Source organism: Streptomyces sp. NPDC053665, assembly GCF_055585285.1.
In genome coordinates this window covers 1-55,622 of sequence record NZ_JBVJKK010000003.1, presented here as the reverse complement: position 1 = coordinate 55,622, position 55,622 = coordinate 1, and the positions used below count along the sequence as shown (strand labels likewise).

At 72.4% G+C, this 55,622-nt stretch carries 53 protein-coding genes, 1 rRNA gene and 1 pseudogene (1 of these 55 running past the window's edge); 17 read left to right on the top strand and 38 right to left on the bottom strand.

Annotation, left to right across the window (positions count from 1 at the left end; translation table 11 throughout):
* On the bottom strand, positions 1–108 hold the 5' end (the start) of the coding sequence (mqnP, locus tag ACZ6ZN_RS13165) for a menaquinone biosynthesis prenyltransferase MqnP (protein WP_451877331.1). It extends 795 nt beyond the left edge of the window; the window shows 108 of its 903 coding nt (coding positions 1–108); it begins with the start codon at positions 106–108; its stop codon lies beyond the left edge, outside the window.
* The gene (locus ACZ6ZN_RS13160; protein WP_469645801.1) at positions 105–1,556 is read right to left on the bottom strand and encodes a menaquinone biosynthesis decarboxylase; all 1,452 of its coding nucleotides are present in this window, start codon (positions 1,554–1,556) and stop codon (positions 105–107) included. Before ACZ6ZN_RS13160 ends, mqnP begins: the two co-directional genes overlap by 4 nt.
* 67 nt (positions 1,557–1,623) lie before the next feature.
* Between ACZ6ZN_RS13160 and ACZ6ZN_RS13155 the strand changes: the two genes are divergently transcribed.
* From ACZ6ZN_RS13155 to ACZ6ZN_RS13145, 3 genes are all read left to right on the top strand, one after another.
* Positions 1,624–1,944: a PLD nuclease N-terminal domain-containing protein gene (locus ACZ6ZN_RS13155; protein ID WP_398112133.1), complete on the top strand. Its 321-nt coding sequence runs from the start codon at positions 1,624–1,626 to the stop codon at positions 1,942–1,944.
* Between the two features lie 70 nt (positions 1,945–2,014).
* Positions 2,015–2,647 carry a DUF6232 family protein gene (locus ACZ6ZN_RS13150; RefSeq protein WP_451877334.1) on the top strand — a complete coding sequence of 211 codons (633 nt, stop codon included), beginning with the start codon at positions 2,015–2,017 and terminating at the stop codon, positions 2,645–2,647.
* On the top strand, positions 2,644–2,988 hold the full coding sequence (locus tag ACZ6ZN_RS13145) for a hypothetical protein (RefSeq protein ID WP_469645797.1): 345 nt from the start codon (positions 2,644–2,646) through the stop codon (positions 2,986–2,988). Before ACZ6ZN_RS13150 ends, ACZ6ZN_RS13145 begins: the two co-directional genes overlap by 4 nt.
* Position 2,989: 1 nt before the next feature.
* Here the strand turns inward: ACZ6ZN_RS13145 and ACZ6ZN_RS13140 are convergent, their stop codons facing one another.
* Both ACZ6ZN_RS13140 and ACZ6ZN_RS13135 read right to left on the bottom strand, forming a co-directional pair.
* Positions 2,990–3,103: a DUF397 domain-containing protein gene (locus tag ACZ6ZN_RS13140; protein WP_398112184.1), complete on the bottom strand. Its 114-nt coding sequence runs from the start codon at positions 3,101–3,103 to the stop codon at positions 2,990–2,992.
* Positions 3,051–3,989, bottom strand: coding sequence for a helix-turn-helix domain-containing protein (locus ACZ6ZN_RS13135; protein WP_469645796.1), 939 nt, complete (start codon positions 3,987–3,989; stop codon positions 3,051–3,053). Before ACZ6ZN_RS13135 ends, ACZ6ZN_RS13140 begins: the two co-directional genes overlap by 53 nt.
* 104 nt (positions 3,990–4,093) lie before the next feature.
* Here ACZ6ZN_RS13135 and ACZ6ZN_RS13130 point away from each other — a divergent pair, with 104 nt between their 5' ends.
* The gene (locus ACZ6ZN_RS13130) at positions 4,094–4,702 is read left to right on the top strand and encodes a DUF7848 domain-containing protein (protein ID WP_469645793.1); all 609 of its coding nucleotides are present in this window, start codon (positions 4,094–4,096) and stop codon (positions 4,700–4,702) included.
* A 20-nt stretch (positions 4,703–4,722) separates the two neighbouring features.
* Here ACZ6ZN_RS13130 and ACZ6ZN_RS13125 read toward each other — a convergent pair whose 3' ends face one another.
* Positions 4,723–5,109, bottom strand: coding sequence for a DUF6281 family protein (locus ACZ6ZN_RS13125; RefSeq protein WP_469645790.1), 387 nt, complete (start codon positions 5,107–5,109; stop codon positions 4,723–4,725).
* A gap of 298 nt (positions 5,110–5,407) precedes the next feature.
* On the opposite strand from ACZ6ZN_RS13125, the gene ACZ6ZN_RS13120 reads away from it, so the two are divergent.
* Positions 5,408–6,820, top strand: coding sequence for a condensation domain-containing protein (locus ACZ6ZN_RS13120; protein WP_398112139.1), 1,413 nt, complete (start codon positions 5,408–5,410; stop codon positions 6,818–6,820).
* An 82-nt stretch (positions 6,821–6,902) separates the two neighbouring features.
* Here ACZ6ZN_RS13120 and ccsB read toward each other — a convergent pair whose 3' ends face one another.
* The 7 genes from ccsB to hemL all read right to left on the bottom strand — a co-directional run bounded on the left by ccsB (position 6,903) and on the right by hemL (position 14,660).
* Positions 6,903–7,982: a c-type cytochrome biogenesis protein CcsB gene (gene ccsB / locus ACZ6ZN_RS13115; RefSeq protein WP_451877339.1), complete on the bottom strand. Its 1,080-nt coding sequence runs from the start codon at positions 7,980–7,982 to the stop codon at positions 6,903–6,905.
* Positions 7,979–9,715, bottom strand: coding sequence for a cytochrome c biogenesis protein ResB (gene resB, locus ACZ6ZN_RS13110; RefSeq protein WP_469645786.1), 1,737 nt, complete (start codon positions 9,713–9,715; stop codon positions 7,979–7,981). Before resB ends, ccsB begins: the two co-directional genes overlap by 4 nt.
* Positions 9,716–9,718: 3 nt before the next feature.
* Positions 9,719–10,492, bottom strand: a complete 774-nt coding sequence (locus tag ACZ6ZN_RS13105) for a cytochrome c biogenesis CcdA family protein (protein ID WP_451877341.1) — start codon at positions 10,490–10,492, stop codon at positions 9,719–9,721.
* 1 nt (position 10,493) lies between these two features.
* Positions 10,494–11,123, bottom strand: coding sequence for a TlpA family protein disulfide reductase (locus tag ACZ6ZN_RS13100; RefSeq protein ID WP_469645783.1), 630 nt, complete (start codon positions 11,121–11,123; stop codon positions 10,494–10,496).
* A gap of 66 nt (positions 11,124–11,189) precedes the next feature.
* Positions 11,190–12,485: a polysaccharide deacetylase family protein gene (locus ACZ6ZN_RS13095; protein ID WP_469645781.1), complete on the bottom strand. Its 1,296-nt coding sequence runs from the start codon at positions 12,483–12,485 to the stop codon at positions 11,190–11,192.
* Positions 12,486–12,633: 148 nt separating this feature from the next.
* Positions 12,634–13,347: a histidine phosphatase family protein gene (locus tag ACZ6ZN_RS13090; protein ID WP_451877344.1), complete on the bottom strand. Its 714-nt coding sequence runs from the start codon at positions 13,345–13,347 to the stop codon at positions 12,634–12,636.
* Positions 13,344–14,660, bottom strand: a complete 1,317-nt coding sequence (gene hemL / locus ACZ6ZN_RS13085) for a glutamate-1-semialdehyde 2,1-aminomutase (RefSeq protein WP_469645776.1) — start codon at positions 14,658–14,660, stop codon at positions 13,344–13,346. Before hemL ends, ACZ6ZN_RS13090 begins: the two co-directional genes overlap by 4 nt.
* 507 nt (positions 14,661–15,167) lie before the next feature.
* On the opposite strand from hemL, the gene ACZ6ZN_RS13080 reads away from it, so the two are divergent.
* Positions 15,168–15,605, top strand: coding sequence for a hypothetical protein (locus ACZ6ZN_RS13080; protein ID WP_003974483.1), 438 nt, complete (start codon positions 15,168–15,170; stop codon positions 15,603–15,605).
* Between the two features lie 40 nt (positions 15,606–15,645).
* Here ACZ6ZN_RS13080 and ACZ6ZN_RS13075 read toward each other — a convergent pair whose 3' ends face one another.
* The 5 genes from ACZ6ZN_RS13075 to ACZ6ZN_RS13055 form a co-directional block, all read right to left on the bottom strand.
* On the bottom strand, positions 15,646–17,193 hold the full coding sequence (locus ACZ6ZN_RS13075) for an alpha/beta hydrolase (protein ID WP_469645775.1): 1,548 nt from the start codon (positions 17,191–17,193) through the stop codon (positions 15,646–15,648).
* A 131-nt stretch (positions 17,194–17,324) separates the two neighbouring features.
* Complete coding sequence (locus ACZ6ZN_RS13070) at positions 17,325–17,675, bottom strand: hypothetical protein (RefSeq protein WP_469645773.1); 351 nt, start codon at positions 17,673–17,675, stop codon at positions 17,325–17,327.
* 68 nt (positions 17,676–17,743) lie between these two features.
* A complete protein-coding gene (locus ACZ6ZN_RS13065) occupies positions 17,744–19,159 on the bottom strand; it encodes a sensor histidine kinase (protein WP_469645771.1) in 1,416 nt (471 codons plus the stop codon).
* The gene (locus ACZ6ZN_RS13060) at positions 19,160–19,882 is read right to left on the bottom strand and encodes a response regulator transcription factor (protein WP_469645768.1); all 723 of its coding nucleotides are present in this window, start codon (positions 19,880–19,882) and stop codon (positions 19,160–19,162) included.
* 62 nt (positions 19,883–19,944) lie between these two features.
* A complete protein-coding gene (locus ACZ6ZN_RS13055; RefSeq protein WP_398112150.1) occupies positions 19,945–21,027 on the bottom strand; it encodes an LLM class flavin-dependent oxidoreductase in 1,083 nt (360 codons plus the stop codon).
* A gap of 153 nt (positions 21,028–21,180) precedes the next feature.
* Here ACZ6ZN_RS13055 and ACZ6ZN_RS13050 point away from each other — a divergent pair, with 153 nt between their 5' ends.
* Complete coding sequence (locus ACZ6ZN_RS13050) at positions 21,181–21,516, top strand: YnfA family protein (protein ID WP_469645766.1); 336 nt, start codon at positions 21,181–21,183, stop codon at positions 21,514–21,516.
* Positions 21,517–21,674: 158 nt separating this feature from the next.
* The gene (locus ACZ6ZN_RS13045; RefSeq protein ID WP_469645765.1) at positions 21,675–22,451 is read left to right on the top strand and encodes an SDR family NAD(P)-dependent oxidoreductase; all 777 of its coding nucleotides are present in this window, start codon (positions 21,675–21,677) and stop codon (positions 22,449–22,451) included.
* An 11-nt stretch (positions 22,452–22,462) separates the two neighbouring features.
* On the opposite strand, the gene ACZ6ZN_RS13040 is transcribed toward ACZ6ZN_RS13045, so the two are convergent.
* Complete coding sequence (locus ACZ6ZN_RS13040; RefSeq protein WP_469645762.1) at positions 22,463–23,656, bottom strand: RtcB family protein; 1,194 nt, start codon at positions 23,654–23,656, stop codon at positions 22,463–22,465.
* Between the two features lie 171 nt (positions 23,657–23,827).
* Here ACZ6ZN_RS13040 and ACZ6ZN_RS13035 point away from each other — a divergent pair, with 171 nt between their 5' ends.
* The 3 genes from ACZ6ZN_RS13035 (at position 23,828) to ACZ6ZN_RS13025 (ending at position 27,109) form a co-directional block, all read left to right on the top strand.
* Complete coding sequence (locus tag ACZ6ZN_RS13035; RefSeq protein ID WP_398112155.1) at positions 23,828–24,646, top strand: DUF3558 domain-containing protein; 819 nt, start codon at positions 23,828–23,830, stop codon at positions 24,644–24,646.
* Between the two features lie 119 nt (positions 24,647–24,765).
* Complete coding sequence (locus ACZ6ZN_RS13030) at positions 24,766–25,641, top strand: DUF3558 family protein (RefSeq protein ID WP_469645760.1); 876 nt, start codon at positions 24,766–24,768, stop codon at positions 25,639–25,641.
* Positions 25,642–25,756: 115 nt separating this feature from the next.
* Positions 25,757–27,109: a DUF2637 domain-containing protein gene (locus tag ACZ6ZN_RS13025; RefSeq protein WP_469645757.1), complete on the top strand. Its 1,353-nt coding sequence runs from the start codon at positions 25,757–25,759 to the stop codon at positions 27,107–27,109.
* A 68-nt stretch (positions 27,110–27,177) separates the two neighbouring features.
* On the opposite strand, the gene lysS is transcribed toward ACZ6ZN_RS13025, so the two are convergent.
* Positions 27,178–28,926 carry a lysine--tRNA ligase gene (lysS, locus tag ACZ6ZN_RS13020; RefSeq protein ID WP_451877356.1) on the bottom strand — a complete coding sequence of 583 codons (1,749 nt, stop codon included), beginning with the start codon at positions 28,924–28,926 and terminating at the stop codon, positions 27,178–27,180.
* Between the two features lie 149 nt (positions 28,927–29,075).
* On the opposite strand from lysS, the gene argS reads away from it, so the two are divergent.
* Positions 29,076–30,833 carry an arginine--tRNA ligase gene (argS, locus tag ACZ6ZN_RS13015; protein ID WP_469645755.1) on the top strand — a complete coding sequence of 586 codons (1,758 nt, stop codon included), beginning with the start codon at positions 29,076–29,078 and terminating at the stop codon, positions 30,831–30,833.
* Positions 30,834–30,858: 25 nt separating this feature from the next.
* On the opposite strand, the gene ACZ6ZN_RS13010 is transcribed toward argS, so the two are convergent.
* The 4 genes and pseudogenes from ACZ6ZN_RS13010 to ACZ6ZN_RS12995 all read right to left on the bottom strand — a co-directional run.
* Positions 30,859–32,094, bottom strand: a complete 1,236-nt coding sequence (locus ACZ6ZN_RS13010) for an aminotransferase-like domain-containing protein (protein WP_451877358.1) — start codon at positions 32,092–32,094, stop codon at positions 30,859–30,861.
* A 168-nt stretch (positions 32,095–32,262) separates the two neighbouring features.
* Positions 32,263–33,165, bottom strand: coding sequence for an SAM-dependent methyltransferase (locus ACZ6ZN_RS13005; RefSeq protein ID WP_451877359.1), 903 nt, complete (start codon positions 33,163–33,165; stop codon positions 32,263–32,265).
* 93 nt (positions 33,166–33,258) lie between these two features.
* Positions 33,259–34,224 (bottom strand): hypothetical protein, encoded by a 966-nt coding sequence (locus ACZ6ZN_RS13000; protein ID WP_469645751.1) that lies wholly within the window; start codon positions 34,222–34,224, stop codon positions 33,259–33,261.
* Between the two features lie 770 nt (positions 34,225–34,994).
* Positions 34,995–35,259 (bottom strand): annotated as a pseudogene (locus ACZ6ZN_RS12995) (helix-turn-helix domain-containing protein); the annotation flags it as partial.
* A 226-nt stretch (positions 35,260–35,485) separates the two neighbouring features.
* Between ACZ6ZN_RS12995 and ACZ6ZN_RS12990 the strand changes: the two are divergent.
* Entirely contained in the window at positions 35,486–36,205 is a 720-nt protein-coding gene (locus ACZ6ZN_RS12990; protein ID WP_469645749.1) for a DUF4232 domain-containing protein, read from the top strand.
* On the opposite strand, the gene hemB is transcribed toward ACZ6ZN_RS12990, so the two are convergent.
* The gene (gene hemB, locus ACZ6ZN_RS12985) at positions 36,199–37,197 is read right to left on the bottom strand and encodes a porphobilinogen synthase (protein WP_398112165.1); all 999 of its coding nucleotides are present in this window, start codon (positions 37,195–37,197) and stop codon (positions 36,199–36,201) included. The two genes, ACZ6ZN_RS12990 and hemB, sit on opposite strands and share 7 nt — an antisense overlap.
* A gap of 219 nt (positions 37,198–37,416) precedes the next feature.
* On the opposite strand from hemB, the gene ACZ6ZN_RS12980 reads away from it, so the two are divergent.
* Entirely contained in the window at positions 37,417–38,805 is a 1,389-nt protein-coding gene (locus ACZ6ZN_RS12980; protein WP_469645746.1) for an FAD-binding oxidoreductase, read from the top strand.
* A gap of 206 nt (positions 38,806–39,011) precedes the next feature.
* On the opposite strand, the gene ACZ6ZN_RS12975 is transcribed toward ACZ6ZN_RS12980, so the two are convergent.
* The 5 genes from ACZ6ZN_RS12975 to ACZ6ZN_RS12955 form a co-directional block, all read right to left on the bottom strand.
* Positions 39,012–40,718, bottom strand: coding sequence for a bifunctional uroporphyrinogen-III C-methyltransferase/uroporphyrinogen-III synthase (locus ACZ6ZN_RS12975; RefSeq protein ID WP_333936067.1), 1,707 nt, complete (start codon positions 40,716–40,718; stop codon positions 39,012–39,014).
* The gene (gene hemC / locus ACZ6ZN_RS12970) at positions 40,715–41,710 is read right to left on the bottom strand and encodes a hydroxymethylbilane synthase (RefSeq protein ID WP_469645744.1); all 996 of its coding nucleotides are present in this window, start codon (positions 41,708–41,710) and stop codon (positions 40,715–40,717) included. The genes ACZ6ZN_RS12975 and hemC overlap by 4 nt, the downstream gene beginning before the upstream one ends.
* Positions 41,707–43,401 (bottom strand): glutamyl-tRNA reductase, encoded by a 1,695-nt coding sequence (locus ACZ6ZN_RS12965; RefSeq protein ID WP_469645741.1) that lies wholly within the window; start codon positions 43,399–43,401, stop codon positions 41,707–41,709. Before ACZ6ZN_RS12965 ends, hemC begins: the two co-directional genes overlap by 4 nt.
* On the bottom strand, positions 43,398–44,162 hold the full coding sequence (locus ACZ6ZN_RS12960; protein ID WP_369195832.1) for a redox-sensing transcriptional repressor Rex: 765 nt from the start codon (positions 44,160–44,162) through the stop codon (positions 43,398–43,400). Before ACZ6ZN_RS12960 ends, ACZ6ZN_RS12965 begins: the two co-directional genes overlap by 4 nt.
* Before the next feature lie 312 nt (positions 44,163–44,474).
* Positions 44,475–44,753, bottom strand: a complete 279-nt coding sequence (locus tag ACZ6ZN_RS12955) for a glutaredoxin family protein (protein ID WP_469645738.1) — start codon at positions 44,751–44,753, stop codon at positions 44,475–44,477.
* Between the two features lie 161 nt (positions 44,754–44,914).
* Between ACZ6ZN_RS12955 and ACZ6ZN_RS12950 the strand changes: the two genes are divergently transcribed.
* The 3 genes from ACZ6ZN_RS12950 (at position 44,915) to ACZ6ZN_RS12940 (ending at position 48,447) form a co-directional block, all read left to right on the top strand.
* Entirely contained in the window at positions 44,915–45,832 is a 918-nt protein-coding gene (locus tag ACZ6ZN_RS12950) for an HAD family hydrolase (protein WP_398112170.1), read from the top strand.
* 354 nt (positions 45,833–46,186) lie between these two features.
* Positions 46,187–46,957, top strand: a complete 771-nt coding sequence (locus tag ACZ6ZN_RS12945) for an ECF subfamily RNA polymerase sigma factor, BldN family (RefSeq protein ID WP_333936061.1) — start codon at positions 46,187–46,189, stop codon at positions 46,955–46,957.
* A gap of 236 nt (positions 46,958–47,193) precedes the next feature.
* Positions 47,194–48,447, top strand: a complete 1,254-nt coding sequence (locus tag ACZ6ZN_RS12940) for a DUF5667 domain-containing protein (protein WP_469645733.1) — start codon at positions 47,194–47,196, stop codon at positions 48,445–48,447.
* 72 nt (positions 48,448–48,519) lie between these two features.
* Here ACZ6ZN_RS12940 and ACZ6ZN_RS12935 read toward each other — a convergent pair whose 3' ends face one another.
* The 9 genes from ACZ6ZN_RS12935 to rrf all read right to left on the bottom strand — a co-directional run.
* Complete coding sequence (locus tag ACZ6ZN_RS12935; protein ID WP_469645732.1) at positions 48,520–49,572, bottom strand: lysophospholipid acyltransferase family protein; 1,053 nt, start codon at positions 49,570–49,572, stop codon at positions 48,520–48,522.
* A 14-nt stretch (positions 49,573–49,586) separates the two neighbouring features.
* The gene (locus tag ACZ6ZN_RS12930; protein WP_398112173.1) at positions 49,587–50,648 is read right to left on the bottom strand and encodes an NAD-dependent epimerase/dehydratase family protein; all 1,062 of its coding nucleotides are present in this window, start codon (positions 50,646–50,648) and stop codon (positions 49,587–49,589) included.
* Positions 50,649–50,849: 201 nt separating this feature from the next.
* Positions 50,850–50,948: a 30S ribosomal protein bS22 gene (locus ACZ6ZN_RS12925; protein ID WP_003948845.1), complete on the bottom strand. Its 99-nt coding sequence runs from the start codon at positions 50,946–50,948 to the stop codon at positions 50,850–50,852.
* A 154-nt stretch (positions 50,949–51,102) separates the two neighbouring features.
* Positions 51,103–51,315, bottom strand: coding sequence for a helix-turn-helix domain-containing protein (locus ACZ6ZN_RS12920; protein WP_004984898.1), 213 nt, complete (start codon positions 51,313–51,315; stop codon positions 51,103–51,105).
* 129 nt (positions 51,316–51,444) lie between these two features.
* On the bottom strand, positions 51,445–52,260 hold the full coding sequence (locus tag ACZ6ZN_RS12915; protein ID WP_469645729.1) for a phosphatase: 816 nt from the start codon (positions 52,258–52,260) through the stop codon (positions 51,445–51,447).
* 160 nt (positions 52,261–52,420) lie between these two features.
* Positions 52,421–53,593 (bottom strand): acetoin utilization protein AcuC, encoded by a 1,173-nt coding sequence (locus tag ACZ6ZN_RS12910; protein WP_469645726.1) that lies wholly within the window; start codon positions 53,591–53,593, stop codon positions 52,421–52,423.
* Entirely contained in the window at positions 53,544–54,764 is a 1,221-nt protein-coding gene (locus tag ACZ6ZN_RS12905; protein WP_469645724.1) for an MFS transporter, read from the bottom strand. The genes ACZ6ZN_RS12910 and ACZ6ZN_RS12905 overlap by 50 nt, the downstream gene beginning before the upstream one ends.
* 83 nt (positions 54,765–54,847) lie before the next feature.
* The gene (locus ACZ6ZN_RS12900) at positions 54,848–55,492 is read right to left on the bottom strand and encodes an HAD family hydrolase (protein WP_469645720.1); all 645 of its coding nucleotides are present in this window, start codon (positions 55,490–55,492) and stop codon (positions 54,848–54,850) included.
* A 61-nt stretch (positions 55,493–55,553) separates the two neighbouring features.
* Positions 55,554–55,622 (bottom strand): 5S ribosomal RNA (rrf, locus tag ACZ6ZN_RS12895); the annotation flags it as partial.

The following is a 55,622-nucleotide window of genomic DNA, read 5'->3' as shown; positions in this document are numbered from 1 at the left end:
GGCGATGTAGGCGAAGGGCAGCGCGAAGACCGAGTGCTCGATCATCACCAGCCGCAGGAAGGCCTTGGTGCGTCCCGGCTGCGGGATCGCGGCGGAAGCGGAGGTCACAGTCCGTACTCCTTCCAGCGGCGGTCCACCTTCGCCGCCGTCTCCGGGTCCGACTCGACCATGTCCGGCCAGCCGCCGTCGCGCGTGTAGCCCTCCTCGGGCCACTTCCTCGTCGCGTCGATGCCTGCCTTGCCGCCCCAGAACTGCTGGTAGGAGGCGTGGTCCAGATGGTCGACCGGGCCTTCGACGATGCTCAGGTCACGGGCGTAGTCCGTGTTGCCGAGCGCCCGCCAGGCCACCTCGTGCAGGTCGTGCACGTCGCAGTCGGAGTCCACGACCACGATCAGCTTGGTCAGGGACATCATGTGCGCGCCCCAGACGGCGTGCATCACCTTCTGGGCGTGCTTGGGGTACTTCTTGTCGATCGAGACGATCGCGCAGTTGTGGAAGCCGCCCGCCTCGGGCAGGTGGTAGTCCACGATGTCCGGCACGATGATCTTCAGCAGCGGCAGGAAGAAGCGTTCCGTCGCCCGTCCCAGCGGCCCGTCCTCCGTCGGCGGCCGGCCCACGACGATCGACTGGAGCAGGGGCCGCTTGCGCATCGTGATGCAGTCGATCGTCAGCGCCGGGAACGGCTCCTGCGGCGTGTAGAAGCCCGTGTGGTCGCCGAAGGGCCCCTCGGGCAGCATCTCGCCCGGCTCCAGCCAGCCCTCGATCACGACCTCCGCCTGGGCCGGCACCTGGAGCGGGACGGTCTTGCAGTCGACCATCTCGATCCGCTTGCCCGCGAGGAACCCGGCGAACAGGTACTCGTCGATGTCCCCGGGCAGCGGCGCGGTGGAGGCGTACGTCACGGCGGGCGGGCAGCCGAAGGCGATGGCGACCGGCAGCCGCTCGCCCCGGCGCGCCGCCACCTGGTAGTGGTTGCGGCTGTCCTTGTGGATCTGCCAGTGCATGCCGATGGTGCGCTTGTCGTGCCGCTGGAGCCGGTACAGCCCGAGATTGCGGACGCCGCTCTCCGGGTCCTTGGTGTGGGTGAGCCCCAGGTTGAAGAAGGAGCCGCCGTCCTTGGGCCAGGTGAACAGCGCCGGGAGGAGGTCCAGGTCCACGTCGTCCCCGGTCAGGACGACCTCCTGCACGGGCCCGTCCTTCACCTTCTTCGGCGGCACGTGTGTCATCGCGCCGAGCTTGCCGAAGGCCTCGCGCACGCCGACGAACCCGTGCGGCAGCTCGGGCTTGAGCAGCCCGCCGATCCGCTCGGAGATCTCCGCGTACGACTTCAGGCCCAGGGCCTTCAGCAGCCGGCGGTCCGTGCCGAACACGTTCATCGCGAGCGGCATGCTCGACCCGCGCACGTTCTCGAAGAGCAGCGCCGGGCCGCCGGACTTCTGCACCCGGTCGACGATCTCCCCGACCTCCAGGTACGGGTCCACCTCGGCCTTGATGCGCTTGAGGTCGCCCTCGCGCTCCAGCGCCCTGAGCAGGGAGCGAAGATCGTCGTAAGCCATGGGGTCCAGTATCCCCGAGCGGCTACGCTGGCCTGGAACCACCCACCGCTTTGCTGAGAGGCCGCGCATGCTCCGGGTACTGATGTTCCTCGTGCCGCTGGCGCTGAGTGTGTACGCGTTCATCGACTGCATCAGCACCAAGGACGACGACATCCGCCACATGCCCAAGCCGCTGTGGGCGATCCTGGTGCTCCTGTTCCCGCTCGTCGGCTCGATCTCCTGGCTGATCGCCGGCAAGAGGCGCAGCCCCGCCGCCGACGGCTGGTCCGGCGCCCGCGCGGGCCGCTCGCGCCAGTGGGTCGCCCCCGACGACAACCCCGACTTCCTGAAGTCCCTCGACGAGGACAAGAAGAAGGACGACGACCCCAGGCGCCCGGACGAGTCCTGAGCGGCCCCGGGGGCTTTCGGGAAAGGGGTTGCCCGCGGGCACGCGCATGGTCGTCAATGGTGCTCACATCGTGACCACCGGCCTTCAGAAGGACGCCATGGAGACCCAGCAGCCACCAGGGCAGTGGGACGTGCCGCCCCCGCCCTCCACTCCGCCGCGCAGCGTGACCGACGTCGAACTGCGCGTCCACAACCGCCTGTTATGGGTCGGCGGCGCGGCCTACCCACTGCGCAACATCGCCCGGGTGTACACGTTCACCCTCCACCCCAAGCGCAAGGAGGCGGTCGTCCGCTTCCTCGCCCGCACGGGCGTCACCCTGGCCGCGGCGGTCGGTCTGTCGATCGTCGCCGGTCTGACCGTCCTCGCCGACGAGTCCACGGCGAGCGGGCTCCTGACCTTCGTGTGGCTCGTCGCCGGCGCGGCCCTCGTCTACTTCTTCGTCGACATGCTGTCGGTGCTCACGGCCCAGTCGCACTACGTCCTCGCGGTGGAGACGGCCGGTCCGTCCACGGCGATGGTCACCAGCCACAACCCGCAGCACCTCGACCAGCTCGTGGGCTACGTGGCCGGCGCCCTCGAGAACCCCGACACCGAGTTCCGGGTGACCGTGGAGCGCCTGACGATCAGCTCGCCCACGAACTACCACTTCGGCGACAACGTCAACATGTACGGCGGCAGCGGGAACACGGGGATCGCGGCATGAGCGGCAACAACTACTACTACGGCGACAACGTCTCGATGCACGGCGGCAGCGGCAACACGGGCATCATGAAGAACGGCGGCGCGGGCGACACGGACCCCGCGCTGCGGCTGGCCCTCGCGGAACTCCTGCAAGGGGTACGCGAGTTGCGCGAGCAGCTGCCGCAGCCCAGCGTGCAGCTCATAGACGAGTCCCTGCCGGTCCTCGCCGCCGACGCCGCACCCCCGCAGGAGCGGCACCGCGCGCTGCTGGCCGTCGCCGCGATCGCCGCGGCCGTCGGGGCGGTGGGGCAGCCGGTGGCGGAGGCCGCGAACCGGATCCTCCAGATGCTGGGCGGGCAGTAGGTCAGCGCACGGAACCGAGGAACGCGGACCAGGCGGACCGGCCTACGACCAGGACCGGTCCGTCAGGGTTCTTGCTGTCGCGCACGGGGACGGTTTCGGGGAAACCGGGGGCTATTTCGATGCAGTTGCCGCCGTTGCCGTCGCTGTAGCTGCTCTTGACCCAGGTGAGCTCGTTCCGGTCCATGATGCTCGTACCTTTCCATCGTCTGGTGGATCAGAGCGGCGGACTCGGGAGCTGACAGGGCGTCCGCCCTGAGCACATCATAGAACTGGTTATAGCGCTCGTAGAGGGCTGGATCGTTCGTGAAGTGGCCACGGTTGAGCGACTCCGAATACAGCCAGTGGCGTCCTTCGGGCAGCGTGATCAGGGACATGGAGCCGCTGGGGCGGACGATCTCTGCGGGCCCGGCGGGGGCGACCTGGATGCGGATGTTGGGACGCCGCGCGACGTGGAGCAGGTGGGCGCACTGCTCTCGCATGACAGCCGGACCGCCGACCACGTTGCGCAGACAGCTCTCGTCGAGAACGACGACGTACAGCGGACCGCCATCGGCGAGGAAGCGCTGCTGTCGGCTCAGTCGGGCCCGCACGCGTTCCTCCAGCTCCAAGCCGCTGACATAGCGCGAGGACAGCGCCCGGGTGTAGGACGCGGTCTGCAACAACCCCGGCATGACCCGCTCCTGGTACTCCCGAAGGGTCACCGCCTCCTCATCCATCTCGGCGCGGCGGCGGAACCAGTCGGGGTGCTCCACCTGCGGATACCAGTCGATCTTCGCCCACAGGCGCTGCAACACCCCACCCGTGCCCAGCAGTTCGTCACACGCCTTGGCGAACGTGTCCTGCGGAACCCTCGTACCGCCCTCGACCCGCGCCACATGGGAACGGTCGCAAGGGATCTGCCGTGCCAACCCCTCCTGGGTGAGCAGCGCCGCCTCGCGGAAATGCCGCAGCACCTCCCCGAACACCGCCGCCGTGCTCGCCCCGCCGTTCTGTCGGCTCACCGCTCCCCCTTCGTGACAGTGCTCCGGTGTCACACGCCAAGCATTGAAGCGGACCGTTCCCCTGCGCGACGCTCGATACACCCAGAGTGACGGAGGTGCACGGAATGGAACCGGGAACGCTCGTCTACGACCCGCGGACGAACAGGGTCGGCGAGTACCAGGACAGGACCGGCCCGTATGTGATGCTGCGCCCGGTCGGCGGCGGCCGTGAGTGGCAGGCGGATCCGGGGAGCATCAGGCCGGCGACGCCGGACGAGCGGCTGAGTGCGGGAGTGCGGGCCGTCAACGACCGGTCCAGGGACGGGCTGTCGGCCGACCCGGCGCGGCCTCCGCTGCCGGTGCGGGGGTGCGCGGTGTGCGAGGAACTCGCCCTGCGGCGCGACCGGGCGCGGGCCGCCTTCGACGGCAGCGCGGTGACGGATGCCAACGTGCTGCTGCGCCAGCACCAGCGCGAGGAGCACGGCGGGGAGGCGTCGGCCGGCCGGCGGGTCTTCCGGTACGTGCCGTACACGATCGTGCAGGACCCGTCCGCCCTGCCCGAGTACGAGGCGCGCTGCGTCTCGGGCGAGGAGGCGGACTGCGGGGCGGGCTCCGGGGTCCGCTCGGCACCGGCCGAGGTCGAGGAGTGGCAGCGCAGGCACACCCAGGAGACCCGCCACCTGCGGTACCGCCGCTGCTTCGCCGACTACGCGGTGCTGGAGCGGCAGCGCTGACGCGCGGGGGCCGCGGCCCGTCAGGGTCCTTCGAGCAACCTGCTCAGCCGAGGCGGGAGTCGCCCGCCGGAGTCGGCGACGACGAGGCGGTACGCGCCGGGCTCCTCGGCCACCGCGACGGCGACGGCGGGGTCCACGCCCCGCACGGCGAAGGCCGTCACCGGGGCCGGGCCCTCCCCGTCGTCGCCGTCACCCGGGGTGTCGTCGCACGCCGGGCGGGTCGCGGTGCCGAGCCGCTGCCCCACCGGCACGTCGGTCGCCACGCGGTCGACGTACCGGCGACCGTCGTAGTCGACGACGTACGCGCAGGACGCCTCGGCCTGCGCGCCGCCCTCCGGGGACGGCGCGCAGGCCGCGGACAGGGCGGCGACCGCGGCCACGGCCCACGACAGCAGCGGTGTCTTCATGGGTGCGTCTCCTCCTGGAGCCTGCGCTCCTCCGTTGCGGCCGACGCAACGAGGACGCGGCGGGGCCCGGGAACGTTCGGCCTCCGGGCGCGCCGTTGCGATCGCCAAGCGAGCGGCGCGCACCGGGCCGCTGATCGGAGGAATGGGCCGATCCGTCAACGTCGCACCCCGCTCGGGGCCCGTATCGCCGTTCGAGGTGCCATCCGTTCCATTGAAAAGGGGCGACACCCGGTGTGAGCGGTGGCTTCGTCGGCATTCCCTTGGTCGGGTCTGTCCCAACTGCGAACGGAGACGCCCCGTGCGAATGAGTGACATCCAGCGTTGCGACGTCCGGCCCGGACGGCTCGTCGAATGGACGCTCAGTCCGGCGACCGTCGCGACGGCCAAGGCCCTGCCGGAGGACTCCAGGCCGCCCGCCTACATCCAGGAGTCCCACCTGCGCACGGCACGGACCGTGCGCGAGGACGGCCTGTTCGTGCCGACCTGGATCGGCGCGGCCTTCGACCTGCCCGGCCGGGCCGACCTGGACGCGCTCGGCGAGGCGCTGCGCGACTGGACGCTGCGGCACGAGACGCTGCGCAGCGGCTTCCGTTGGGCGGGCGGCCCCGGGGACTCGCTGCGCCGCTTCACCCTCGACGCCGACGCCGTGGCCCTGCACCGCGAGGACGCCGGGGAGTTCACCGACCCGGCGGACCTCGCACAGCACCTCCAGGACCGCTTCGACACCACGGCGGACGCGCTGCGCTGGCCCAACCTCATCTACACGGCCGTCGTCCGGGACGACTCCACGAGCGTCTACATGGCCTTCGACCACAGCAACGTCGACGCCTTCTCCATCTACCGCATCCCCGCCGAGGTCCACGAGCTGTACGCCGCCCACCTGGCCGGTCACGCCCCGCCGCAGCCGCCCGTCAGCAGCTACGTCGACTTCTGCGAGGCCGAGCGGGCGAACGCCGACAGCATCGACGCGGACCACGAGATCGTCGCCCGCTGGCGGGAGTTCATCCGGCGTTGCGACGGGCGGCTGCCGAGCTTCCCGGTCGACCTCGGGCTGGAGCCCGGGGGCGGGCTGCCGGCCCAGAAGCTGATGCGCGAGATGCTCGTGGACGCGGAGACGGCCGCCGCGTTCGAGGCGTACTGCCGTCCCTACGGCGGCTCCCTCGTCGGCATCCTCGCGGCGACGGCCCTGATCGTCCACGAGATCGGCGGCGAGCCCGTCTACCGCACGGTGGTGCCCTTCCACACCCGGGCGAAGTCCGCCTACTCGGACTCCGTGGGCTGGTACGTCGGCGGCGCGCCCATCGAGGTGCCGGTCGCCGGGACGCCCGACTTCCCCGACGTGCTGAAGACCGTCCGGGCCGCCCTGCACGCCACCCGGCCGCTCGCCCGCATGCCGCTCGCCCGGGTGCTGCGGCTGCTCGGCGCGGACTTCCGGCCCACGTCCCCGGACATGTACTCCATCGTGTCCTTCGCCGACGCCCGCGACACCCCCGACTCCACGCTCTGGGCCGAGCGCAACGCCTACGGCCTGATCCGGGTCTCCTACGGCGACCAGGTCTGCGCCTGGCTCACCCGCCTCCACGAGGGCCTGTGGTTCGCGGCCCGCTACCCCGACACGGACGTGGCCCACAAGAACCTGCGGCTGTACACCGACCGGCTGCGCGACATCGTCGTCTCCGTCGCGGACCACGCCCCGCGCCCCGGGCGGTGAGGGTCCGCCCGGCGCCGCGCGTACGGCGAAGGCCGGTTCCCGCAGCCTGTGGCACGGGAACCGGCCTTCGCCGGTGCGAGGCTCAGACGCCCGCGTAGGAGTGCTTGCCGGAGACGAAGATGTTGACGCCGTAGTAGTTGAAGAGCCAGCAGCCGAAGGCGATCAGGGCCAGGTAGGCGGCCTTGCGGCCCTTCCAGCCGGCCGTGGCGCGGGCGTGCAGGTAGCCGGCGTAGGCGACCCAGGTGATGAACGACCAGGTCTCCTTGGGGTCCCAGCCCCAGTAGCGGCCCCAGGCGTCGCCGGCCCAGATGGCCCCCGCGATGATCGTGAACGTCCACAGCGGGAAGACGGCCGCGTTCACCCGGTAGGAGAACTTGTCGAGGGAGGCGGCGGAGGGCAGCCGCTCCAGGACAGAGGTCGCGAAGGTGCCCGGCCTGCCGCCGCCCGCCAGCTTGGTCTCGTAGGAGTCCTTGAACAGGTACAGGATCGTGGCCATCGCGCCCACGTAGAAGACCGCGCCGCAGAAGATCGCCGTGGAGACGTGGATGTACAGCCAGTAGGAGTGCAGCGCCGGGACGAGCTGGTCGCTGGCGGTGTAGAGGACCGTGACGGCCAGGCCCAGGTCCAGCAGGACCGCCGTGATCAGGAACAGGCCGAGCCAGCGCACGTTCTGCTTCAGCGCCAGCAGACCGAGGTAGACCCCGACCGCGACCGTGGAGAACGTGATGTTGAACTCGTACATGTTGCCCCACGGCGCCCGCTCCACCGAGGCCGCGCGGGTGACGACGCCGCCCAGCTCGATCAGGAACGCCAGCACCGTCAGGGAGATGGCGATGCGGCCGTACAGGTCGCCCTGCTCGTCGCCGCCGTGCGCCCCGGGCCCGTCCGGCACGTCCCGCTGCCCGGCGGCGGCCCGCACGGTGACCTTCGGCCGCTCCAGCACAGTGGTGCCGCCGGCCTTCTTGACCGTGACGGCCGGCGCCTTCCCCGCCGCCGGGTCCGCCGTCAGCGCGGCGGCCGTGCGGGCGACCTTGCTGCGGCTGCCGAAGAGCCACTCCGCGATGTACGCGAAGAAGGCCAGGGTGTAGACGGCCATCGAGGAGTAGATCAGCACGTTGCTGATCTCCGCGAGGTTTTCGTTGGTGGCGGCGGCGAGAGTCACTGCTGCTCAGCCCCTTCGGCGGGTACGGGGTTTTCGGTGCCCGGCTCCTGACCGGGGCCGGGGGAATCTGCGGGGTCGGGCGCGCCCGGGGCCTGCTCGTAGAGCTCGCCGGCGAGGTCGCCCAGTTCCTCGGGGACCTTGGCGGACTCGCTGCGGCCGAGGCCGGCCATCTCGACGACCGTGACGCCGTCGGCGCCGCGGACCGCGCGCACCCAGACGCGGCGGCGCTGGATGAACAGGGAGGCCGCCAGGCCGCCGATCGCGGCGAGGGCACCGGCGAGGGCCCAGCCGCTGCCGGGCTGCTGCACGACCTGGAAGCCGGCCCACTCCTTGACGTCCTTGCCGACGGTGACCGAGCCGGCGCCGTTCGGGAGCTTCATGGTCTCGCCGGGCCGCAGCAGCTTCTTGAACAGCTTGCCCTTGGAGTCCTTGAACTCCTTCATGTTCTTCTTGTCCATCTGGTACACGCTCTGCGGGATGCCCGAGTCGGTTCCCAGGTCGCCGTGGTAGGCGGACAGCGCGAGCACCGGGTGGTCCAGCGCGGGGAACTGCGACAGCATCGTGCCGCTGGCGGCCCCGCCGAACGTCGGAACGAAGAACGCGTTGAAGCCGAGCTGCTCCTTCTCGCCCTGCGGGTTGCGGTAGCCGTCGAGGACCTTGACGACACCGGAGGAGGTGACGTTCGCGTCCAGCGGCAGCAGCGGCACGGCGTCGTCGAAGACCACCTTGCCCTTGCCGTCGCGGACCGTGATGACGGGGGCGTAGCCGTGGCTGACGAGGTAGACCTTGGAGTCGCCGATCTCCAGCGGGTGGTTCACCTCGACGGTGGTCTTCCGCTCCTCGCCGTAGGCGCCCGAGCTGTAGGTCAGGTCGGCCTGGTAGACGCGCGGGGTGCCCTTGTTGGGGCCGGTGCGCTCGTAGGTGCCGGTGAACTTCTTCAGGTGGAAGCTGAAGGGCACCAGGTCGTCGGAGCTGAAGAGGCTGCCCGACTTGAAGTCGTCGTACTGGGTGAGGGTGTTGGAGAAGCCCTGCCCCTCGACGATCAGCTTGTTGCCCTCCGACTTGTACAGCTGGCCCCAGGCGAAGGCGACCAGCATGACGATCAGGGCGATGTGGAAGGCGAGGTTGCCCACCTCGCGCAGGTAGCCCTTCTCGGCGGCGACGGCGTCACCGGCGAGGTGGGCGCGGAAGCGGCGCTTCTTCAGCAGCGCGAGGGCCGCCTCGCGGACCTGCTCGGGTTCGGCCGTGGTGCGCCAGGTGGTGTGCGCGGGCAGCCGGGTCAGCCGCCTGGGGGCGCCCGGCGGGCGGCCGCGCAGCTGGCCCACGAACTGCCAGGTGCGGGGCACGATGCAGCCGATGAGGGAGACGAACAGCAGGATGTAGATCGCGGAGAACCACACCGAGCTGTACACGTGGAACATGCCGAGCTTGTCGTACACGTCCGACAGGGTGGGGTGCGCCTCGCGGAAGTCGGCGACCTTCGTCTCGTCCTGGCCGGTCTGCGGGATCAGCGAGCCGGGGATCGCGCCGAGGGAGAGCAGCAGGAGCAGCAGCAGCGCGACCCGCATCGAGGTGAGCTGCCGCCAGAACCAGCGGGCCCAGCCGATGACGCCCAGGGCGGGGAGGTTCGGCGCCTCCTCCTTGGGGGCGGTGGACAGCTGGGAGCCGGCGGCCCCCAGGTCCTGGTCCTCGGCGGCGGAGGGGGCCGGGTCGGAGGCGGTGGTCTTGCTCATCGATCAGATCCCCACAGTGAAGCCGTCGGACCAGACCTGCATCTCCTGCACGATGCGGTCCCACGCGCCGGTCAGCAGCAGCAGACCGGTCACGATCATCATGATGCCGCCGACCCGCATCACCCAGACGTAGTGGCGCTTGATCCAGCCGAAGGCGCCGAGGGCCTTGCGGAAGGCGACCGCGGCGAGCACGAAGGGCACGCCCAGGCCCAGACAGTACGCGACGGTCAGCACGGCCCCGCGACCGGCGCTGCCCTGGTCCGAGGAGAGCGCGAGCACCGAGGCGAGCGTGGGCCCGATGCAGGGGGTCCAGCCGATGCCGAACAGGGCGCCGAGCAGCGGCGCGCCGGCCAGTCCGGCCACCGGCCTGCGGTGGAAGCGGAACTCGCGCTGGGTGAACCAGGGCATCAGGCCCATGAAGAAGACACCGAGGACGATCATGAGAACGCCCAGCACCTTCGACAGGACGCTCCGGTACTCCTGGAGCTCCGCACCGAAGTAGCCGAACAGCGCCCCGGACGAGACGAAGACGACGGTGAAGCCGAGCACGAACAGCGAGGCACCCGCGGCCATCCGGCCGCGCCGGGCGTCGGCGAGGTCGGTCCCGGCGACCCCGGTGACGTAGGAGAGGTATCCCGGCACCAGCGGCAGGACGCACGGCGAGAAGAAGGAGACGAGCCCACCGAGCAGGGCGATCGGCAGAGCCACCAGCAGGGCGCCCTGAAGGACGGTGCTGTTGGGGTCGGCGACCGCGGCGAGCGTGGTGACGGCGCTCACGTCACTTCTCCGCGACGACCGGCTCGAGCATCTTCCGCAGGCGTTCCTCGCTGAGCGCGGACAGCGAGCGGGCCGCGATCCTGCCGTCCCGGTCCAGGACGAGCGTGGAGGGGATGGCCTGCGGGTTGAGCGTGCCCTTCTTGAAGCGCAGCAGCAGCCTGCCGGTGGGGTCGTAGAGGCTGGGGTAGGTGATGTCCCAGTCCTTCTCGAAGGCGAGGGCTGCACCGGTGGAGGTGTCCCGCGTGTTGATGCCGACGAACTGCACGCCCTTGCCGGAGTAGGCCTTGGAGACCTTCGCGAAGTTCTTGGCCTCGGCCCGGCAGGGGTTGCACCAGGAGCCCCACACGTTGAGGACGACGACCTTGCCCTGGTAGTCGGCGACGTCGAGCGTCTTGCCGGCGATGGTCCTGCCGGACAGGTCGGGCGCCTGTGCGCGCTCGCCCCGGGCGACCGTGGCGATGCCGTCGGTGCCGGTGACGAAGTTGGTGTTGCCGCCCCCGCCGGAGGTGCCGCCGGAGCCGCACGCGGTCACGAGCAGCGCGGTCGCGGCGAGACCGGCGGTCAGCGCGGCGTTACGGCGGACACGGCGGGCGCGGTTCGAGCCCAGGGGGGCACGGCTGGCGGCACTCATGTGAAAAGTTTCGCATGCCCGTTCAGAGGCTCTCGCCCACCCCCCTTGCGGGCGGAAAACCGCATTTCAGGCGGCGTTCTGCGAGGCCTTGCCGCTCGGCGGGGACGCCGGGGAGGTGAACTCCCGCCAGCCACCGGCCGGCTGCTGCCCGACGCCGAGCGTGCGGAGCCGGTCGAGCACCTCGGGCTTTTGCACGTCGAGCCAGTCGGCGAGCTGCCGGAAGGAGACGAGACGCACATCCGCGCCCTTCTCCTTCTCCCGTGCGATGTGCTTGAGCGCCGCCTCGACGGCGTCCATGTAGATGCCGCCGTTCCACTCCTCGAAGTGGTTGCCGATGAACAGCGGCGCCCGGTTTGTCTCGAATGCCCGCTTGAATCCCTGGATGTACGCCTGGGCCGACTGCTTCCGCCAGCCCGGGTAGTTGTGCGCGGGGGCCTTGGTGGAGTTGAGGGACTGGTTGGCCAGCATGTTGTAGTCCATCGACAGGACCTCGAAGCCGCGGCCGGGGAACGGTATCTGCTGAAGGGGCAGGTCCCAGACACCCCGGCGCTTGGCGGGCCAGACCTGGAGGCCGCCGGGCGAGGAGGCGTCGTAGCGCCAGCCCAGCTCGCGGGCGGTGGGCAGCAGGTTGTCCTGGCCGAGCAGGCAGGGGGTGCGGCCGCCGACGAGTTCCCTGTCGTAGTCGAACGGCAGCGACGGCAGGTCGGTCCAGCCGGAGTTGGTGCGCCACTCCTTGACGAAGGACTTCGCCTGGTCGATCTCGCTGCGCCACTGCGCCGGCGTCCAGCTCTTCACCGAGCCGTGGGACTCGCCGCAGAAGTGCCCGTTGAAGTGCGTGCCGATCTCGTGGCCCTCCAGCCAGGCGCGCCGGACGTTCTTCAGGGTGTCCTTGATGTGGGCGTCGGTGAGGTAGCCGATGTCGGAGGCGCCGCGCGGGTTGTTCGGCGGGTTGTACAGGCGCTTCTTCGACTCGGGCAGCAGGTACAGCCCGGACAGGAAGAAGGTCATGCTCGCCCCGTGCTCCTTGGCGAGGTCCAGGAAGCGCGGGAAGAGACCGTTGCCGACCTCGCCGGCGCCGTCCCAGGAGAACACCACGAACTGCGGCGGGGTCTGACCCGGCTCCAGCGGCCGCGGCTTGCCCGGCTGGTGGGGCTGGGGGCCGGTGAAGGCGGTGGAGCCGTCGCCGATCGGCCGGGCGGCGGGCTTGGGCTTCGCGCGGCCCTGGGCACGGTCACCGCCCCCGGAACCGCCGGTGCGGCCGTCGTCGTCCGACCCCGTGAGGCCGCCGCAGCCGGCCATCGAGACGGCGGCCGCGGCACCCGCGCCGAGTCCGAGCATTCCCCTGCGGGTGAGTGGGCGCATGGCATCCCCGATCGTCACGTTCTCTGGTGGTCACCCACTCAGAGGCCGTGACGAACAGGGAGGTTCCGCCAAGATGCGCAGATTCCGTAACGAAACAGTCGTAAACGATCAGGAATCGATCCGAAAAGATCGGACCGTGGTCCGGTGCCTACGCTCCGACGCCCTTGCTCTGGCCCTTCACCGGCCGGGCACCGGCACGCAGGTGCGGCGGGACCAGATCGCGGGCCGGTTCCGAGTAGCCGACCGAGACGATGCGGTCGCCGCGGTACGTGAACGTCGTCAGGGAGGCGAGGGTGCACTGGCGCCGGCGCGGGTCGTGCCACAGCCGCCGCCGCTCGACGTAGGACCGGACGATCCAGATGGGCAGCTGATGGCTCACCACGACCGCCTCGTGCCCGCGGGCCCGGTCCTTTGCGGCGCCCAGCGCGCTCATCATGCGCACCACCTGGTCGACGTACGGCTCGCCCCAGGACGGCCGGAACGGGTTGACCAGGTGCTTCCAGTTGTTCGGCTTGCGCAGCGCACCGTCGCCGACGCCGAACGTCTTGCCCTGGAAGATGTTCTCGGCCTCGATCAGCCGCTCGTCGGTCGCCAGGTCCAGCCCGTGCGCCTTGGCGATCGGCTCGGCCGTCTCCTGCGCCCGCTCCAGCGGCGAGGCGACGACGTAGGTCACGTCGCGGCCCGACAGGTGCTCGGCGACCCGGTCGGCCATGCGCCGGCCGAGGTCGGAGAGGTGGTAGCCGGGAAGCCGCCCGTAGAGGATGCCGTCCGGGTTGGCGACCTCGCCGTGCCGCATGAGGTGCACGACGGTGAGGTCGTCGTCGGTCTCGGTGGTCATTCCGTTGTCCGTCCGCTCGCTCATGCCGTCGCCTCCGCCGCCGCGCGGGCCGCCGCGGGAAGGGCGTCGGCGATGCGCTGCACGGCCCGTTCGTCGTGCGCGGTGGACACGAACCAGGACTCGAAGGAGGACGGCGGCAGGTAGACGCCGGCGGCCAGCAGCGAGTGGAAGAAGGCGGTGTAGCGGAAGGACTCCTGGGCCCGGGCGTCGTCGTAGTCGCGCACCGGCCGGTCGGTGAAGAACACCGAGAACATGTTGGAGGCGCTCTGGAGCCGGTGGGCGACGCCCTCCTTGGTGAGCGCGTCGGTGACCAGGCCCTGGATCTCCCGGGAGACGGCGTCGATCTTCGCGTACGCCGCGTCGTCCAGGAGGCGGAGCTGGGCGAGACCGGCCGCGGTCGCGACCGGGTTCCCGGAGAGCGTGCCCGCCTGGTAGACGGGCCCGGCCGGGGCGAGGTGGGCCATCACGTCCGCGCGACCGCCGAAGGCCGCGGCGGGGAAGCCGCCGCCCATGACCTTGCCGAAGGTCATCAGGTCCGGGACGACGCCGTCGACCCCGAACCACCCGGCGCGGCTGGTCCGGAAACCGGTCATGACCTCGTCGGAGACGTACAGGGCGCCGTTCTCGGCGCAGACGTCCTTCAGGCCCTGGTTGAAGCCGTCGGCGGGCGGGACGACGCCCATGTTGCCCGGAGACGCCTCGGTGATCACGCAGGCGATCTCGCCGGGGTGGGCCCGGAAGGCCTCCCGCACGGCGTCGAGGTCGTTGTACGGCAGCACGATCGTGTCGCCGGCCTGGGCGCCCGTGACACCGGGGGTGTCGGGCAGCGCGAAGGTGGCGACGCCGCTGCCGGCCGCGGCGAGCAGCGAGTCGACGTGGCCGTGGTAGCACCCGGCGAACTTGATCACCTTGGTGCGCCGGGTGAACCCGCGCGCGAGGCGGATCGCCGACATGGTCGCCTCGGTGCCGCTGGAGACCAGCCGCACCTGCTCCAGCGGCGCGACCCGGGCGACCATCTCCTCGGCGAGCGCGACCTCGCCCTCGCCGGGCGTGCCGAAGGACGTGCCGCGGGAGACCGCGTCCTGCACGGCGGCGATCACCTCGGGGTGGGAGTGCCCGAGGATCATGGGCCCCCAGGAGCAGACGAGGTCGACGTACTCCCGCCCGTCCGCGTCGGTCAGATAGGGGCCGGTGCCGGACACCATGAACCGCGGCGTGCCGCCGACGGCTCGGAAGGCCCGCACCGGGGAGTTCACGCCGCCGGGCGTGACGGCCGCCGCGCGGTCGAACAGAGCCTGCGAGGCCGGTGCTTCATACGGATATGCGAGTTCGCTCATGACCTGCGACTTCTCCGACCTTCTCCGACGTTGTCGGGCTCCGGGTGCCAGTGACCTGTTCAGGGTAGGCCAGGGGGGCCGCGGGCCGGGGCGTGGGACAACCCGGTCCCGGGGGCCCCGGCGTCTGCGAGACTGGTCCCTGATACACACAGCTCGAACGGCCCGGCGTGGTCAGAGGCTGCGACGGTCCCGCGGACGGATGTTTCAGCGCACGTTTCGGCGTGCGGCCGTGGGGGAGGTCACTGACACGATGATCGGGTTGCGCGGCGGGGGCGACGCGTCCTAGAAAAGCAGTCGGGTGGAGATATGCATCGCGGTGGCGGACTGGGCGAGGGGACTGATGACCTGGGTCCTCGACGTGCCCGTCGGGGCAGGCACCGGCGCGAGGCGGAGGACACGCAGGAACCACGTCGGACGCAGGGCCGGCCCGATGAACCGGAGCGCCTCGACGGACGTACTGAGGGCCAGGCGGACGATCTTCGGGCGGGGAGCAGGAATGGTGGTCGGGTGGGGGTGACGTACAAGTACTTCGGCGCGCCCGACGGCGCGACCGCGGCCCGCGTCCCGATCTCGATGCGCCCCGAGGAACTCGGCGGCGACGAACTCGGCATGAACGGCATGTTCACGAAGATCAAGCCGGAGACCATGGCCGCGATGGTGCTCACCGGCATCGAGGGCGTCCCCCTGCACAAGGTCCCTCCCCTGGAGCTGGTCGTCCTGCACCCCGACTACGCGGTGGTCAAGCTGCCCATGACGGTCGTCGACCCGCTGCGCGGGATCGGCGAGGAGGCCGTGGGCGCGGCGGCCTTCATCTGGTCCACGGTCCCGGACCGCGGCGGCCCCCGCGACGCGTTCAACGTGTACCAGCTGCTGCACGAGTGGCAGGACTTCAGCCACCGCCTGCACGAGGCGGGGCACCAGCCGTACTGCCTGGTGTGGCCCTGAGCCACTGAGGTGCCCGGCCCTCGCCGGGCGGTGTACGGGCTCAGGACATGGTGCCCCGGCACACCGTTCCGGTGGCCGGGGTGCGGCCCGTGCGGAGGTAGGTGTTGACGGCCTCCATGACGCAGCGGTTCTGCGGGTAGGTGCCGTGGCCCTCCTCCTCGGCCGTCAGGAGCACGCCGACACCGTCGCCCAGGGCGCGGGCCATGCGGCGGGCGCCGGGGTACGGGGTGGTCGGGTCGCCGGTGCCGCCGACCACGAGGACGGGGGCCGCGCCGTCGGCGTCCACCCGGGGCGTGACGCGCTCTCCGTCGAACGGCCAGTCGTAGCAGAGGTAGACGCCGGCGGACCAGGCCGCGCCGAAGACGGGCGAGGCGGCCTCGACACGGCGCGCGTCCCGTTCCAGCCCGTCGAAGTCCCGGCGCAGGCTGGAGTCCGCGCAGGTGATCGCGGTCAGCGCGACGCGGCTGCCGTCCGGCGGGGCCGCCCCGCGGTCGGCGCTGCCCGTGGCGGCCGCGCCTTCGTCCAGCGGGGCGCCGTCGTTGTGGTCGATCAGCGCGGTGAGGGCCTTGGCGAGCGTCGGCCAGCCGTCGGTGCCGCGGGTGAGGTGGTCACCGACACGGTGCGCGAGGTCGTCGGCGTCCAGTTCCCTCCCGCCGCCGGCCGGGGCGGGCTTCTTCTCCAGGCGGTCGGCCAGCCGCGCCATGCGCCGCGCGGCCTCCTCGGGCCCGTCACCGGTCGGGCAGCGGCGGACACGGGCCGCGCAGTGCGCGGCGAACCGGTCGAACGCCGCCTGGACCGCCTCGACCTGCGACACCTGCTCCTCGCTGAGGTCCTCGGTCGGGTCGACGGGCGCTTCGAGGACGAGCCGCCCGACGTGCGACGGGTGCAGGTGGGCGTAGACCGCGCCGAGCGCCGTTCCGTACGAGACCCCGAAGTAGTGCAGCCGCTCGTCGCCGAGGAGGTAGCGCATCAGGTCGAGGTCGCGCGCGGTGTGCGAGGTGCTGATGTACGGGAGCAGCGCCCGGGAGCGCTCGGCGCAGGCGCCCGCCCCTCCCTGGCCGTCCGCGGCCTTCCCGCAGCGCAGGGGGATGGTCGCGCCGACACCTCGCGGATCGAAGGAGACCAGGTCGTAGCGGTCGAGGAGCGGCTCGTACTGGTTGATCCGCTCGGGCAGTCCGCGCACGCCGGACACCCCGGGGCCACCGAAGTTGAGGACGAGCGAGCCGATGCGCCGGGCGTTCGGGCCGGTGGCCTTGCGGCGGATCAGGGCGACGTCGATCGTCCTGCCGTCCGGTTTCCGGTAGTCCAGAGGGGTCTTCATGACGGCGCAGTCGTAGCCGGTGCGCGCGGCGGGCGGCGAGGTGCAGCGGGACCAGTGCAGGCGCTGGCCGGTGGTGAGCGCGGCGGGCAGACCGGCGGGCGGGTTGTCCGCGGTGAACTCCGTGCGCGGCTCGGCACTGCGGCCGGGGGCGTCGCGCTGGAGCCAGGCGCCGACGGCCCCGATCGCGGCGAGGAGGACCCCGGCGAGGATCAGCGCACCGGCCGACAGGCCCGGCCTGCGGTTGCGTATCGGATGTGCGTCACTCATCGGAACCCCCCGCGCTGCCGCCCCTGGACGCCCGCCCCGTGCGCGCCTGCCCGTGCACGTGATCGTCCGGTCGCCGGAGAGTGCAGGGTACAAGCCGCCCACGACAGTGCACCGGGACGGGCGGGCCGGGCTCAGTCCCCCTGGGACCACGCGGCCACCGGCAGGGACAGGTAGACGCCGACGTCGCGCAGGCCCGTCGCCGCCGTGATGGCGTCGTGCAGGCCGTCCACCCGGTCCTGGCGGTCGGCCGCCCTGCTCTCGAACCACTTCGACCACACCTCGACGACCACGTCCAGGCCGCTGCGGTCCAGCGGGCCGAGCCGCCGGAAGCGCAGCTCCACGTCACCGGGTTGCAGGTCCCCGTCGTAGGGCTCCTCGGGGCACTCCACCGCCAGGGACACCAGGTGCGGGAGCACGGCGGCGAGTTCGCGCAGCGTCTCCTCGGGGACGTGCGGGGCGCAGGTGATCTCTACGAGGGGCACCGGGGCAGCGTACCCACCGTCGCGACCGGTTCCGTCCGGGACGGGCCGGGCCGCGACACGGCGGGCCGTCAGGTGCCGCCGCCCACCGTGAAGCCGATCGCCGTCCCGCCGCCCTTGCGCCGGTACGCGAACGGCGCGCCGCCATGGGCGAGGGCCACCTCGCGCACGATGGACAGGCCGAGGCCCGAGCCCGGCAGGGAGCGGGCGTCGGCGGCACGGTAGAAGCGGTCGAAGACGCGGTCGAGGTCCTGGTCGGCGATGCCGGGCCCGCGGTCGAGGACCTCGACGCGGATCGTGCCGGGCCGCGCCGGCCCGGAGACCACGATCTCCACCGGGTGCCGGCCGCCCTGGTCGAACTTCAGGGCGTTCTCGACCAGGTTGGACAGCGCCCGGGTCAGCATCGCGGGGCGCCCGTCGGTCGTGGTGTCGCCGCTCGCGCGCAGCGCGATCTCCCGGCCGCTGCGGCGCCGGGCGAGCCCGGCCACCTCCTCGGCGACACCGGCGACGTCCACGCGCTGCGGCGGTTCCGTGTCGGACTGCCCGGCGGCCAGGTCGACCAGTTCGTTGACCAGGTCGGTCAGCTCGCGGGCCTCCTGGCCCAGATCGGCGACGAGTTCCTCACGGGCCTGCGGCGGCAGTTCGTCGATCCGGCGCAGCAGGGAGATGTTCGTGCGCAGCGAGGTGAGCGGCGTGCGCAGTTCGTGGCCCGCGTCCTGCACCAGCCGGCGCTGGTCCTCCTCGGACTGGGCCAGCCGGCCCAGCATGCGGTCGAAGGCCCGGCCCAGCCGGCCCACCTCGTCGTTGCCGGCCACGGGCACCTGGACGCCCAGGCGGCGGGTGCGGGCGACGTCCTCGGCGGCGTCGGTGAGCACGACGAGGCGGCGGGTGATGCGCCGGGCCAGCCACCAGCCGAACAGTCCGGCGCCGACCACGACGGCGGCCACCAGCAGCAGCGTCCGCTGCTGGAGCACCCGCAGCAGATCCTCGACGTCGCTGAACTCCTGCGCGATCTGCACCGCGCCCCGCCCGCCGCCCAGGGAGACCGTCGCGACGCGGTAGACGTCGTCGCCGACGTCGACGTCCCGGTGCTGGGCGACCTGTCCGGACGCCCTCGCCCCCGCGACGGCCACGTCGGTGCCGGTGACCGGCAGGCCCGGGTTGCCCCGGTCCACGACATGCCCGTCCGGCCCGAGCACCTGCACGTCCGTGCGGGCCGGGCGCACCAGGTCGTGCCCCGGCGCGGCGGAGGAGAAGTCGCCGGGCGCCATGCGGTTCTGGCGCACCTCGTCGCGCAGGTCCTGCACGACCTCGTCGAAGACCGTCTGCTGGTCCACCCGCACCAGCCGGGCGGCCGCGCTGTAGGACAGGATGCCGATCAGGATGGTCACGGCCGCCGTCACCACCGCGAACGACACGGCGAGGGTGGTGCGCAGCGAGACCAGCTTCGGCCGGCGTCCGGCGATCAGCCGGCCGAGGCGGCCCACTCAGTCCTCCCGCAGCACGTAACCCACGCCGCGCACCGTGTGGATCAGCTGCGGCGCGTCCGGCTGGTCGAGCTTGCGGCGCAGGTAGCCGACGTAGACGGCGAGGTTCTTGGAGCCCGGGCCGAAGTCGTAGCCCCAGATGCGGTCGTAGATCGTGGAGTGGTCGAGGACGATGTCCGCGTTGCGCACGAGCAGTTCCAGCAGCTCGAACTCGGTTCGGGTCAGCTCCAGCTCGCGGCTGCCGCGCCAGGCGCGGCGCGCCTGCGGGTCCATGCGGATGCCGGCCGCCTCGACGAACCGGTCGGGCTCGGGCCGGGGGGCCTCGGCGGGGACGGCCGGGCCCCCGGACTCCACCGCGCCGGTGCGGCGCAGCAGGGCGCGCAGCCGGGCGAAGACCTCCTCGACGTCGAAGGGCTTGACCACGTAGTCGTCCGCGCCCGCGTCGAGACCGGCGATGCGGTCCGCCGTCTCCACGAGGGCGGTCAGCATCAGCACCGGCGTCCGGTCGCCCTCGGCGCGCAGCACCCGGCACACCTGGAGCCCGTCGATGCCGGGCATCATCACGTCCAGGACGAGGACGTCGGGGCGGTTGCGGTGGGCCTGCGCCAGTGCCTCGACACCGTCGGCGACCGCCACGACCTGGTATCCCTCCAGGGTCAGGGCGCGCTCCAGGGCGTTGCGGATGGCGCGGTCGTCTTCGGCGAGCAGCACGGTGTGGGGCACGCGTCCAGTGTGCCAAGCCGCGCGGTCCCGGGGACGGCGCGGACTGCGCCGGGGCGTCCTTCTTACTGCCCTCTCACCGGTCCGGCCAGCCGCGAGGCGTGCGTCGGGGCGTCCGGCACGTCCGACGGGCGGTCGACGGCGAACTCCTTGCGCAGCACGGGCACGACCTCCTCGCCGAGCAGGTCGATCTGCTCCAGGACGGTCTTCAGCGGCAGTCCGGCGTGGTCGATCAGGAACAGCTGGCGCTGGTAGTCGCCGGCGTACTCGCGGAAGGCCAGGGTCTTCTCGATCACCTGCTGCGGGGAGCCCACCGTCAGCGGGGTCTGGTCCTGGAAGTCCTCCAGCGACGGCCCGTGCCCGTACACCGGCGCGACGTCGAAGTAGGGGCGGAACTCGCGCACCGCGTCCTGGGAGTTCCTCCGCATGAACACGTGCCCGCCGAGGCCGACGACCGCCTGCTCGGGGGTGCCGTGCCCGTGGTGCGCGTAGCGCTCCCGGTAGAGCTCGACCATGCGCCGGGTGTGGTCGGCCGGCCAGAAGATGTTGTTGTGGAAGAAGCCGTCGCCGTAGTACGCGGCCTGCTCGGCGATCTCGGGCGAGCGGATCGAGCCGTGCCAGACGAACGGCGGCACGCCGTCCAGCGGACGCGGGGTCGCGGTGAAGCCGTGCAGGGGGGTGCGGAACCTGCCCTCCCAGTCGACGTGCTCCTCGCGCCACAGCCGGCGCAGCAGGGCGTAGTTCTCCAGGGCGAGAGGGATGCCCTGGCGGATGTCCTGGCCGAACCAGGGGTAGACCGGGGCGGTGTTGCCGCGGCCCAGCATCAGGTCGACCCGGCCGTCGGCCAGGTGCTGGAGCATCGCGAAGTCCTCGGCGATCTTCACCGGGTCGTTGGTGGTGATCAGGGTGGTGGCCGTGGAGAGGATCAGCCGCTCGGTGCGGGCGGCGATGTAGCCGAGCATCGTGGTGGGCGAGGACGGCACGAACGGCGGGTTGTGGTGCTCGCCGGTCGCGAAGACGTCGAGCCCGGCCTCCTCGGCCTTCAGCGCGATGGCGACCATGGCCTTGATGCGCTCGCGCTCGGTCGGCGTCCGGCCGGTGGTCGGGTCGGGCGTGACGTCGCCGACGCTGAAGATCCCGAACTGCATGGTCGCTCACCCTCCAGGTTGTTTACGGTTCAACTATACCTGGGGAACAGCCACCGGCAGGAGCCTGTTCCCGACCCACCGGCGACCGCCCGGGCACCGCGGCCGGGCAGGGGCGCCCGGGCCCCGCCGCGCCCGCGTGCGAAGCTGGCCGCCATGTCCGTGCCGCGCTCCGTCGCCCTGTTCCTGCTGGCCGCCCTCCTGGAGATCGGCGGCGCCTGGCTCGTCTGGCAGGGCGTGCGCGCGCACAGGGGCTGGCTCTGGGCGGCCGGCGGCGTCCTCGCCCTCGGCGCCTACGGCTTCGTCGCGACGTTCCAGCCCGACGCCCACTTCGGCCGCGTCCTCGCCGCGTACGGCGGCATCTTCGTCGCCGGCTCGATCCTGTGGGGCGTCGTCGCCGACGGCTACCGCCCGGACCGCTGGGACCTCGCGGGCGCGCTGATCTGCCTGGCCGGCATGGCCGTCATCATGTACGCCCCCCGGGGCGACTGACCCCGGCCGCGCACGCGCCTGCGCGAGAGGAGGCCGGCCCGCCCCTGCCCCGGGCACCCGTGCAGCCCCCCGCAGGGCCCCGCCTATCCTGGCCCCCAGGTCCGTCCGCCGGCCCGCCCCCACGCGAGACACGCCCGCACCCCGCCCGAGGAGCACCCATGGCCACCGCCGCCCCGTCCGCCGCCTCCCGCATCGCCGTCGTCACGGGTGCGAGCAGCGGCATCGGCGCCGCCACGGCCCGGCAGCTCGCCGCCGCGGGCTACCGCGTCGTCCTGACCGCCCGCCGCAAGGACCGCATCGAGGCCCTGGCCGAGGAGATCACCCAGGCCGGCCACCAGGCCACGGCCTACCCGCTCGACGTCACCGACCGCGCCGCCGTCGACGAGTTCGCCACCGCCTTCACGACCATCGGCGTACTGGTCAACAACGCGGGCGGAGCGCTCGGCGCCGACCCGGTCGCCACCGGCGACCCGGCCGACTGGCGCCGGATGTACGAGACCAACGTCATCGGCACCCTCAACCTCACCCAGGCCCTGCTGCCCAAGCTGGTCGAGAGCGGCGACGGCACGGTCGTGGTCGTCTCCTCGACGGCCGGCCACGGCACCTACGAGGGCGGCGGTGGCTACGTCGCCGCCAAGCACGGTGCGCACGTCCTGGCCGAGACCCTGCGCCTGGAGATCGTCGGGCAGCCGGTCCGCGTCATCGAGGTCGCCCCCGGCATGGTCAGGACGGAGGAGTTCGCCCTGACCCGCTTCGGCGGCGACCGGGAGAGGGCGGAGAAGGTCTACCAGGGCGTCGCCGAACCCCTCACCGCCGACGACGTGGCCGAGACGATCACCTGGGCGGTCACCCGCCCCGCCCACGTCAACGTCGACCTCCTGGTCCTGCGCCCCCGCGCCCAGGCCTCCAACACCAAGGTGCACCGCCAGGCGTGACCCCGGGCGGCTCAGCCCTTCACGCAGACGACCTGCTTGAGCTTGGCCACCACCTCGACCAGGTCCCGCTGCTGGTCGATGACCTGCTCGATCGGCTTGTAGGCGCCGGGGATCTCGTCGACGACGCCGGAGTCCTTGCGGCACTCCACGCCCTGGGTCTGCTGCTCCAGGTCCTTCGTCGTGAACCGGCGCTTGGCCGCGGTGCGGCTCATCCGCCGGCCCGCGCCGTGCGAGGCCGAGTTGAAGGACTTCGCGTTGCCGAGGCCCTTCACGATGTACGACCCCGTGCCCATGGAGCCCGGGATGATCCCGTACTCGCCGGAGCCGGCCCGGATCGCGCCCTTGCGGGTCACGAGCAGGTCCATCCCGTCGTAGCGCTCCTCGGCCACGTAGTTGTGGTGCGCGCTGATTTCCGGCTCGAAGACGGGCTTCGCCTTCTTGAACTCCTTGCGGACCACGTCCTTCAGGAGCGCCATCATGATCGAGCGGTTGTGCTTCGCGTACTCCTGCGCCCAGAACAGGTCGTTGCGGTACGCCGCCATCTGCGGGGTGTCCGCCACGAACACGGCCAGGTCGCGGTCGACCAGCCCCTGGTTGTGCGGGAGGCCCCGGGCCACTCCGATGTGATGCTCGGCCAGTTCCTTGCCGATGTTCCGGGACCCGGAGTGCAGCATCAACCAGACGGAACCGGTCGTATCCGTGCACACTTCGACGAAGTGGTTTCCGCTGCCGAGCGTCCCCATCTGCTTCCCGGCCCGCTCCTGACGGAACTTGACCGCTTCCGCCACCCCGTCGAACCGCCCCCAGAAGTCGTCCCAGCCGGCGGTCGCCATGCCGTGGAAGCGGCCCGGGTCGACCGGGTCGTCGTGCATCCCCCGGCCCACCGGGATGGCCTGCTCGATCTTCGAGCGCAGCCGGGACAGGTCGCCCGGGAGGTCGTTCACCGTCAGGGACGTCCGCACCGCCGACATGCCGCAGCCGATGTCCACACCGACCGCCGCCGGGCACACCGCGCCCTGCATGGCGATGACCGAGCCGACCGTCGCCCCCTTGCCGTAGTGCACGTCCGGCATGACGGCCAGGCCCTTGATCCACGGCAGCGTCGCGACGTTGCGCAGCTGCTGGAGCGCCGACTCCTCGACCGACGCCGGGTCGGTCCACATCCGGATCGGCACCTTCGCGCCCGGCATCTCTACATACGACATAACGTCCTCAATCCCCCGTAGACCAACAGAAGTCCTCAAGCGCAAATACCGGAGCCAAGGTCGACGAAAGGGAAATCGGACCGGCGTTCACGGCAGTGCGTGCGATACACATTGTGTCCATCGCCCGCCCCACGGCGGCAAGGCAATATCCGTCTCGAGAGGAGCCACCACGTGCAACGGAAGGCCTGCGCGTCCGGTGTCGCCGCGCTCCTCGCGGCGCTGCTGGCGGGCTGCACCGGTGGCTCCGGCGACGGCGGCACCACCGACGACTCCAACCCGGGGGACACCGGCACCGCGTCGGCCGCGGCGGAGCCCGGCCGCTACCGCACCCTGCCCGAGCCCTGTGACGCGCCCGGCCGGGCCTCGCTGGACGAACTCCTGCCCGGCATCCGGCAGATCGGCGACGAGGAGCAGCGCGAGCGCGCGTACGAGGGCTCCGCGACGAGCACGTTCGACACGGACCGCCGGGTGGGCTGCCGCTGGAAGGTGGACGCCCCGGACGCCACGAACCACCTGCTGATCGACTTCGAGCGGGTCGTGTCCTACGACACCGGCGTCAGCGACGACAGCCAGGCGGAGCGGCTGTTCGGGGAGAAGGTGGCGTCGGCGCATCTGCCCGAGCCGGTCGCCACCGAGTCCGCGTCCGCGTCCGGCTCCCCGGCCGGGAGCGCGTCCGGCACCCCGAGCGGTTCGCCGTCGCCGTCCGGCTCCTCCTCGCCGTCGGCGGCCGGTTCGGCGCCGCCGGCCGAGCTGCGCCCGCGCGTGCTGGAGGATCTGGGCGACGAGGCGTTCCTCGACGACGAGCTGGGCGGCTCCGGTTCGACGGCCGAGCAGCGGACGGTGACTGTGGCGTTCCGCACGTCCAACGTCATCGTGACCATCGAGTACGCGGAGCAGCCCGCGACGGCCGGCGTCGTGCCGGACAGCGAGGAAATGCAGGACAGGGCGCAGAAACTGGCCCTGAAGCTGGCCGATTCCCTGGGTGACTGAGGCCGTTGCGCGGTGCCGTCCCGCGGGGTCCGCACGTGTCCGAAGGAAGAACACACGCTCGCCTCACCGCGTACCGTGACCACTCGGACCCGTTCCGACCGCAGGGAACCACGAGCGTCATGAGTGAAGGAACCATGCAGCGACGAGTACAGCGAGACCAGCGAGCGAAGCGTCTGAACCGCGTCCTTGCCGGCGCGGCCGCCGTCCCCGTGATGCTGGTCGCCGCCGGCTGCTCCTCGGACTCCGGCTCCGGCGACAGCGCGGACAAGGCCGCCGGGGCGGGGGCTTCGGCGTCGGCGTCGGCGAGCCCGTCGCCGACCGTGCAGGCGGCGGCGTACAGCAAGCTTCCGGAGGCGTGCAAGGTGCTCTCCAAGAAGACGCTGGAGGACCTCGCCCCGAAGGCGAAGTCGGGCAAGGAGGGCAACTCGGACGACATCTCGACGCGTGCCTCCTGCTCCTGGGACAGCCTGGACAACAACGGCGTGAAGGGCTCGCAGTTCCGCTGGCTGAACGTGTCGATGCTGCGCTTCGAGTCGGACGCCGCCCGCGGCTCGGCCGACAAGCTGGCGCAGGAGTACTACGCGAAGCAGGTGCAGGACGCGCAGGCGGTCGAGGGCGCGAAGGCCACCGCGTCCGAGCCGGTGACCGGGACGGGTGACCAGGCGACGGCGGTGCACTACGACCTGAAGAAGAAGGAAGGCACCTTCAAGCAGCAGACGGTCGTGGCGCGCGTGGAGAACGTCGTCGTCACCGTGGACTACAACGGGGCGGGCCTCGCCGGTGACAAGACGCCGAGCGGCAAGGACCTGCTGAAGGACGCGAAGAAGGCCGCCGAGGAGGCGGTGGCGGCGGTGTCCGAGGCCAACGGTGGTGGCGGCAAGGCGAGCGGCGCCCCTTCCAAGTCCCCCTCGAAGTCCTCTTCGAAGTCTCCGTCGAAGTCACCGTCGAAGTCCCCGTCGAAGGACGCGTCCAAGAAGCCCGTCGCGAAGAGCTGACCGCAGACCCCTCAGGAACCGGCCACCCGTTCCCCGCACATGTGTGCCACCCTGTTGCGCGCAACAACACGCAAGGGGAGGGGTACGGGTGGCCGCGCCACTGCAGCTGACTCGGATGCACCGCGTTCTCATCGGTGTGGTCGTGGCAGGCGCCGTGATCATCGCCGGCATCGGCTTCGCCGGTTCGTACGCGGCCGTCCGCGAGTTGGCCATCAAGAAGGGCTTCGGGGACTTCTCCTACGTCTTCCCCATCGGCATCGACGCGGGCATCTGCGTGCTGCTGGCCCTGGATCTGCTGCTCACCTGGATCAGGATCCCGTTCCCGCTGCTGCGGCAGACGGCGTGGCTGCTGACGGCGGCGACGATCGCGTTCAACGGCGCCGCCGCGTGGCCCGATCCGCTCGGCGTGGGCATGCACGCGGTCATCCCGGTGCTCTTCGTGGTCGCCGTCGAGGCGGCCCGCCACGCGATCGGCCGGATCGCCGACATCACGGCCGACAAGCACATGGAGGGCGTGCGCCTGACGCGCTGGCTGCTGTCGCCCGTCCCCACGTTCCTGCTGTGGCGCCGCATGAAGCTGTGGGAGCTGCGCTCCTACGACCAGGTCATCAAGCTGGAACAGGAACGGCTGGTCTACCAGGCGCGGTTGCGCTCGCGGTTCGGCCGCGCGTGGCGGCGCAAGGCCCCGGTGGAGTCGCTGATGCCGCTGCGGCTGGCGAAGTACGGGGTGCCCCTGGTGGAGACGGCTCCGGCGGGTCTCGCGGCGGCGGGGATCGAGCCCGCGCTGATACCCCCGCCACCGCAGCAGGCGCTGGACGCGCCCGACCCGGCGGCCGCCCGCCGCGCGGTCGGCCCGGCCCCCGCGTCGCAGGGCGCCGGTCCCCTCCCGCAGGCGCCGGCCGCCGTCGAGCAGGGCGCGGCGCGGGGCGGGCGGCGCCCCGGGCCGGTGGACGGCCCTCCGGATCCCGGCCCCGGCCCCGAGCCCGAGCCCGAGCCCGAGCCCGACCAGAGCCCCTGGTTCCAGGCCCCGCGCGAGGTCGAGTACCAGGGCGGCTACAACCCCGCCTACGACCCGGCCGAGCAGTACGCCCAGTGGTACGCGGAGCAGCGGGAGGCCGAGCAGTACCAGGAGCAGTACGAGCGGGAGCCGTTCGAGCAGGACGGGTACGAGCGGGAGCCGGGCCCGGAGGAGACGGGCGGTTTCCCCATCCCCGTCGGCCCGAACCGCACCCGCGAGCTGGGTGAGGGCGGCGGCACCGCGCCCCGGCCGGCCGGCGAGCCGGACGAGGAGGCGTACTACAAGGTGTTCCGCCAGTCCATCGACGGCAGCTTCCCCACCCCGGCGGTCCTCGGCGAGAACATCCAGACGACCTACGGCGTCACCCTGACCACCAGCACGCTCAAGGCCCTGTCGGACCGTTTCCAGCACCGCTACAACACGGAGCTGGAGGAGGACCACATCGCCTGACGGCCGTCGGGCGCGTACGGCGAGGGGCCCTCGGCGACTGCGCCGAGGGCCCCTGCCGTGCGTGCCGGCTACGCGCCGAGCAGGTGCCGCACCCGGTCCTGCCCCACCGCCAGCAGCAGCGTGGGCAGCCGCGGGCCGGTGTCGCGGCCGACCAGCAGGTGGTACAGCAGCGCGAAGAAGGACCGCTGGGCGGTCTTGATCTCCGGCGGCAGCTCCTTGGGCGTGGCGTCGGCGGAGAACCCGGCCTGGACCTTGGGCACGCCGTAGACGAGGTGCGTCAGCCCGTCGAGCGACCAGTGCTCGGCCAGTCCGTCGAGCAGCAGCCGCAGCGACTGCCGGGACGCCTCGTCGAGCGACGTCAGCAGCTCCGCGTCGGGCTCCTCGCGCACGATGGTCCGCTGGTCGGCCGGGACGTGCGTGTTGATCCAGGCCTCGGCCTTGTCGTAGCGCGGGCGGGCCTCGTCCAGCGAGGCCAGCGGCTGCTCGGGGTCGAGCTCGCTGAGGATGCGCAGCGCCTGGTCCTCGTGCCCGGCGGTGATGTCCGCGACGGACGCCAGCGTCCGGTAGGGCAGCGGCCGGGGCGTGCGCGGCAGCTCACCGGCGGCCGTGCGCACCGCACGGGAGTGCGCGGCGGCGTCGGCCGGCAGGGCGCTGCCGTCGGCGACCTTGGCGTCCAGCCGGTCCCACTCGTCGTAGAGCCGCTGGATCTCCTGGTCGAAGGCGACCTTGAAGGACTGGTTGGGCCGGCGGCGGGCGTACAGCCAGCGCAGCAGCTGCGGCTCCATGATCTGCAAGGCGTCCGCCGGGGTGGGCACCCCGCCCTTGGACGACGACATCTTCGCCATGCCGGAGATGCCGACGAAGGCGTACATCGGGCCGATCGGCTGCTTGCCGCCGAAGATCCCGACGATCTGCCCGCCGACCTGGAACGACGACCCGGGAGAGGAGTGGTCGACACCGGAGGGCTCGAAGACGACCCCCTCGTAGGCCCACCGCATCGGCCAGTCGACCTTCCAGACCAGCTTGCCGCGGTTGAACTCGCTGAGCCGGACCGTCTCCGAGAAGCCGCACGCGGTGCAGGCGTAGGTCAGCTCGGTGGAGTCGTCGTCGTAGGACGTGACGGTGGTGAGGTCCTTCTCGCAGTTGCCGCAGTACGGCTTGTACGGGAAGTAGCCGGCGGAGCCGGAGCTGCCGTCGTCCTCCGCGGCGGCGCCGGAGCCCTCGGCGGCCTCCAGCTCGGCCTCGTCGACCGGCTTCTGCCCCTGCTGCTTCTTGGCCGGGGCCTTCTTCGTCCGGTACTGGTCGAGGATGGCGTCGATGTCGCCGCGGTGCCTGATCGCGTGCAGGATCTGCTCGCGGTACACGCCGGAGGTGTACTGCTCGGTCTGGCTGATGCCGTCGAACTCCACGCCCAGCTCGCCCAGCGATTCGACCATCGCGGCCTTGAAGTGCTCGGCCCAGTTCGGGTACGGCGACCCCTTGGGCGCGGGCACGGACGTCAGCGGCTTGCCGATGTGCTCGGCCCACTCCTGCCGGTCGACACCGGGGATGCCCTCGGGCACCTTGCGGTAGCGGTCGTAGTCGTCCCAGGAGATCAGGTGGCGCACCTGGTGGCCGCGGCGGCGGATCTCGTCGGCGACGAGGTGCGGGGTCATGACCTCGCGCAGGTTCCCCAGGTGGATGGGGCCGGACGGCGACAGCCCGGACGCGACGACGACGGGTTTGCCCGGGGCCCGGCGCTCCGACTCCTCGATGACCTCATCCGCGAAACGGGAGACCCAGTCGGTGGTCTCGGTGCTCTGAGCCACGATCGGCACGTCCTTCTTTCTGCATCGGGCAGCCGGTACGGTCGCACGGCTGACCGCCCCATTCTCCCAGACCACCTCGCGCCAGGAAAAACGGCTTTACCCCCATGGGATACTGGCCGGGTCCATCGATTTCCCCTAGGAGAACGGCACCCGCGCCCATGGCCTCGGTCACGTCCCTCAGCGACTCCGTCCACCAGCGCCTCGCGGCGGCCCTGTCGGCGGCCCTGCCGCAGGCCGGCTCCGCGGACCCGCTGCTGCGACGAAGCGACCGGGCCGACTTCCAGGCCAACGGGATCCTGGCCCTGGCCAAGAAGGAGAAGGCCAACCCGCGCGAGCTGGCCACGCAGGTCGTCTCCCGGGTCGAGTCGGGTGAGCTGATCGCCGATGTCGAGGTCTCCGGGCCCGGCTTCCTGAACGTCACGCTCACCGACCGGGCGATCACCGAGAACCTCGCCGCGCGCTACGCGGACGGCGAGCGGCTCGGCGTGCCGCTGAAGGAGAACGCGGGCATCACGGTCATCGACTACGCCCAGCCGAACGTGGCCAAGGAGATGCACGTCGGTCACCTGCGGTCGGCGGTCATCGGGGACGCCCTGCGCGGCATGCTCGACTTCACCGGCGAGAAGACGATCGGCCGGCACCACATCGGCGACTGGGGCACCCAGTTCGGCATGCTCATCCAGTACCTGTTCGAGCACCCCGGCGAGCTGGCCCCCGCGGCCGACGTCGACGGCGAGCAGGCGATGAGCAACCTGAACCGGGTGTACAAGGCGTCGCGTGCGCTCTTCGACGCGGACGAGGAGTTCAAGGAGCGGGCCCGCAAGCGGGTCGTCGCCCTCCAGTCCGGTGACAAGGAGACGCTCGAGCTGTGGCAGCAGTTCGTGGACGAGTCGAAGGTCTACTTCTACTCCGTCTTCGAGAAGCTCGACATGGAGATCCGCGACGAGGAGATCGTCGGCGAGTCCGCCTACAACGAGGGCATGCCCGAGACCGCCCGCCTCCTGGAGGAGATGGGTGTCGCGGTGCGCTCCGAGGGCGCGCTCGTGGTGTTCTTCGACGAGATCCGCGGCAAGGACGACCAGCCGGTCCCGCTGATCGTGCAGAAGGCGGACGGCGGCTTCGGCTACGCGGCCTCCGACCTGACGGCGATCCGCAACCGCGTCTTCGACCTGGACGCGACGACGCTGCTGTACGTCGTGGACGTACGCCAGTCGCTGCACTTCAGGATGGTCTTCGAGACGGCCCGCCGGGCCGGCTGGCTGGGCGAGCACGTCACCGCGCACAACATGGGCTACGGCACGGTGCTCGGCGCGGACGGGAAGCCGTTCAAGACGCGTGAGGGCGAGACCGTACGGCTGGAGGATCTGCTGGACGAGGCGGTGCAGCGGGCCGCCGAGGTCGTGCGGGAGAAGGCGCAGGACCTCACCGAGGACGAGATCCAGGAGCGGGCCGCGCAGGTCGGCATCGGTGCGGTGAAGTACGCCGACCTGTCGACGTCGCCGAACCGGGACTACAAGTTCGACCTGGACCAGATGGTGTCGCTGAACGGCGACACGTCCGTCTACCTCCAGTACGCGTACGCCCGGATCCAGTCGATCCTGCGCAAGGCGGGCGAGACGACGCCGGTCGCGCACCCGGAGCTCGAACTCGCCCAGGCGGAGCGGGCGCTCGGTCTGCATCTGGACACGTTCGGCGACACGGTCTTCGAGGCCGCGGCGGAGTACGCCCCGCACAAGCTGGCGGCCTACCTGTACCAACTGGCGTCGCTCTACACGACGTTCTACGACAAGTGCCCGGTCCTCAAGGCCGAGACGGGCGAGCAGATCGAGAACCGCCTGTTCCTGTGCGACCTCACGGCCCGCACGCTGCACCGCGGCATGGCCCTGCTGGGCATCCGCACGCCCGAGCGGCTCTGAAGCCGCCCGGGTGTGACGGGCGTCCTCAACCGGCGGAGCCGGCCGTCCCGGTGGGGCTGAACCCCTGCGCGAGCCTGCGCAGGCCCTCCTCGATCTCCTCCGGTGTCTGCGTCACGAAGCACAGCCGCAGGGTCGTCCGGTCGGGCCGGCCGGCGTAGAAGGGGGCGCCGGGGACGTACGCCACGTCGTGGCGCACCACCTGCGGCAGCAGGGCCGTCGTGTCGTGGGGCTCCGGCAGCCGCGCCCACAGGAACATGCCGCCCTCGGGCCGGTTCCACCGCGAGCCCTCGGGCAGCGCGTCGGGCAGCCCGGCGAGCATGGCGTCCCGGCGCTCGCGGTAGACCCCGGCGACGCGGGCGACGTGGGCGTCGAGGTCCTGGTCGGCGAGGTAGCGGGCCGCGGCGAGCTGGTTGACGGTCGGGGTGTGCAGGTCGGCGGCCTGCTTGGCGACGGCGCAGGCCCGCCGCAGCTCCCCCGGCGCGCGCAGCCAGCCCAGCCGCAGCCCGGGTGCCATGACCTTGGAGAAGCTGCCGAGCAGCACGGTCCGGTCCTCGGCCCCGGGGTGCGCGGCGATCCACGGCACGCGGGCACCCTCGTAGCGCAGTTCGCCGTAGGGGTCGTCCTCCACGATCCACAGTCCGCGCCGGGCGGCGACGGCGGCGACGGCGGCCCGCCGCTCGGCGGGCAGGGTGCGGCCGGTGGGGTTCTGGAAGGTGGGCACGGTGTAGAGCAGCTTCGGCCGCTCGCGGGCGACGAGTTCGTCCAGTGCCGCCGGGTCGAGGCCGTGCTCGTCGCCGGGCACGGCCACGACGCGTGCTCCGGCGAAGCCGAAGGCCTGGAGCGCGGCGAGGTAGCAGGGGTTCTCCACCAGGACGGTGTCGCCCGGTTCGACCAGCGCCGTGGCCAGCAAGGACAGGGCCTGCTGGGAGCCGGTGGTGACGAGCAGGTCGTCGGGGCCGGTCGGCAGGCCGCGAGCGGCCGTGCGGGCGGCGAGCGCGTCGCGCAGCGCGGGCTCGCCCTCGGTCGTGGAGTACTGGAGGGCCCGTGCGGGCGTGCGGGCGAGCACCGCGCGGAACGCGGCGGCGATGCCGTCGGCGTCGAACAGCTCCGGCGCCGGCAGCCCTCCGGCGAAGTTGATGACCTCGGGCCGGGCGGTGACCGCGAGGATGTCCCGCACCGGCGATCCGCCGACGGCGCGGGCGCGCGCGGCGAGCGGCGGGACGGCGGAGCGGGTGGTGGGCCCCGGCTCGGCGATGGTCATGACACGGCTCCTTCGGCTGCGGCGACGCCTGCTGTCGCGCAGCCTAGGCAAGTGCGTGCCGCCTACAAGAAGTTTTCCGCGATGCGGACGGCGGGGGCGCCCCGGTCGTGCCGCGAGCCCTCCACGCGCCCACGGGGGGCGTGCCGCGAGCCCCGGGCGGGCGTCGGCTCAGCCCTTCGCGCCGAGCGCCGCGTACACGTTGATGTCCGCGTCCGTGGCGTCGTCGATGGCGCGGTAGCGGACCTTCTCGATCGCGTCGAGTCCGGCGAGGAAGGACTCCCCGGGCTGCTCCGGGACGGGGGCGGCGCCGTCGGGCCGCCAGCGGTGGGCGGGGACGGTACCCGGCTCCGCGATCGCCAGCCCGTTGTCCGTGAAGAACCGCTCGACGTCGGCCCTGGTCCGCAGCACGAACGTGAACCCCCGCTCGGTGTAGGTCCGTTGCACCGCGCGGATGTTCTCCGGGTTGAGGTCCTCGGTCAGATGGCTGAGCACCAGCCGGCTGCCCGGGGGCAGCGCGTCCAGCAGCTCCCGCACCAGCGGGTACGCCTCCTCGTCGGCCACGAAGTGCAGCACCGCGACCAGGCACAGGGCGACGGGCCGGTCGAAGTCCAGTGTCCGGGCGGCCTGTTCGAGGATCCGGCCCGGCTCGCGCAGGTCGGCGTCGATGTAGTCCGTGCGCCCCTCGGGCCCGCTGGTGAGCAGCGCCCGCGCGTGCGCCAGCACGACCGGGTCGTTGTCGACGTACACGACCCGCGACTCGGGCGCGACGCGCTGCGCGATCTGGTGCACGTTCTGTGCGGTCGGCAGCCCGGTGCCGATGTCGAGGAACTGCCGGATGCCGTCCTGCTCCACGAGCGCGGTCACCGCGCGGCGCAGGAAGTCGCGGTTGTGCCGCACGTCGAGGTAGCCGCGCGGATTCGCCGCGAGCGCCGCGGCGGCCGCTTCCCGGTCGGCCGGGTAGTGGTCCTTGCCGCCGAGGAACACGTCATAGACCCGCGCGGGGTGCGCCTTGCTGCTGTCGATCCTCCTGCGCAGCGCGGCGGGATCCTGGCTGAGCGCCTCACCGGACATGGACGTCTCCCTGACGACGGGCGGTCCGTACAGCGACCGTTTCGGTGCTCAGCAACCTAACGGATCGGCCGGACGGGGCGTGCCCGTACGGCGTCATGACGCATCGGTCGTCCCGGCCTTCACCCATTTCTCGCCACCGAGCGGGAACTCGTAGGCGGGGCGCCCGTGGTGACCGCTCGTGCGGAACGGCCGGCCCTTGTCGTCCACCCTGAGGGTGCCGCTGCGGCCGCCGCTGGACCAGGTGAGCTCCAGGTACCAGCGGACGTCGTAGGCGGAGGCGTCGGCCTGGATGTAGTACGCCTCCGGGTCCGACTGGCTCACCGTGAACGGGAAGTCGGCGTGACCGGCCTCGGGCACGAGGGCGGGCCGTGCGGCGTCCAGGGCGACCGTGAAGAACCGCTTGGGCATGCCGCCGCCGCAGCCGACGCCCGGGTAGCCCATCGCGTAGTCGTTCCAGGCGAGGGGCGCGCGCCTGCCGGCCATACGGACCGTCAGGTCCTCGATGACGACGGTCTCCTTGCCGGTCCCCTGCACGGTGATCTTCAGGAACTGCTCCCCCGAGGGCACCGCGCCCATCGCGGCCACCCAGCCGGGCGCGTCCTGTTCCAGCGGCGGCGGCACCACCCGCTCGGGGGGCAGGTCGACCAGGTACCGCTGGGAGCAGGGGCTTTCCCAGGCGTGCGGCTGGGTGTTCACGGTGAGCGGAGCCGGACCGGAGGCGGGTCCGGCCCCGGCGCGGCCGGGCTTGCCGGTCCGGGCCGGGGAGGACGCCGAGGGCTGCGCCGGGGCGGACTCCTCGTGCCGGTCACTCTTGTCGCGCCTCGTGCCGCCCGGGGAAGGGCTGCCGGACGGGGACGCCGTCGCGGCGCCACCGCCGTCCGGGCGCGGGCCGGAACCACCGGAGTCCCGTGAGGCGGCCGCCGGTTCGCGGTGGCCGTCCCGCTCCGGCCCGCCGTCCGGCATGGCCACGGCCAGTCCGACACCGCTCAGCGCGACGGCCGCGGCGACACCGGCGAGAACGACACGACGAGGCCGCCACCGCGTCCGCCTGCCCGGCACGTGCCGCGAGGGCAGCGCGCCCGCGCCACCGCCCCCCAGCGCAGGTCCACCGTCCCCCGGACCGGGTCCGGCGCCCTGGGCTGGTCCGGCGCCCTCGACAGGTCCGGCGTGCTGGGCAGGTCCGGCGCCCTCGACAGGTCCGGCGTGCGGGGCAGGTCCGGCGTGCGTGGCAGGCCCGGCGTGCGTGGCAGGCCCGGCGTCCCCGGGGGACGCGGCCGACCCGGGCGGCGTGTCCGGCCCCGGGGATTTCGCGGTCGCGGTGCTCTCAGCCGACCCGACGGGCCCGGCAGGCCCGGAGGACCCGGCAGGTCCGGCAGACCCGGCGTCCTCGGCGGGCTCGGCCGACTCGGCGGACCTCGCGATCGCGGCGCTCCCAGCCGACCCGGCGGACCCGGCATGCCCGACAGGTGCGGGCGCGGCCGACTCGGCGGAACTCGCCGTCGCGCCGCTCCCAACCGGCCCGACGGGCCCGGTAGACCCGGCAGGTCCAGCGGCCTCGGCATGCACGGCCGACCCGGCCGACGCGTCCGGCCCGGCGGACTTCGCCAGCCCAGCGCTCCCAGCCGACCCGAGGGGCCCGGCAGGTCCGGCAGGCCCGGCGTCCTCGGCGGCCGACCCGGCGGACGTCGCGGTCGCGGCGCTCCCAGCCGACCCATCAGGCCCGGCAGGCCCGGCAGGCCCAGCCGACCCGGCGGACCCGGCAGGCCCGGCCGACGGGGCAGACCCGGCCGACGGGGCGGGCCCGGGCGTTCCCGCCCGGGCGGCTGCGGTACCCGTCCTCCGCCCCCGGCCCGCGTCCGCGAGCACCCACCGCCGGTGCAGTGCGACGAGTTCCTCCGGTGACGCCTTGCACAGCCGCGCGAGCCGCTCCACGGGCGCGTAATCCGTGGGCACGGCGTCGCCGTTGCAGTAGCGGTGGAGCGTCGACGTACTCATGTGCAGACGCTTGGCGAGCACCCCGTAGCTCAGTCCCGAGCGCTCCTTCAACTCCCCCAGCAGCTCAGCGAATGCGGCCGCTCCCGTGTCCTGCGACACCGTTCCTCCCACCCCGTGTCCCGTGCCCCCGTTCCAGGGGACGGTCGTTTCCCCTGGTCAGGTTCCCGTGCGCGTTCCAGCGTCCCTGATCGTCCGCCGGGTGTGGCGGGCGGGACGGAGTACGGCACAAGCTCTGGTCATCCAAGCACGCCGCTCCCGGCCCGCCGGTCGAGCGAGCCGCTCGGGCCTTCCTCCGCACCGCCTTTGTCCGAAAGGGACCCCACTCATGCGCACCCACCACGCTCTGCCCGCCGCCCTCCTGGCCGCCCTCGCCCTCACGGCATGCGACAACGGAACGGGCACCCAGGACGAGGGCGCGGCCCGCCCCGGCCCGGCGGCGACATCCTCGGCCACCTCTACCGCGGGCACCTCGAACACCGGCGAAACCTCCGCCGGGAGCAACCGCAGCGAGAGCGAGGCCTCCCGCGGGAAGACCACCGGATCGACCACCGGAACGACCACGGGGAGCGCCACCGGAACGACCACCGGGAAGACCGCCGGCGGCACGGGCACCCCCGCCCGCGTCTTCTGCCACGGCGGCAACACCACCGTCACCGCCCGGCCGGTCCCGCGCCCCCTCAACCACCTGCTCATCACGGTCGAGAACATCGGCTCGAAGCCCTGCGACCTCACCTACCACCCGGTGCTGCGCTTCGACGCGATGCAGTGGGCCCCGCGCCCGGTCGCGGACTCCAAGCCGCAGGCCGTGACGACCCTGGCGCCGGGCGAGAAGGGCTACGCGGGCGTCTCGCTGTCGGCGGCCGACGGCAGCGGCGAAGCCGGCACGACCGGCCGCAAGCTGACGGTCGGCTTCCAGGGCCGCACGCCCAACAGCGACGGCGGCCCCACGGCGATCCCGGCCCTGCCGGCCCGGGGCGTGTACTACGACAGCACCCTGACGGTCACCTACTGGCTGCGCGACATGGACGACGCGCTGTCCTACTGATCCTTCAGCTTCTGGGCCACCTCGGTGGCCCAGTAGGTGAGGATGGTGCGCGCCCCGGCCCGGCGGATGCCGGTGAGAGTCTCCATGATCGCCCGGTCGCGGTCGATCCAGCCCTTCTCGGCGGCGGCCTCGATCATCGAGTACTCCCCGGAGATCTGGTACGCGGCGACAGGCACGTCCACGGCGTCGGCGACCCGGGCGAGGACGTCCAGGTAGGGGCCGGCCGGCTTGACCATCACCATGTCGGCGCCCTCCTCCAGGTCGAGGGCGAGCTCGCGCAGCGACTCCCGCAGGTTGGCCGGGTCCTGCTGGTAGGTCTTGCGGTCCCCCCGCAGCGACGAGCCCACGGCCTCGCGGAACGGCCCGTAGAACGCGGAGGCGTACTTGGCGGTGTAGGCGAGGATCGCGACGTCGTCCCGGCCGATCTGGTCCAGGGCGTCGCGGACGACGCCGACCTGCCCGTCCATCATCCCGCTGGGCGCGACGACGTGGGCACCGGCGTCGGCCTGCACCTGCGCCATCTCGGCGTAGCGCTCCAGGGTCGCGTCGTTGTCGACCCGGCCCTGCTCGTCGAGGACGCCGCAGTGGCCGTGGTCGGTGGTCTCGTCGAGGCAGAGGTCGGACATGACGAGCAGGTCGTCCCCGACCTCGGCCCGCACGTCCCGCAGGGCGACCTGGAGGATGCCGTCCGGGTCGGTGCCGGGCGTGCCGAGCGGGTCCTTCTTCGACTCCTCCGGCACGCCGAACAGCATGATCCCGGAGACCCCCGCCGCGGCGGCCTCGGCGGCCGCCTTCTTCAGGCTGTCCCGGGTGTGCTGCACGACGCCCGGCATGGCCCCGATCGGCACGGGCTCCGTGACGCCCTCGCGCACGAAGGCCGGGAGGATGAGATCGGCGGGGTGCAGCCGGGTCTCGGCGACCATCCGACGCATCACGGGGTTGATCCGCAAACGCCGCGGCCGCGTACCGGGGAATGATCCGTACGTCGTCATGTCCTCTACGCTACGCCCGCCCCGAACGCCCCGATGCCGACGCCTTGTCGGCCCCGAGCGGCACCCCCGGGCACCCCCGCAGTCCACGGTCCCCGGCCCCCGGCCCCCGCATGCGCCGCCACACCCCCGGGTCCATCCTGGAACCACAGGGCAAGGCCCCCGACGGCGGCCGAACCCACCGCCGCCGTCCCTCCGTACCCGCCCCCCGCGGAGGACGCGATGACCGCCACCCACCCCACCCCCGATCTCTTCGCCCTCTCGGACGTCGCCGGCCCGGTGCTGCGCCCCGGCGACCCGGCCTACGCCGACGAGGTCATCGGCTTCAACGTGTCCGCGCTGCACACCCCCGACGTGGTCGTCGGGGCCACCGGGGCGGACGACGTCGTCGCGGCCATGCGCTGGGCGCACGCCACCGGCACCCCGGTGGCCGTCCAGGCCACCGGACACGGCGCCAACTTCCCCATCGAGCGCGGCCTGTTGATCACCACGTCCCGGATGACGGGCGTGCGGGTGGACCCCGCCACCCGTACCGCCCGGATCGACGCCGGGGCGAAGTGGAGCCACGTGATGACGGCCGCCGCCCCGCACGGACTGGCGGGCCTGTGCGGCACCTCCACGGACGCGGGTGTCGTCGGCTACACCCTCGGCGGGGGCCTGCCGGTCCTCGGCCGCGCCTACGGCTACGGCGCCGACCTCGTCCGCTCCTTCGAGGTCGTCACCCCGGACGGCCGGCTGCGCGAGGCCGACGCCCGGCAGGAGCCGGAGCTGTTCTGGGCCCTGCGCGGCGGCAAGGGGAACGTCGGCGTCGTCACCTCGCTGGTGACCGAGCTGCTGCCGCTGTCCCGCGTGTACGGCGGCGGCCTGTACTGCCGGGCGGAGCACACCGAGGCCCTGCTGCGCGCCTGGTCGGAGTGGACCCGCACTGTCCCGGACGAGATGTGCAGCATGTTCTCGGTGCTGCGGCTGCCGCCGATCCCCCAGCTCCCGCCGGAGCTGCGCGGCGGCTTCTGGGCCCGGGTCGCGATCGCCTGGCCGGGCGACGCGACCGAGGGCGAGGCGCTGGTCGCCCCGCTGCGGCAGGCCGCGCCGGTGGTGGTGGACATGGTCGGCGAGACGGCCTGCGCGGACATGGACCGCATCCACATGGAGCCGCAGGACCCGCTCCCGGCCCGCGAGTCGTGCCTGCTGCTGCGGGACCTCACCCCGGAGGCGCTCGACACGTTCCTGGAGCAGGTGGGCCCCGCGGCCGGCGCCGAGTACCCCCTGCTGGTGGCCTCGCTGCGGCACATGGGCGGCGCCCTGTCCCGCCCGGCCCCCGTCGAGGACGCCGTGTGCGCCCGCGACGCCCGGTACTTCCTGGAGGCGGTCGGGATCATGCCCGCCCCGCCCGTGGCCGAGGCCGTCGAACAGGCCACACGCCGCCTGCACACCGCCATGGCCCCCTACGGCACCGGCCGCACCATGGTCAACATCCACGGCACCCCCGGCGACGCGGAGGACGTCGCCCGCGCCTGGACCCCGGAGGTCTACGACCGCCTGCGCCACGACAAGGCCACCTACGACCCCGACAACCTGCTCCGCTACGGTCACGCGGTGACGCCCGCGTAGCCGCGGCCACCTCACGACCGGCCGGGCCCCGGACCGCCGCGCACGCACCGAGCCGCCGGCCCGGACGCACGAGAGGCCGGGCGGGGCTGATTGCCCACCCGGCCTCTCGGGAACCCGCCCGGCCTCCGGTCCGTCGACCCGGCACCGCGTCCGCGCCCGGCCTCGGGTCGCGGACCGCCCGGCCTCCGGTCGTGGACCGCCCGGCGTCAGGTCGTGGACCGCCTCCGCCGCGCCCCCGGCCGCCGCTCGCTCGGCCGGGTGACCGGATCCCCGGCCTCCAGAGCCGCCGCGCGGCGCTTCGCGCCGAAGTCGGCCAGCGCCTCGGCCAGCTTGTGCACGGACGGCTCGGGAGCCATCACGTCCACCCGCAGGCCGTGCTCCTCGGCGGTCTTGGCCGTGGCCGGGCCGATGCAGGCGATCACGGTGACGTTGTGCGGCTTGCCCGCGATCCCGACCAGGTTCCGCACGGTCGACGACGAGGTGAACAGCACGGCGTCGAAACCGCCGCCCTTGATCGCCTCGCGGGTCTCCGCCGGCGGCGGCGAGGCACGCACGGTCCGGTAGGCCGTGACGTCGTCGACCTCCCAGCCCAGCTCGATCAGCCCGGCGACCAGCGTCTCCGTGGCGATGTCCGCCCGCGGCAGGAACACCCGGTCGATCGGATCGAAGACGGGGTCGTAGGGCGGCCAGTCCTCCAGCAGGCCGGCGGCCGACTGCTCCCCGCTCGGCACCAGGTCGGGCTTCACGCCGAAGGCGATCAGCGCCTTGGCGGTCTGCTCGCCCACGGCCGCGACCTTGATGCCCGCGAAGGCACGCGCGTCGAGCCCGTACTCCTCGAACTTCTCCCGCACGGCCTTGACCGCGTTCACCGAGGTGAAGGCGATCCACTCGTAGCGGCCCGTCACCAGGCCCTTGACCGCGCGCTCCATCTGCTGGGGCGTGCGCGGCGGCTCGACGGCGATCGTCGGCACCTCGTGCGGCACGGCCCCGTACGACCGCAGCTGGTCGGAGAGCGACGCCGCCTGCTCCTTGGTACGCGGCACGAGCACCTTCCAGCCGAAGAGCGGCTTGGACTCGAACCACGCGAGCTGGTCGCGCTGGGCGGCGGAGGAACGCTCCCCGACCACGGCTATCACCGGCCGGCCGCCCTCGGGCGAGGGCAGCACCTTGAGCTGCTTCAGCGTCTGGGCGATCGTGCCGAGCGTGGCGGTCCAGGTGCGCTGCCGGGTGGTGGTACCGGCGACGGTGACCGTCATCGGGGTGTCCGGCTTGCGCCCGGCGGAGACCAGCTCCCCGGCCGCGGCGGCGACGGAGTCCAGCGTCGTGGAGACGACGACCGTGCCGTCCGACGCCCCGACCTCCGTCCAGCACCGGTCCGAGGCCGTGCGCGCGTCGACGAACCGCACGTCGGCGCCCTGCGCGTCCCGCAGCGGCACACCGGCGTAGGCGGGCACACCGACGGCGCTCGCGATGCCGGGCACCACCTCGAACGGCACGCCGGCGGCGGCGCACGCCAGCATCTCCTCGGCGGCATAGGTGTCCAGGCCGGGATCGCCGGACACCGCACGCACGACCCGCCTGCCGCCGCGCGCGGCCTCCATGACAAGATGTGCGGCATCCCGCACCGCGGGGGCGGCGACAGCGGTTGACGTGCCGTCAACCACCGTCAGCTGGGGCGCTCCTGTGCCCGGCGCCGGATCCTGTGAGGGATCGGCGTCCGTGTGCACCTCGGAGACCCCCTGCCTGGCGTGCTGACGTACGACGTCGAGCACCTCGTGCTCGGCGACGAGGACGTCCGCGTGCGCCAGCGCCTCCACGGCGCGCAGAGTCAGCAGTCCCGGATCTCCGGGTCCGGCACCCAGGAAGGTGACGTGCCCGTGTTCAGGACCGGCGGAAAGGGTGGTGGGGCTCAATGTGCTCGCTCCCCCATCAGACCGGCCGCGCCCTGGGCGAGCATCTCGGACGCGAGTGCGCGTCCGAGCGCCGTGGCACCCTCGTGCGTGTCGGGCACGGGACCGGTGGTGGACAACTGCACCATGCGCGTGCCGTCGGTGGTGCCGACGACGCCGCGCAGGCGCATTTCCTTGAAAATCTGCCGGTCGGCCTGGGAGTCCCCGCGCTCCAGCGGAGCGGAGAGCGGGGGCAGGTCGGCCAACGCGCCCACGGGCGCGCTGCATCCGGCCTCCAGGGCGTTGAGCAGTGACCGCTCGGCCGTCACGGCGACCCGGGTGAAGGGGTCGTCGAGCTCGGCGAGCGCGGCGACGAGGTCCGCGTCGGCCGCGGCGCACTCGATCGCCAGGGCCCCCTGGCCGGGGGCGGGCAAAACCGTGTCGACCGACAGGAAGTCGGTCACCTCGTCACCGCGGCCGATCCGGTTCAGTCCGGCGGCGGCCAGGACGACGGCGTCGAGCTCGCCGCTGCGCACGAACCCGATGCGGGTGTCGACGTTGCCGCGGATCGCCACCGTCGCTATGTCCAGCCCGTGGCTGCGCGCGTACGCGTTGAGCTGCGCCATGCGGCGCGGCGAACCCGTGCCGATGCGCGCCCCGGCGGGCAGGTCGGTGAGCTTGAGCGCGTCCCGGGCGACGATCACGTCCCGCGGGTCCTCGCGCTCGGGCACGGCAGCCACGACGAGGTCGTCGGGCTGCGTGGTCGGCAGGTCCTTCAGCGAGTGCACCGCGAAGTCGACCTCGCCCGCGAGCAGCGCGTCGCGCAGCGCGTTGACGAACACGCCGGTGCCGCCGATCTGCGCGAGCGCCTCCCGGGAGATGTCGCCGTACGTGGTGATCTCGACGAGCTCCACGGGCCGCCCGGTCACCCGGCTCACGGCCTCGGCCACCTGCCCGGACTGGGCCATGGCGAGTCTGCTCCGCCGAGTGCCGAGCCTCAGCGCCTTGTGATTCATGCCGGGCCTCGGTCTCTCTGGGTGGTGCTTTCCCCGGCCCGGGAGACGGCGGCCACCGTCTCGGGGTCGAGGTCGAACAGGGTGCGCAGCGCGTCCGCGTACCCGGCGCCGCCGGGTTCGGCCGCGAGCTGCTTGACCCGCACGGTCGGCGCGTGCAGCAGCTTGTCCACCACGCGCCGCACGGTCTGGGTGATCTCCGCCCGGTGCTTGTCGTCGAGGCCGGGCAGCCGCCCGTCCAGCCGGGCGATCTCGCTGGCCACGACGTCCGCGGCCATGGTGCGCAGGGCGACCACGGTCGGCGTGATGTGCGCGGCCCGCAGGGCCGCCCCGAAGGCCGCGACCTCGTCGGAGACGATACGCCTGACCTGGTCCACATCGGCAGCCATCGGGGCGTCCGCGGAGGCCTCCGCGAGCGACTCGATGTCCACCAGGCGCACCCCGGCCAGCCGGTGCACGGCGGCGTCGATGTCCCGCGGCATGGCGAGGTCCAGCAGGAACAGCACGGGCTCGGGCCGCGGGGTCTGCTCGACCGGCTCGGGCCGGCGCCGCTCGGGGATCCGGCCGACGGTGGCGGCGGTCGCGGCGAGCGCGCCGATCAGCTCGGCGTCGGCCTCCGGGCTGCGGCGGGCCGCGTCCCGGCGGTCGACGGTGCCGCCGGCGACCCACGCCGCGTGCTGCTCCAGCGTGGCGGCGTCCATGCCGGCCACCGCGGCCTCGCCCATGACGGAGAAGCCGGGCTGCACGGCGGCCAGGTCGAGCGGGCAGTTGTCGTCGTTGCCGGCGGCCGGGGCGGCGGCGGGCGCCGGCCGGGGCTGCGTCGTGTCCGCGATCTCGGCGGCGGGCCGGCCCGTCCGGCCCTCGACGGCGGAGGCGATCGACTCGGCGGTCAGGACCAGGCCGGTCGCGCCGGTGCAGGAGACGGCGACGTCGGCACGTGTCAGCTCGGCCGGCACCGACTCCATCGGTACCGCGCGGGCCAGCACGTCCGTGTCGTCGCCCTCGCCGAGGATCTGTGCGAGGCGCTCGGCGCGGTCGAGGGTGCGGTTGGCGACCACGATCTCGGTGACCCCGGCCCGCGCCAGCGTGGCCGCGGCCAGCGAGGACATCGACCCGGCGCCGATGACCAGCGCCTTCTTGCCCCGGGCCCAGGTCTGCACGTCGCCGCCGGCGGCCAGCTGCTCCAGGCCGAAGGTGACCAGGGACTGGCCGGCGCGGTCGATGCCGGTCTCGGAGTGGGCGCGCTTGCCCACCCGCAGGGCCTGCTGGAACAGGTCGTTCAGCAGGCGGCCCGCGGAGTGCACGTCCTGCGCCCGGGCCAGGGAGTCCTTGATCTGGCCGAGGATCTGCCCCTCGCCGACGACCATCGAGTCCAGCCCGCAGGCCACCGAGAAGAGGTGGTGGACGGCCCGGTCCTCGTAGTGCACATAGAGATAAGGAGTGAGCTCCTCCAGGCCGACCCCGCTGTGCTGGGCGAGCAGCGTGGACAGCTCGGCGACACCGGCGTGGAACTTGTCCACGTCGGCGTAGAGCTCGATGCGGTTGCAGGTGGCGAGCACCGCGGCCTCGGAGGCCGGTTCGGCGGCGACCGTGTCCTGCAACAGCTTGACCTGCGCGTCCGCGTGCAGCGAGGCCCGTTCCAGGACGCTGACCGGGGCGCTGCGGTGGCTGAGTCCGACGACGAGGAGGCTCATGCCGGCATCACGGCGGGCATGTCCCCGTCGGGCCCCTGGTCGGCGGAGTCGCTGCGGGCGGCGGCGGGCGGCAGGGCGCCGTCGGTGTTCGCGGCCTCCTCGCCGGCCTTGCGCTGCTCGTGGAAGGCGAGGATCTGCAGCTCGATGGAGAGGTCGACCTTGCGCACGTCGACGCCCTCGGGCACGGACAGCACGGTCGGTGCGAAGTTCAGGATGGAGGTGACGCCGGCGGCCACGAGCCGGTCGCAGACGGCCTGGGCGGCGCCGGCGGGGGTGGCGATGACACCGATGGACACGCCGTTGTCCTGGATGATCTTCTCCAGGTCGTCGGAGTGCTGCACGGGGATGCCGGCGACGGGCTTGCCCGCCATGGCCGGGTCGGCGTCTATCAGCGCGGCGACGCGGAACCCGCGGGAGGCGAAGCCGCCGTAGTTGGCGAGGGCGGCGCCGAGGTTGCCGATACCGACGATCACGACCGGCCAGTCCTGGGTGAGCCCCAGTTCGCGGGAGATCTGGTACACGAGATACTCGACGTCGTAGCCGACGCCCCGGGTCCCGTAGGAGCCGAGGTAGGAGAAGTCCTTGCGCAGCTTCGCGGAGTTGACCCCCGCGGCGGCCGCGAGCTCCTCGGAGGAGACCGTGGGCACCGAGCGCTCCGACAGTGCGGTCAGCGCGCGGAGGTACAGCGGAAGCCGGGCGACGGTGGCCTCGGGAATCCCTCGGCTGCGGGTCGCCGGTCGGTGAGTTCGGCCAGTTGCCACGGTGCTCCTGCGGGTAGAGCGGGGCTGTAGGCGGTCATACGTCCCTACATGACCGCCCCGTCGAAAGCAGGCTATGTCTTTGTGAACGCGTGCACAAAGATGGTGTCCGATTTGCCCGCCCAACGTGACCGGGCTCACGCGCCCCCGGCGCACGCCCGGGGAACCGGCGCACAGCCACCACCGTTCCTTCGCTTCTGGGGGCAAAACCGCACACTCTCCTCTGTGAATCCCGCCCCCGAGACCAAGCCACCATCGATCCTAAGCGACTCACGGACCTCTTTGTACTGATCAGTCAGTCACCTCGCGGCGGTCTCAGCCGGTCAGCGCCTTGCGCAGGCGCTCCTCGTTCACGCGCCAGAACGTGTGCTGACGGCCGTCCACCAGCACCACCGGGATCTGCTCCCAGTACCGGTCGTGCAGTTCGCGGTCCTCGGTGATGTCCTTCTGCTCCCAGGGGACGCCCAGATCGCCGCACACCTTTTCCACCACGACCTGTGCGTCATCACACAGATGACAGCCGGGCTTGCGGATGAGCGTGACGAGCCGGTCCCCGGGGGTTCTGCGACGCAACAGTGGGCTCATGCCGGCCATTGTCGCGCGCCCGCGCCCGGGAGGAAGCCGGCCGGAACGCCGGGGACACGCCGGGCGGCCCGACGCGGTCCGGCCGCGACCGACGCCGCCCTCGCCCAGAGTTCACGTGCTCCCAACCTCTCGGCTCCGGAACCTGCGCACGGAATGGCTATGCTCACGCCATGGCCGCTCTCGGATGGCTCACCCCCCGTAGGCGCTCCGCCACGGCGCGGAGCGTGTTGGCAGGCGAGGCCTCGGCGGAGGCAGCGCGCAAGTCCACGCAGGAAGCCGCCGCCACCACCGCGGAACCGCAGTTCCCCGTGCACGGCGACGACCGGGCCGCCGCCTTCTTCGACCTGGACAACACCGTCATGCAGGGTGCCGCCCTCTTCCACTTCGGACGGGGCCTGTACAAGCGCAAGTTCTTCGAGACGCGCGAACTCGCCCGGTTCGCCTGGCAGCAGGCCTGGTTCCGGCTGGCCGGGGTCGAGGACCCCGAGCACATGCAGGAGGCCCGCGAGTCGGCGCTGTCCATCGTCAAGGGCCACCGCGTCGCCGAACTCCAGTCGATCGGCGAGGAGATCTACGACGAGTACATGGCCGAGCGCATCTGGCCCGGCACCCGCGCCCTCGCCCAGGCCCACCTGGACGCGGGCCAGAAGGTGTGGCTGGTGACGGCCGCCCCCGTGGAGATCGCCCAGGTGATCGCCCGCCGCCTCGGCCTGACCGGCGCCCTCGGCACGGTCGCCGAGTCCGTCGACGGCGTCTACACCGGCAAGCTCGTCGGCGAACCGCTGCACGGACCCGCCAAGGCCGAGGCGGTCCGCGCCCTGGCCGCCGCGGAGGGCCTGGACCTCGGCCGCTGCGCCGCCTACAGCGACTCGCACAACGACATCCCGATGCTCTCGCTGGTCGGCCACCCCTACGCCATCAACCCGGACGCCAAGCTGCGCAGGCACGCCCGCGAGCTGGACTGGCGCCTGCGTGACTACCGCACCGGCCGCAAGGCCGCCAAGGTCGGCATCCCGGCCGCGGCGGGCGTCGGCGCGGTGGCCGGCGGCACGGCGGCCGCGATCGCCCTGCACCGCCGTCGCCGTTGACGACCCAGCGTGATCAAACCGGGGCACCGATGTTTGCGGCCTGACAATCCGCGTAAATCCAACTGGCGTACCCCCACAACCTCGTGTCCAGTCCTCTTGGCTGCACACGGCCACAACACGCCCTGGACCCAGTCGTGATCCGAAGCATTGCGATCAACACTCGTTCACAATCTGACACTTGATGCGGCGTCAATCGGTTACGGAAGCGACGTAATCGATGATTTGAGCAACTCGGTGTAGCAGTGCCTGCACGAAGCGTTATTCTCCTCAGACGCAATCCGGTACCCCTCCGTCGCTACGACGGGTGAAAGGTCCCGCACTGCACGTGATGGAAGCTCTGCCTCTGGGAGTCCCGTGTACCCACACGTCGGGGTTGACGCCTCGGGCCTGGCTACGCTGCGCGCAACGGTCCTCGACCTGTTGCGCGGCTTCGTCCCCACCGCGTACGCCGTCCCCGCATTCGCCACCGCCGCGCCGCTCGGCCCGTGCTACGCACTGGCCGAGGGCAGCGCCGCGGTCGGCAGACGAGGCCGCCCGTCCGGGGCGGCCACCGCCCGCCGCCCGGCGGCGGACAGCGACAGCGCCCGGATGATGGACCTCGTGGAGCGCGCCCAGGCCGGCGAGGCCGACGCCTTCGGCCGCCTCTACGACCAGTACAGCGACACCGTCTACCGGTACATCTACTACCGGGTCGGCGGGAAGGCGACCGCCGAGGACCTCACCAGCGAGACCTTCCTGCGCGCGCTGCGCCGCATCGGCACCTTCACCTGGCAGGGCCGCGACTTCGGCGCCTGGCTCGTGACGATCGCCCGCAACCTGGTCGCGGACCACTTCAAGTCCAGCCGCTTCCGCCTCGAGGTCACCACCGGCGAGATGCTCGACGCCAACGAGGTCGAGCGCTCCCCCGAGGACTCCGTCCTGGAGTCCCTGTCGAACGCCGCGCTGCTCGACGCCGTGCGGCGACTCAACCCCCAGCAGCAGGAGTGTGTGACGCTGCGCTTCCTCCAGGGCCTGTCCGTCGCCGAGACGGCCCGCGTCATGGGCAAGAACGAGGGCGCCATCAAGACGCTCCAGTACCGGGCCGTGCGCACCCTGGCCCGGCTGCTCCCGGAAGACGCCCGCTGACGGCCGGGCACGCTGGGCGACGTTCAACTCACTTTTCGTGACAGCGCGTTGACTTCTGCATCCGATCATCCGGGATCCGTAACCCAAGTGCCGCGCCGCTCGTTGTGCGGGATGCAGGCTCCCTGTGGTCACCCCCTGGCCGACACCGATCACCCGTTCGTGTGGTCGTGCCCGGGGTGTGCAACCCTCAGGACCCCCTGGGGAGTCGACCGTGATGACGAGAGGAGGTGCCGCCAGTGATCGCGAACGTATCGGCGCACCGGCGGGCGAACGCCTTCGCCCAGGCCCTGGAGGAGCAGTCCGAGCCGGGCACGGCGGCCGAGCAGTCCGAAGGCCCGGCACCGGCACCGGCGGCCGGGGAACCGGCCGAGGGGTCACGCCTGCTGGCGCTGGCCTCCGGTCTCGGCGCGCTGCCCAGGCCGGAGCTCGACCCGGAGGTCAAGGTCGTTCAGCGGGCCCAGCTGGTGGCCGCGTTCGAGGCCATGCTCCAGGAGGGCACCGCGGGCGCCGGGGCGACGGACCGCGCGGTCCCCGGACAGCGCTCCACCCGGGCCCGCGGCGCCCATCGCGCGAGTTCGCTGAAGAAGTTCCGGCCGCGCTCCCGCCTCGCCAAGGGCCTCACCGCCGGCGGACTGAGCGTCGGCGTGGCCGCGAGCGCCCTCGGCGGGGTCTCCGCCGCCAGCTCCGACGCCCTGCCCGGTGACTCGCTCTACGGCCTCAAGCGCGGCATCGAGGACGTCAAGCTCGGTCTCGCCGACGGGGCGGACGAGCGCGGCCGGGTCTACCTGGACCACGCCTCCACGCGCCTCAGCGAGGCCCGCCGCCTGCTGGAGCGGGGCCGCAGCGGCCCCCTGGACCACGAGTCCCTGGGCGAGATCCGCCGCGCCCTGTCCGGCATGCGGCACGACGCGTCCGAGGGCCACCGGCTGCTGAGCGAGGCCTACCAGCGCGACCCGGACTCCCTCGGGCCCATCCAGGCCCTGTCCGCGTTCTCCAGCTCCCACCGCAAGGCCTGGGGCGAACTGCGCGAGAGACTCCCCGTCCAGCTCGGGGACGTCGGCGAGCAGGTGACGTCGGTGTTCGACGCCATAGACGAGGACGTGGCCCCGCTGCGCTCCCTGCTCCCCGAGCCCCCGGCCAGGGGCGGTGGCGGAGCCCGCGAGCGGCAGGGCGCCTCCGAGTCCGCGCCCGCCGGCCCCTCCGGCACGGACGACCGCTCGACGCGCCCCGGCGACAGCGGCGGCCGGCACAGCGACAAGGGCAGCACCGGCAGCGGCAGCCCCAGCCGCTCGGCCGGTTCCGGCAAGGACGACGACGGCCTGCTCGGCGGCAACACCGGCGGCCTCCTCGACCCGCCGAAGGACAGCGAGGCCAGCACCTCCCCGTCTGCGGACGGCGCCACTCCCGCCCCCGAGCCGGATGTGACGCTCCCGCCGCTCCTGCCGGGCCTGCTGCCCGGCCTGGGCATCGACAGCGAGGACGCCGACTGACCGGCGGCAGAACAGTGGGGGCGCCCCTTCGGCAAGGGGCGCCCCCATCGTCGTACCCGAGGATCCCGCAGATCAGAAGAAGACCGACCGCCGCTGCACCAGCAGCTTGTACAGGGTGTGCTGGATCTGCTCCCTGACCTGGTCGGTCAGGTTGAACATCAGCATCGGGTCCTCGGCCGCCTCGGGCGGATAGGCGTCGGTCGGGATCGGCTCACCGAACTGGATCGTCCACTTCGTCGGCAGCGGAACCGCCCCGAGCGGCCCGAGCCAGGGGAACGTGGGCGTGAGCGGGAAATACGGGAAGCCCAGCAGCCGGGCGAGGGTCTTGGCGTTGCCGATCATCGGGTAGATCTCCTCCGCCCCGACGATCGAGCACGGGATGATCGGCGTCCCCGCGCGCAGGGCCGTGGAGACGAAGCCGCCGCGGCCGAAGCGCTGCAGCTTGTAGCGGTCGGCGAAGGGCTTGCCGAGCCCCTTGAAGCCCTCCGGCATCACCCCGACCAGCTCGCCCTGCTCCAGCAGCCGCGCCGCGTCCTCCGCGCAGGCCAGGGTGTGACCGAGCTTGCGGGCCAGCTCGTTGACGACCGGCAGCATGAACACCAGGTCCGCGGCGAGGAGGCGCAGGTGCCGGCCCGCCGGGTGGTTGTCGTGCACGGCGACCTGCATCATCAGGCCGTCCATCGGCAGGGTCCCGGAGTGGTTGGCGACGATCAGGGCGCCGCCCTCCGACGGGATGTTCTCGACGCCCTTCACCTCGACCCGGAAGTACTTCTCGTACAGCGGGCGCAGCAGCGACATCAGGACCTGGTCGGTCAGTTCCTCGTCGTAGCCGAAGTCGTCGACCTCGTAGTCGCCGGTGAGGCGGCGCCGCAGGAAGGCCAGGCCGCCGGCGATCCGCCGCTCCAGGGCGCTCTCGCCGTCCGGCTCCCGCCGCGGCTGCTCCCCGGCGGGGCCGGGGGCTTCCTCCGGCTCGGCGGCGCCGGTGGGCAGGGGCTGCACCTCACGGACCGGTGCCGGATCCGTGCCCGGGCGGCGGCTGCCCGCGCTGCGGCGGCGCTGGGGGCGCTGCGCCGCACCGCCCCGGGACCGGTCGTCGTCGAACGGAATGACCTTGGCGTCCGCCATCGTTGATGCGCTCCTCAGTTGGCGCTCTGCGTCGGAAGGTGGTCGCCGCCCGCGAGGGGCAGCGCGGCGATCCGGTCGACGGCCCCCGCGACAGCCTCCGGTGGGAGGAGTCCGGGACTCTGGTTGCGGGCGAAGTCCGCGAACGTCTCCGCGGTCGTGTACTTGGGCCGGAAACCCAGCGTCTCGCGCATCTGGCCCGTGGACACCACCCTGCCGTGGGTCAGCAGCCGGATCTGCTCGGGCGAGAAGTCCGACATCCCCAGCGTACGCACCAGCGAGCCCGCCCAGGTGACCGCGGGGAGCAGCAGGGGCACGGTCGGGCGCCCCAGGCGCCGGGAGCACTGGGAGAGCAGCAGCACGCCGTCCCCGGCGATGTTGAAGGTGCCGCTGTTGAGGGTGCCGCGCCTCGGCTCGTGCGAGGCGATGCGCAGCACCTCGATCACGTCGTCCTCGTGCACGAACTGCAACCGCGGGTCGTAGCCGAACACGGTGGGCAGCACGGGCAGCGCGAAGTACGAGGCGAGCGGGGTGTCCGCGGTCGGGCCGAGGATGTTGGCGAACCGCAGCACGCACACCGCCACGTCCGGCCGGCGGCGGGCGAAGCCCCGGACGTAGCCCTCGACCTCGCAGGTGTCCTTGGCGAAGCCGCCGCTGGGCAGGGACTTGGGCGGGGTCGTCTCGGTGAAGACGGCGGGGTCGCGGGGCGCGGAGCCGTAGACGTTGGTGCTGGACTTCACGACCAGCCGCTGGACCGCCGGGGACTTCTGGCAGGCACCGAGCAGCTGCATGGTGCCGATGACGTTGGTCTCCTTCAGGGAGGCCCGGTTGCCGCTGCCCAGCGGGGTGCCCGTCACGTCGAGGTGGACGACGGTGTCGGCGCCCGTCTCGGCGAGGACCCGCGCGATGCCGGGCTGGCGGATGTCGGCCTGGACGAAGTCCGCGCCGCCCAGGTGGTGCTCGGGCGGGACCGCGTCCACGGCGACGACCCGGTCGACGTCGGGGTCACGCTGGATCCGCCGGACGAACCGGCCCCCCAGCTGGCGGGCCACTCCGGTGACGAGCACGACCTTGCCCAAGATCAGCGCCTTCCTTCAGAAACGTCCTGTCCCGCCGCGTTCCCCCGTGGGGCCAACTTAGCGGGTCGGCGTCGCACTGTGATGACCGCCGGATGCGCGAAGTGACAGATGCAGCCGGACGCAGGAGCCGGACACGCGTGTGGCCCCCCACCGGACGGTGGGGGGCCACAGCAACGCTCTCGCGTCGTCCGCGTCGCGAACCTACTTCTTGTTGCGACGCTGGACGCGCGTGCGCTTGAGCAGCTTGCGGTGCTTCTTCTTAGCCATCCGCTTGCGCCGCTTCTTGATAACAGAGCCCACGACTACCCTCGCTCACTTCTCATCACTCGGTGTTTGGGCGCCATGGGCCCATACGACCTACGAGGGGCCAGCCTACCCGCCCGAGCGCTGAGGTCGTAATCGAGGGGGCCGGGGAGATCCCCAAGTGCCCTGCGGGGCCTCCCCGCCCCAGCCGTCAGGCGGTTTCCACCCCCACGTAACTCTCGCGGAGGTACTCGTGAACCGCTTGCTCGGGGACGCGGAAGGACCGCCCCACCCGGATCGCGGGCAGATGACCGCTGTGCACCAACCGGTACACGGTCATCTTCGACACTCGCATCACCGAGGCGACTTCCGCCACGGTAAGGAACTGAACCTCGTTCAGAGGCCTCTCGCCAGCTGCAGCCATGACACACCTGAACCTTCCGCACTCGACGGCCACCGGCTTCCCCTTCCGGTGACTCTTCGTCGCTGCGTGCTCACTCCCCAATGTAGGGGCGGGTGATGCGAGTGGGGAAGAGGTGCACCCATCGGCGGCCTACTGTGACAGACACGCCCGATTGAGTACGTAGCGGGTCAGCGGCAGGTAGTAATCGGATCGCACGCCGTCATCGAGCGGGATCGCGACGGACACGGACCCCTCGGCCTCCCCCACGAACGGCGCCGGGTCGTCCGAGTCGGCCGGCCCGATGGCCTCGAACCCCAGCTGACCTGCCCCGCAGACCCATCCGTGGTCGCCGATCACCAGCTCGGGCAGGGGCCCGCCGGCCTCCGCGGCCGCGGCCAGCGCGGTGCGTACCGGGAGAGGTGAGTGCGTATGTGCGCCGGGCTCACAACCGGGGCGTTCGGGGGCGGGGGTCCGCACGAGCGCGACTTTCCGTACGTAGTCCAGAGTGAACGTACGTAGGCCGAACCGGGTCGTTATGTCGACACAGCGACCCTGCGCCGGTGTGAGGACAACACATCCCGCCGCCGACAGGGCGTCTGCCAGAGCGGCGTAGAAGCCGAGCAGCCGGTGCGGGTGGCCGGTGCCGAGCAGCACCGGGGCACCCCGCCGCGCGGCGTCGCCGAGCCGGTCCGCGAAGGCGTCCAGGGCCGCCACGGTCCGGGCCGGGTCGATCACGTCCTGGCCGGACGTACGCCGGTGATCGGCCGAGACACCGCACCGGTCCGCCATCAGCTCCAGCAACTCCCGCTGCTGCCAGGCACCTTCCGGGTCGATGCCGAGCAGCACCCGGGGGTCCCGGGCCGCGAAGAGCCGGTAGCGCCGCAGGCTACCCTCCCGGGAGGTCGCCACGGTCCCGGCCAGCCGTGCGCCCACGAGGTGCGCACGGAGGACTTGCGGGGTCAGCACGAACCGATCGTGCGCGACCGCGCCCGGACCTGTCCCCGGAACGCCCGAACACCGCACGGACGGCCTACGCCGGTCCCGGCGCCCCCGGTCCCGGTGCTCCCCGGCCCCGCGCCACGGCGCCGCACGGCACGCATGGCACGCCCGGCCCGCCCGGCACCGCTCAGGCCAGCAGCCCCCGCAGCGGGAACACCGCCCGCCGGGCCGCCAGGACCGCCTGGTCGAGCCGGTCGGCCGGGTCGTAGCCCTCCTCCCAGGCGGACCAGCCGACGGGCCACCGACCGTCCGTCATACGGGCCGGCGCCAACTGCCGCGTCCTGGCGAACACTTCCTGCCGCCACGCCTCGGGGATCATCGCCTCGGGCTCCACGGCCCGTCCCGCGGCGATCGCGACCAGGTGCGTCCAGGACCGCGGCACGACGTCCACCACCGCGTAACCGCCCCCGCCCAGGGCCACCCACCGCCCGTCGGCGTGCTCGTGCGCCAGGTCGTGACAGGCCACCTGCACCGCCCGCTGCGCGTCCAGCGACACCGCCAGGTGCGCCAGCGGGTCCTCGAAGTGCGTGTCGGCCCCGTGCTGCGTCACCAGCACCTGCGGCCGGAAGTCGGCGATCAGCTCCGGCACGACCGCGTGGAACGCCCGCAGCCAGCCCGCGTCGCCGGTGCCGGCCGGCAGGGCCACGTTCACCGCCGAGCCCTCGGCCGACTCCGCGCCGGTCTCCTCCGGCCACCCGGTCTGCGGGAACAGCGTCCGCGGATGCTCGTGCAGGGAGATCGTCAGCACCCGCGGGTCCTCCCAGAACGCCGCCTGCACCCCGTCCCCGTGGTGCACGTCGACGTCGACGTACGCGACCCGCTCGGCGCCCAGCTCCAGCAGCCGGGCGATGGCGAGGGAGGCGTCGTTGTAGATGCAGAAGCCGGAGGCACCGCCCGGCATCGCGTGGTGCAGCCCGCCCGCGAAGTTCACCGCGTGCAGCGCCTCGCCCCGCCACACGGCCTCCGCCGCCCCCACCGACTGCCCGGCGATCAGCGAGGACACCTCGTGCATCCCGGCGAACGCCGGATCGTCCATGGTCCCCAGCCCGTACGACTGGTCCGCGGCCCCCGGGTCCGCCGAGGCCGCCTTCACGGCGTCGATGTAGTCCTCCCGGTGGACGAGCCGCAGCGTCGACTCCCCGGCCGCCTTGGCGGCGACCACGTCCACCTCCCGGTCCAGCCCGAAGGCATCGACCAGCCTCCGGGTCAGGGCGAGCCGGACCGGGTCCATCGGATGGCCCGGGCCGAAGTCATAGCCCGTTACTGCCTCGTCCCACATCAGCTGTGCGCGGCCGCTCATGCCCGCCACCGTATCGGTCCGGTTGAGGCGCGAACGACCGGGCGTACACGAGCGTCACCAGCACCAACACCATCGGCACCAGCATGGCCCCGCGGTAGCTCCACGCATCCCCGAGCGCCCCCACCAGCGGCGAACCGATCAGGAACCCCACGTAGTTGAAGACGTTCAGCCGCGCCACGGCCGCGTCCGACGCCCCCGGGAACAGTCTCCCGGCCGCCGCGAACGTCTGCGGCACCAGCACGCACAACCCCAGCCCCAGCAGCGTGAATCCCAGCATCCCGACCCACGCCCCGGGCGCCACCGCCACCACGGCGAACCCGCCGGCCGCCACCACCGCCCCGCCCCGCACCACCGCGACGGCCCCGAACCGCCGCACCCCGAAGTCCCCGATCGCCCGCCCCAGCAGCGTGGTGACCATGTACACGTTGTACGGCACGGTCGCCATCTGCTCGGAACTCCCCAGCACGTCCTGGAGGTACTTCGCACTCCAGTTGGAGACGGTCGAGTCCCCGATGTACGCCACCGTCATCACCAGGCACAACGGCAGCAGCAGCCGGAAGACCAGCACCTGCCCCTCACCGGCCTGCTCCTCGGCGACCGCCACCGCGCCCCGCCCGTCGTCGGCGTACCACCGGCTCCCCGCCAGCACCGCGGGCAGCAGCACCGCCACGACCGGCAGGTACGACACCCACAGCGCCAGATCCCAGTGCGCCCCCGCCCACGCCAGCGAGGCCCCGACGATCCCGCCCAGGCTGTAGGCCGCGTGGAAGCTCAGCATGATGCTGCGCCCGTACGACCGCTGAAGGCTCACCCCGAGCATGTTCATCGACGCGTCCAGCACACCGACGGCCAGCCCGAACGCGGCGAGCGCGACGGCGAGTGCGGCCATCCGCTCCCCGGCGCCCACGCCGAGCAGCGCCAGCAGCACCACGGGCTGGGACCACCGCAGCAGCCGGCTGGGCGGTATCCGCTTCACCAGCCGCTCGGTCGTCACACTGCCGATCCCGGCCAGGACCGGCACCGCCGCGAGGAAGGCCGGCAGCAGCGCGTCGGACACCCCGTACCGGTCCTGGATGGCGGGGATCCGCGTCACCAGCAGAGCGAACGCGACGCCCTGCACGAAGAAGCTGAACGCCAACGAGGCCCGGCCGCGCCGCAGCACATCAGTCATGGCGGCGAGCGTAGGGCTCCGGACTACCCGTGGGTAGATCCGGCCAAAGATGAATTCCCCTCAACTTCACCGGCGCGGGGAGCTCAGGCCAGCAGGTCGATCAGCTCCCCCATGTCGGAGAAGAACCCACGGCACCCGGCCAGCCGGTCCGCCGGCGTCATGGCGGTGAACCCGTACACGTCCATTGCCGCCGCGACGGCCGCCTGCACGCCCAGCGGACTGTCCTCCACGACGACACACCGCTCGGGCGGCACACCCATCCGCTGCGCCGCGTACAGGAAGAGGTCGGGAGCCGGCTTCCCCCGCCCCACGTCCTGCGAGCTGAACACCCGTCCTTCGTCGAACCACCGGTCCAGCCCGGTCGTCCGGTGTCCCACTCGAATCCGCTCATGGCTCCCGGACGACGCCACGCAGTACGGCACCGCGTCGGCGGTGAGCTTCTGCAGTACTTCCTCGACGCCCTCGACCGGCTTCAGGTCCCGCTCGAAGGCCGCGAACACCCGAGCGTGGAAGACGTCGTCGAAGTCCTCGGGCAGCCGCCGCCCGGTCCGCTCCTCCACCAGGTCGTGCACGCGGTGCATCGCGGACCCCATGTAGTCGCGCAGGGACTCCTCATAGGTCGTGGCGTGCCCCAGCTCGGTGAGGTAGGCGGCCAGGTGCCGGTTGGAGATCGGCTCACTGTCGACGAGCACACCGTCGTTGTCGAAGATCACGAGGTCATAGCGCATGAATAGACCCTAAACGCAGAAAACCCCCGCATCTTTCGATGCGGGGGTTTTCCCAACAATTGTTCGGCGGCGTCCTACTCTCCCACAGGGTCCCCCCTGCAGTACCATCGGCGCTGTAAGGCTTAGCTTC

Excerpts from the sequence above, each read along its gene's own strand:
- ACZ6ZN_RS13160 (WP_469645801.1), bottom strand. The coding sequence starts at position 1,556 with ATGGCTTACGACGATCTTCGCTCCCTGCTCAGGGCGCTGGAGCGCGAG.
- ACZ6ZN_RS13155 (WP_398112133.1), top strand. The coding sequence starts at position 1,624 with ATGCTCCGGGTACTGATGTTCCTCGTGCCGCTGGCGCTGAGTGTGTAC.
- ACZ6ZN_RS13145 (WP_469645797.1), top strand. The coding sequence starts at position 2,644 with ATGAGCGGCAACAACTACTACTACGGCGACAACGTCTCGATGCACGGC.
- ACZ6ZN_RS13130 (WP_469645793.1), top strand. The coding sequence starts at position 4,094 with ATGGAACCGGGAACGCTCGTCTACGACCCGCGGACGAACAGGGTCGGC.
- ACZ6ZN_RS13125 (WP_469645790.1), bottom strand. The coding sequence starts at position 5,109 with ATGAAGACACCGCTGCTGTCGTGGGCCGTGGCCGCGGTCGCCGCCCTG.
- resB (WP_469645786.1), bottom strand. The coding sequence starts at position 9,715 with ATGAGCAAGACCACCGCCTCCGACCCGGCCCCCTCCGCCGCCGAGGAC.
- ACZ6ZN_RS13100 (WP_469645783.1), bottom strand. The coding sequence starts at position 11,123 with ATGAGTGCCGCCAGCCGTGCCCCCCTGGGCTCGAACCGCGCCCGCCGT.
- ACZ6ZN_RS13095 (WP_469645781.1), bottom strand. The coding sequence starts at position 12,485 with ATGCGCCCACTCACCCGCAGGGGAATGCTCGGACTCGGCGCGGGTGCC.
- ACZ6ZN_RS13090 (WP_451877344.1), bottom strand. The coding sequence starts at position 13,347 with ATGAGCGAGCGGACGGACAACGGAATGACCACCGAGACCGACGACGAC.
- hemL (WP_469645776.1), bottom strand. The coding sequence starts at position 14,660 with ATGAGCGAACTCGCATATCCGTATGAAGCACCGGCCTCGCAGGCTCTG.
- ACZ6ZN_RS13075 (WP_469645775.1), bottom strand. The coding sequence starts at position 17,193 with ATGAGTGACGCACATCCGATACGCAACCGCAGGCCGGGCCTGTCGGCC.
- ACZ6ZN_RS13055 (WP_398112150.1), bottom strand. The coding sequence starts at position 21,027 with ATGCAGTTCGGGATCTTCAGCGTCGGCGACGTCACGCCCGACCCGACC.
- ACZ6ZN_RS13050 (WP_469645766.1), top strand. The coding sequence starts at position 21,181 with ATGTCCGTGCCGCGCTCCGTCGCCCTGTTCCTGCTGGCCGCCCTCCTG.
- ACZ6ZN_RS13045 (WP_469645765.1), top strand. The coding sequence starts at position 21,675 with ATGGCCACCGCCGCCCCGTCCGCCGCCTCCCGCATCGCCGTCGTCACG.
- ACZ6ZN_RS13040 (WP_469645762.1), bottom strand. The coding sequence starts at position 23,656 with ATGTCGTATGTAGAGATGCCGGGCGCGAAGGTGCCGATCCGGATGTGG.
- ACZ6ZN_RS13030 (WP_469645760.1), top strand. The coding sequence starts at position 24,766 with ATGAGTGAAGGAACCATGCAGCGACGAGTACAGCGAGACCAGCGAGCG.
- ACZ6ZN_RS13025 (WP_469645757.1), top strand. The coding sequence starts at position 25,757 with ATGCACCGCGTTCTCATCGGTGTGGTCGTGGCAGGCGCCGTGATCATC.
- argS (WP_469645755.1), top strand. The coding sequence starts at position 29,076 with ATGGCCTCGGTCACGTCCCTCAGCGACTCCGTCCACCAGCGCCTCGCG.
- ACZ6ZN_RS13010 (WP_451877358.1), bottom strand. The coding sequence starts at position 32,094 with ATGACCATCGCCGAGCCGGGGCCCACCACCCGCTCCGCCGTCCCGCCG.
- ACZ6ZN_RS13005 (WP_451877359.1), bottom strand. The coding sequence starts at position 33,165 with ATGTCCGGTGAGGCGCTCAGCCAGGATCCCGCCGCGCTGCGCAGGAGG.
- ACZ6ZN_RS12990 (WP_469645749.1), top strand. The coding sequence starts at position 35,486 with ATGCGCACCCACCACGCTCTGCCCGCCGCCCTCCTGGCCGCCCTCGCC.
- hemB (WP_398112165.1), bottom strand. The coding sequence starts at position 37,197 with ATGACGACGTACGGATCATTCCCCGGTACGCGGCCGCGGCGTTTGCGG.
- ACZ6ZN_RS12980 (WP_469645746.1), top strand. The coding sequence starts at position 37,417 with ATGACCGCCACCCACCCCACCCCCGATCTCTTCGCCCTCTCGGACGTC.
- hemC (WP_469645744.1), bottom strand. The coding sequence starts at position 41,710 with ATGAATCACAAGGCGCTGAGGCTCGGCACTCGGCGGAGCAGACTCGCC.
- ACZ6ZN_RS12965 (WP_469645741.1), bottom strand. The coding sequence starts at position 43,401 with ATGAGCCTCCTCGTCGTCGGACTCAGCCACCGCAGCGCCCCGGTCAGC.
- ACZ6ZN_RS12955 (WP_469645738.1), bottom strand. The coding sequence starts at position 44,753 with ATGGCCGGCATGAGCCCACTGTTGCGTCGCAGAACCCCCGGGGACCGG.
- ACZ6ZN_RS12950 (WP_398112170.1), top strand. The coding sequence starts at position 44,915 with ATGGCCGCTCTCGGATGGCTCACCCCCCGTAGGCGCTCCGCCACGGCG.
- ACZ6ZN_RS12935 (WP_469645732.1), bottom strand. The coding sequence starts at position 49,572 with ATGGCGGACGCCAAGGTCATTCCGTTCGACGACGACCGGTCCCGGGGC.
- ACZ6ZN_RS12920 (WP_004984898.1), bottom strand. The coding sequence starts at position 51,315 with ATGGCTGCAGCTGGCGAGAGGCCTCTGAACGAGGTTCAGTTCCTTACC.
- ACZ6ZN_RS12910 (WP_469645726.1), bottom strand. The coding sequence starts at position 53,593 with ATGAGCGGCCGCGCACAGCTGATGTGGGACGAGGCAGTAACGGGCTAT.
- ACZ6ZN_RS12905 (WP_469645724.1), bottom strand. The coding sequence starts at position 54,764 with ATGACTGATGTGCTGCGGCGCGGCCGGGCCTCGTTGGCGTTCAGCTTC.
- ACZ6ZN_RS12900 (WP_469645720.1), bottom strand. The coding sequence starts at position 55,492 with ATGCGCTATGACCTCGTGATCTTCGACAACGACGGTGTGCTCGTCGAC.